Below are 57,671 nucleotides of genomic sequence, written 5' to 3' on the forward strand. Positions count from 1 at the left end.
CCCCAAGATCCCGTTCGTGGAGATCAGCAGGATTCCGACGGCCGGGGTGGCCGTCGGCGACAGTCAGTACCTGAACCTGATGTCGGTGAAGAACTGGGGCCCCGCCGGAACCTGGGAAACCAATTTCTCCGGCTTGGCGGTCTCCAACGACAACGGGGAGAACTGGGCAGCACTGCCCGACACTCAGCGCCCCAGCGTCGGCGGCGACCGCAACTTTCAGCAGAGCGCCTATCTGAAGGACGGCGGATACGTCTACCAGTACGGCACTCCGCCCGGCCGCTTCAACCTCGGCCACATCGCTCGCGTCAAGGAACAGGACATCGCGAAGCTCGGAGAATACGAGTACTGGACCGGCCAGGACTGGAAGAAGGGCGACCCGGCAGCGGCAGCGCCCATCGTCGACGGCGTCGGCGAGCTCTCCGTCGCGTACAACGCCACTCTCGGGCAGTACCTGATGGTGACCACCGACAACGCCAACTCGATCGTGCTGCGGCGCTCGCCCTCGCCGGTCGGGCCGTGGAGCCCGCCGGAGGTTCTGGTCGATACTCGCGAGGTCAGCTCGATCTACGCGCCGTACATCCACCCGTACTCGACCGGACGCGATCTGTACTTCCTGGCGACGGTGTATCAGAACTACAACGTGTTGCTGCTGCGCGCGACGCTGTAACAGCTCCCACTAGGCTTCCCGAGGTGGACGCCGCAGACTGGGATCGCAAGTACGAAGGCCGACGACTCGTCTACGGCGAGGCACCGAACGCGACGTTGGTCGAGGTCGCGACAACGCTGAAACGCGGTCGCGCACTGGATCTCGCGTCGGGCCAGGGTCGAAACGCCATCTGGTTGGCAACCCGTGGCTGGACCGTCGACGCGGTCGATTTCTCCTCGGTGGCCTTGACGAGGGCGAATGACGTGGCGGCTTCGGCACCGCGGTCGGTGCGCGATCGCTTGACCTGGGTCCACGCCGATGTGACGCAGTTGTCACCATCGCCGAACTATGACCTGGTTCTCATGTTCTACCTCCATCTGCCGCCGGACGCGCGTCGCGCGGCGGTCACGACGGCGGTGTCAGCGTTGAAACCTGATGGAATCCTCATGATTCTCGGACACCACTCCGCAAACATCGAGTCCGGCACCGGGGGCCCACAGGAACCCGAAATCCTCTACACGCCAGAGGATTTGGCGTCGGACATCGGTTCTCGGCTGACCATCCTCACCGCCGAGAACCGCTACCGCGACGTGACCGGCGGCACAGCCGTCGACGCTCTATTACTCGCGAGTAGGTCCGCCCTTGGCAGCGGAACCGATCGGGGGTAATATCCGTTAAGTTACCGACGAGTAGCTAACTTGGGCGGTACTCACGAGACCGCACCACCGACTGGAGAGCGAACGAGCAATGGGCCATTACAAGAGCAACCTCCGGGACCTCGAATTCAACCTCTTCGAGATGTTCGGACTCGACGAGACACTCGAGGGCGACAACTTCGGCGACATGGACGGTGAAGTAGCCCGTGACATGCTGCGCGAGGTAGTGCGCCTGGCCGAGGGCCCGCTGGCCGAGTCCTTCGCGGACGCCGACCGCAACCCCCCGGTCTTCGATCCCGAGACCCACAGCCTGAAGCTTCCCGAATCCTTCAAGAAGTCCTACAAGGCCCTTGCCGACGGTGAGTGGTGGCGCGTCGGCCTCGACGAGGAAATCGGCGGCATGCCTGCCCCGCGCAACCTCCTGTGGGGCATCAACGAGATGCTCCTCGGCTCGCAGCCCGCAGCGTTCATGTACTCCGCCGGCCCCGGCTTCGCGAACATCCTGTTCCACAACGGAACCGACGAGCAGAAGGAATGGGCCAAGGTCGCCGTCGAACGCAGCTGGGGTGCCACGATGGTCCTCACCGAGCCCGACGCCGGATCCGACGTCGGCGCAGGTCGCACCAAGGCGATCAAGCAGGACGACGGCTCCTGGCACATCGAGGGCGTCAAGCGCTTCATCACCTCGGCCGTCTCCGACGACCTGTTCGAGAACATCTTCCACCTCGTACTCGCCCGCCCCGAAGGTGCCGGACCGGGCACCAAGGGTCTGAGCCTGTTCTTCGTACCGTCCGTCCTCTTCGACTTCGAGAAGGGCGAATTGGGCGAGCGCAACGGCGCATTCGTCACCGGCGTCGAGCACAAGATGGGCCTCAAGGCCTCCGCCACCTGTGAACTCACCTTCGGTGGCCACGGCGTTCCCGCCAAGGGCTGGCTCGTCGGCGAGGTCCACAAGGGCATCGCGCAGATGTTCGACGTCATCGAGCACGCACGAATGATGGTCGGCACCAAGGCAATCGGCACACTCTCCACCGGCTACCTCAACGCACTCGAGTACGCCAAGGAGCGCGTCCAGGGCGCAGACCTGACGCAGATGACCGACAAGACTGCACCGCGTGTCACCATCACGCACCACCCCGACGTGCGTCGCAGCCTGATGATGCAGAAGGCGTACTCCGAGGGCCTGCGCGCGGTGTACCTCTACACCGCCGCACACCAGGACCCGATCACCGCCAAGCAGGTCTCGGACGCCGACGAAGACATCGCCTACCGCGTCAACGATCTGCTGCTGCCCATCGTCAAGGGCGTCGGATCGGAGATCGCCTACCAGGTGCTGGCCGAATCGCTGCAGACCTTCGGCGGCTCCGGCTTCCTGCAGGACTACCCCGTCGAGCAGTACATCCGCGACGCCAAGATCGACTCGCTGTACGAAGGCACCACCGCCATCCAGGCGCAGGACTTCTTCTTCCGCAAGATCGCCCGCGACCGCGGCGTAGCGCTGGCTCACGTTGCCGGACAGATCAAGTCGTTCATCGACAGCGAAGCAGGAAACGGACGCCTCAAGGCCGAGCGTGCACTGCTCGCCACCGCACTCGAAGACGTGCAGGCCATCGTCACCTCGATGACCCAGCACCTCATGGGCGCACAGGACCAGCCCACCGAGCTGTACAAGGTCGGCCTGGCATCGGTGCGCTTCCTCATGGGCTTCGGCGACCTGCTCATTGGCTGGTTGCTGCTGCGTCAGTCCGAAATCGCCATCACTGCACTCGACAACGGCGCAGAGGGTAAGGAGAAGGCGTTCTACGAGGGCAAGATCGCCGTCGCATCGTTCTTCGCCAAGAACATCCTCCCGCAGCTCACCGCAACGCGAGCAATCCTCACCAACATCGACAACGACATCATGGAACTGGACGAAGCAGCATTCTGATTCCCTGACATTTCAACGGCCGCACTCGTTTTCGAGTGCGGCCGTTGTTGTTTGTGTGTCGGGTGTGGGTTGCCGGCCCCGGGGTTGCCGCAAACGCGCGCGCATTTGTTGGAGGTGCGGCGTTGCGAGCCCGGGGTCGCCGCAAACGCGCGCGCATTTGTTGGAGGTGCGGCGTTGCTGGCCCCGGGTCGCCGCAAACGCGCGCGCGTTTGTCAGAATTGCGCGGATTCTCAAGCAATTTCGCTCGCGTTCGGCAAATGCGCGCGCGTTTGCGGCCTGCAGGACGTACTCCGCACACTCCCTCGCGGCATCGGGAGGGCCGCAGCCCGCTCTAACGCGCGGGATATCCTCGCCGTCAACTCCTCCGGACGGGCCAGATCCGCCCACGTCCAGCGCACCACTGGATAGCCGAGTTCGCGTATCTCGTCCTCCCGCAGCTTTTCCTTGAACACCACGTCGCCGGGACTCTCGTTCGGCTGCAGATAACCGGTGTACTTGAGCTTGCCATCGAATTCGGCGACGACGATGCCGTTGATCAGCCAGTCGATGCGTGCCACGAAGTTCCCGTCGTCGTCGTAGATCTCCACTTGGGGCTCTGGGTCGAAACCGGCCTCGCGCAGCATGATTCGGCTTTGGGACTCGCCCGGATTGTCGCTACGGCCGTCCATCAGTCGGACAGCCCGTCGCGCTCGAGCCACCCCCTTCCATCCTCGAGCGCCGCGCAGCTCGGCGTCGATCTCGTCTGGGTCACAACTTTTCAGGGCTGCATCACCGGCGATCACCGCCGACAACGTCGTCTCGGTACGGCCGAGATCGACCACCGTCCGCGCCAACGATGTCACCGCGATACCGTCGAGCATCACCCTCGGTCCCGATGGCGCACAGTGGACGATGATTGCCGAGTTCTTCCGACCTCCGCCGTGGCGATTGCGAGTGACGTGAACTTTGTCGAATCCTCCTCTCGGCAAAGGTAACCCATGCAGCAGGGCGGCCGAACGATGACTGACGACGTGGTCCCCGGAGATGGTCGGCAGTATCGCATCGATGAGAAGCCGGTGCCGCTCGTGCTCCGACAACTCGGCCAACCTCGACGACGGAACATAGACGCCGTTGACCAGCCGCACCCATCCCCCTCGCTCGTACAGGGCACGCAACTCGTGATCCGCGAACCCATTTGCCAACGCCTCCGTGCGTCGCACCATTCGGTCGTCTTTCATCCTTCGAGTCTCGGCCATACGCCGGCCGGTTCGAGCCCAGAAGCGGCCGTCTGTGCACTAATCGAGGCCTGTGGATGAATACAGGTACGGACGTACCAGTTGTCCGGACTGGTTCTGGTTTCGATCTCGCAAACGCGCGCGCATTTGTCAGAATTGCGCGGATTCGCCAACTATTTCGCGCGCGTTCAGCAAACGCGCGCGCGTTTGCGAAATCCTGGGGCCGGGCAGAGCCGAGCAGGGAGCCGCACGGGCAGGAGCCGAGCAGGGGGCCGAACTGGAGCCGAGCAGGGCAGGACAGGGCCGAGCAGGAGCCGAAAGGGGCCGAACCGGCGAAGCGAAGTCGAGCAGCCGCTATTGCTGAAGTTTGCGGAACTTGCTGCCGTGGAACACGATTGGATTCACTTCACTCTGCACGTCCAGCGAATGTATGCGCAGCAGCACTATCGCGTGGTCACCCGCGGGGATTTGCTGCTCGATGGTGGTGTCCAACCACGCAGTGGCCCCGACGATGAAGGCTGCTCCCCCATCGGTGACGGTGAGATCGAGGCCGGCGAAACGGTCGCCCGTTTTGGCCGCCAGCGTACGGACGGCGTCGTTGTGCGCCTCGCCGAGAACGCTGACACCGATGCTGGGTGCCAATTCGAGTTTCGGCCAGGTCGTCGACGTGTTCTGAATGCACACCGCGACGAGTGGCGGATCGATGGACACCGATACGAAGCTGCTGGCGGCCAGGCCGACCAGAACGCCATCCATCTTCGCGGCGATCGCGACGACTCCGCTCGGGAACTGCGCGTATGCCTCACGAAGCGACTGCTGATCGAGGACGGTACGTGTGAGCGTCATGGACGAAGCTCCCTTTCGATCTCGTGGTGCACCCCGCGTGGGCACAGTTCTGCCGAGCGGACACTTACTGCAAGCAAACACCCGATCGGGCGGCGACGCCACAGTCCGAATCGACGTGATCGGAACGCCACCCTCGCGCGTGCGAGCGTCACTCGTCGTCGCCCGGCTCCGGAGCCGGGTCCGGATCTGCCGCGCGGTCCGGAGCGGGATCCGGGCGATCGGGCTCGACGCACCTCACGATAGGAATCGGGTCGTACTTCACCGTCCTGGTGTTCCGCGAAATTTCCCGGCCCGACGCGGCGTCGCTGACCACCCTGGTATCGCTGGCGGTGAATCCTTGGCCTCCACCGGACGCGACGCAGCCGTCACCGGCGGGCAGCGTCACGGTGTTCGGTGACGTGAAATTGGTGCGCGAACCGGTGATCGATTCGACGTCGACCGTCTTCGTTCCCCACAGTCGGACGGTGACACTGGACGAATCGGCGAACGACTGGATCACCACGCCGGTGTCGTTCGGGTTGGTGAACTTCAGGTCGATGGCACCTTCGAAGACCGTCGCTTCACGCGCCTCGGGGTACCGGCTGATGTAGTAACTGTGCTCGGTGTGGTCGGTGTCTTCCATGCCTGCGAAGTACGACGCGTTGTACAGCGTGGTCGCGAACTGGCTGATGCCGCCGCCGACGGCACGATCGGGTCGGCCGTTGTCGATGATCCCGGACTCCACGAAGCCCTGCGCAGTACCTCGCGGGCCGGTGTATCCGTTGAGCGAGAACGTTTCCTTCGGCTTCACGAGCGCACCGTTGACGATGTCCGCCGTGAGCCCGATATTGACGCCCGACGCGTACTCGAACCCACCGGTCGTGTATTCGGCAATCACTTCTCGCACACCGAGATTCTGCGCGTCCTCGGTGGTGAGAGCGGGCGGAGCCGGTTCGTAGATCGCCTCGGTGGTGCGGGGCCCGTCCGCAGACAGCAGCGCGGGTAGTTGCTCGAGAGTCTTGCGCCACTCCACCAACTCCCCCATTTCACCGGGGACGACGGTCGGCGCACCGCCGGAGAAAGTGAACGACGCGTCCTTCGGCGGCACTTCGGTGCGCACCAGTTGCGGCGCGAGAATGCCGGTGGCCACGTCGGTGTCGTAGATCGGCGTCAACCCGCCCTGGCCGTCCGGGTCGAAACGCAGAACCTCGCCCACTCGATCCGTCGTCAGAGTCGCATCGACGTCCTGCCGCCCGGAGACGATCACCGGTGCCTCGACCGCGGGAACGGCGATGTCGGCGAAGGCGCGATCCACCGCGTCCTGCGTGACCGTGACGGGCGTGGACTCGTAGACCACTTCCGTTGTGCCCGAGGCCCATTCGGTCTGCAAGTTTCGGCGTGTCCCGTCGGCGTCCAGTTCGCGGCCGGACAATGGTGCGACGGCGATCGGGGTGCTGCCGTCGAACACGACGTCGCCTTCGACGGGCGCGCGATCGGTCTCGGCGCGCAGTCCGTCCACGGCAGCGGTGAGTGCCTGCTCGTCCGTGGTCGAGACGACACCGATCTCGCGGCTGCCGAACAACGACGTCAGCCGAGTGATCGGGTTGATCGGCTGCGACCCCGCACGGTCGAGCGTCGCATTCCAATCCACACCGAGACCGGCAGCGGCGGGGAGTACCTCGACCTGTCGATCGCCGACGTCGACCAGTACGGGCTGCTCGGCACGCGCACCCAACTCGGAGCGCAGAAGCGCTTCGGCGTCGGAGTGGCTCTTACCGCCCACCTCGATTCCGGCGACGGTCACGCCGCGGGGCACGCGGTCGCTCGAGGTGATCCAATCCGCCGCGTACAACAGGGCCAGAACGGCAACCACCGCACCGGTTCCGATGGCGATCTTCCGCCACGGCGGCACGAATCCGGACCCATCGCTGGGCTGCGAGTCGTCCTCCGGCGGAACCACGGGGGCTTGGACCGGCGACTCGGGTCGGGGAGAAACATCTGTCTCAGTAGGAGCATCGGTGTCAACAGGAACTACAGGCTGCGCGACGGTAGGCGATTCGTCGGCTGCGGGCAGCGGCTGCTGGTCCGTGCGCGGATCCGTCTCGGCGTCCCCCGAGTCGACTGCAGCTGCGTGGGCTTCGGTGGCCTCGGCATCGTCGACGACCGGATCTGCCGCGACCGAATCTGCAGCGACCGAATCTCCATCGACCGACCCGGCCTCGACCGACCCGGGCTCGTCGACATCGTTTCCCGCGCCGGAAGGCTGCTCGGCCTCGGCTTCCACCTCGGACTCGGCACCCACCTCGGACTCGGCCTGCACCTCGGACGATTGCTCCGCCTCGGGTGCCTGCTTCGAGCCGTCGGCCCCGTCGCGGAGTGCCCCGAAGACCTCGGTGGGAGCGTCGTACGGCGGTACGTCGGGTTTCGGTTCGGCACCCTCGGGCGCGTCACCCGACCTACTCTTGCCCTCGCTCACGTTCGACCCTTCCAGGACCACCGTTGGTTGTCGATCCGCCCTTCTGCGTGGCGTACCCCGCGCACGAGCTTACGCAAACCGAACGGTGGCGCTCATTCGGAGACCGTCGTCACCGGTAACGAGAAAGGCTCCGCGCTGCTGCCGGGTCGGGGGTCAGGCAGCAGTGCGGAGCCACTGGGAATATAAGCGGACCCCGGTCCTTCGTTACACCGACTCGAAAATTGTCTCGTCAATTCATTCGGTTGAATGACGACCGAGGCGTCGAACTATCCCCTTGCCCGACGGCCCGAGCCCAATGACCCGTCCTGACCAGCGCGAGAGTGAGCAGCAGCCGATCTCGTGGATCGGTCAGATCGTGGCCGGTCAACTCCTCGATTCGATGGACCCGGTAGATCACGGTGTTTCGGTGGCAGTACAGCGCCTTGGCGGCATTGGTGGGCGAACCGTCGGACGCGAGCATGTGGGCCAGAGTGTCGAGCAGCGTTTCTCGATGCGGTTCGGGGTGCGTCCACAAATTGCCCAGCGCGTGGCGCACCAACAGTTCCGAGGACTGATCGTCGGCCGCCATGATCACGCGCGGCAGTCGATCCGTGGCCAATGCCACGCCGCTGTCCTCGGTGATGGTCTCGGCCGTCAACGCTGCCAGGCGATACGCCGCCGCGAACGACGACACGCCCTCCGGCGAATGCGCGACCCCGACAGGCCCGACGGCCCGAGCAGCGAGGGCGTCGACGACGGAGTTCCACGATCCGGTTCCGAGTGCGACGAGCGCGAACTGGTGGCCGTCCCTGGTGTTCCAATGCGAGACCGCGCCTATTTGGTCCAACGCGTCCTCGGGTGCCGGGAGCGGAGGTGACCCCTGATCGTCGAGCGGACCGACCACACACGCGATCTGCTGCGATGCCGAAAGGCCAAGGGTGGCACGTGCTTCGATGACGAACGCCGGATCACCGCCACGCCCCGATCGAAGGCCGTCGAGAATCACCAGAACGTTGGCGAGGTCGCGCTGTTGCATTCGGGCGCTTTCCTGCCGGTACGCCTCGACCAGAGTCTCGTATTGACTGTCGAGCGCACGCCACAACTGGCGACCCGCGACCAGCAGCAGATGTTCGTCGATGCTGGTGCGACGCTGCTCGCGCTCGAGCATCAGCTCCTCCCACAGCGTCCGGCTACCGAGGGTGTACGCCTTGAGTACCAGCTCCATCGGAATCCCTTGGCGTGCGCGCTCCCGGCCGGTGCGACGCCACACCTCGCGCGCGTTGTCGCCTGCGGTGGACAACCCCGACAGCGTGCGCAGACCTTGATTGATGTGCTCGCGGGTGCTGCGGCGAATCTCGCCTGCGATGTCCGGAGTGGAACTGGCCAGGTACGCCGGCTCCTGCTCGATCAACGCCAGCGTGATCGAGTCGGCGATCGAATCCGCACGCGGCGTCAGAGCCGCCCATGCGTTTCGAATCTTCTCCTGATCGGAGTCCGTCACTGCTCCGCGGGCAGCCGACCGCGTCGATACACGTCGACCGTCGGGAGCACCCACCAGCACAGTTTTGCGCATTGAGCCCACATCCCAGGGTGATTTGACCGGTACTGGTGCCCTGGGACCCAAACATTCTGTGCGCAGCGCCCATATCGCCCGTTGTGCGGGACGCACCATAGTGAACGCAACAGATTGTGAGGTGCATCACTTGAACTCTCTCGACACGATGGATCCGGTTCTCAGCATGACGGACGTCGAGGTGGCGTTCGGCGGTATCGTCGCGCTCTCCGGAGTCAGCATCGACGTGCGACCCGGCGAAGTCCTCGGCGTCATCGGACCCAATGGGGCAGGCAAGACGACGTTGTTCAACGTTGCCTGCGGGCTCGTCCGTCCCCGCTCGGGAACGCTCGGCCGACACGGCGAAACGTTGACCCGCCTACGTCCGCACGACCTGCCCCGCCTCGGTATGAGCCGGACGCTGCAGGGACTCGGACTGTTCGACCGGATGACCGTTCTGGACAACGTCATGGTCGGAGCCGACCGCACGGCTCGTACCGGCATCCTCGCCGGTCTCCTCGGCCTACCGTCGAGTGCCACCGACGATGCGGCGGTACGCGCCACCGCGATGGCCACTCTGCAGCGACTACGAATCGACGACTACGCCCACCGCTTGCCGCCGAGCCTGCCGTATGCGGTGCGCAAACGCGTCGCGCTGGCACGCGCTCTGGTCAGCGAACCGACACTGCTCCTGCTCGACGAACCCGCATCGGGACTGTCCAGTGACGAGATGAGCGAACTCGGTGACGAGATTCGCTCTCTCGCAGCACATTCCACCGAGTCTGAACCGGAGAGGCCGGCGACGTCGGTCATGCTCGTCGAGCACCACATGGACCTCGTCATGAGTGTGTGCGACCGGATCTACGTACTGGACTTCGGCAAGGTCATCGCCCAGGGAACGCCCGATCAGATTCGCGAGGATCCCGCCGTGCTCGCGGCGTATCTCGGAAACGACGTGGCTCATGAAGACTGACGCTGCGCACCTGACCGTCACCGACCTGACCGTTCGATACGGACCCGTCACCGCCCTCGATTCGGTGTCGATGACCGTCACGGCCGGGGCGATCACTGCCGTTCTCGGCGCGAACGGAGCAGGAAAGACGACCTTGCTTCGCACGATCTCGGGACTGCTGAAACCGGTGTCGGGACGGATCGAACTCGCTGGAGCCGACATCGTCGGTGTTGCACCGGATCGCCTGTCTCGCAAAGGACTCGCGCACGTTCCGGAAGGTCGAGGGGTGATAGCCGAACTGACCGTCGACGAGAATCTTCGGCTCGGCGCTCTGGGCCGCAACCGAAGTCACGACGCTGTCAGCCTCGACCGGATCTACGACATGTTTCCGCCCCTGACCGGTCGTCGGGCGTCCTCCGCACACACCCTGTCCGGCGGCGAGCGGCAGATGCTCGTGATCGGTCGAGCACTGATGGCGACCCCGTCGGTTCTTCTGCTCGACGAGCCGTCCCTCGGGCTCGCACCGAAAGTCGCAGCGCAGATATTCGAGACGCTGCGTGCGCTCGTCGACTCCGAATCGATGACCGTCGTGCTTGTCGAACAGAACGCCCGCAGCGCGCTGTCGATCGCCGAACACGCCGTCGTCCTGGATCTGGGCAAGGTCGCGGTCGAAGGTCCCGCCGACTCGTTGGCCGGCGACGACGCCCTCCGACACGCCTATCTCGGGTTCTAGAGCAAGCCGAAAGGACGCCTGCCACAGTGCAACAACTGCTCACCATCCTCATCAACGGCGTGACGACAGGCATGATCTATGCCGCGTTCGCGCTGGCCCTCGTACTCATCTGGCGATCGACACGCATCGTCAACTTCGCCCAGGCCCCGATGGCCATGATCACCACGTACGTGGCACTGGTCGTCATCGACGCCGGCTATTCCTACTGGATCGGATTCGGAGTCGCGCTCCTGTGCGGCCTGCTGCTGGGAGCCTTGACGGAGCGACTCGTCATCCGATTCGTCGACAGCTCGTCGCACATCAACCCGGTCATTCTCACGCTCGGGCTGTTCATCATCATCCATGCGGTGGCCGCCATCGTCTTCGGCAACCAATTCCGTTCCTTCCCAGCACCGTTCGGCCTCACCGGCCAGCGGATCGGCGACGTGAACGTGGCGTTGACCGGGTACGACATCTTCAAGATCGTCGCCGTCCTGGTCGTCCTGGGATTGCTGATCCTGCTCTTTCGATTCACCGACCTGGGATTGAAGATGCGGGCGAGCGCATTCGAGCAGGAAGTCGCCAAACTGCTCGGCGTACGGGTGAGCCGAATGCTCACCCTCGGTTGGGCTCTGGCCGCAGTGGTCGGATCGCTGGCCGGTCTGCTCATTGCGGGCGGCTCACTGGTGCATCCCGGCTACATGGACTCGATCGTCGTATTCGGTTTCGTCGCAGCGGTTCTCGGTGGCCTGGACAGTCCGGCGGGTGCAGTGGTCGGCGGCCTGTTGATGGGCATCGGGCTCAGTTTCGTCAGTGGCTACCTCGGCCAGGATCTGGTTTCCAGCGCGGCCTTGGTGATCCTGATCGTCGTCCTGCTGGTGCGACCGAGCGGGTTGTTCGCCAGCGCAGCGGCCAGGAGGGTGTGACATGAACGCAACTCTCACTCGCCTCGCCGCCACCCCAGTGCGACGCCATTTCCTCTGCGCTGTCATCGGTCTCGTTGTCATCGTGCTGGCGCTCGAGTCGCTGAGCACCTTTCGTCAGAGCCAACTCACCTCGGTCGCCTACCTGGCCATCGCGGCCGGCGGACTGACGGTGCTGACCGGGCTGAGCGGCCAACTCTCGCTCGGGCACGGCGCGTTCATGGCGGTCGGTGCGTACACCGCGGCGCTGATGTTGCGGGCCAATGATTCTGGGTGGTCGGTACCCCTCGTGCTGCTCGCCGCCACCGTGATCTCGGCCGTGGTGGGCGTCGTGGTCGGTGTTGCCGCCGCCCGACTGCACGGGCCGTACCTGGCCGGTGCGACGCTCGCGCTCGCGGTCGCCGTTCCTGGCCTGGCCCTGTACTTCTCGGACTACCTCGGCGGCGAACAGGGACTGGTCGTACCGGCACCGGAAGTGCCGCAGCTGATCGACGACATGATGTTCTTCGTCACCGGAAACGAGCTCAGTGGCACCAAATTCGTCGCCTACGTCAGCTGGATACTGCTCGTCCTCGTGTTCTTCCTGCTGGCGAACGTCTCGTCGAGTCGAATAGGACGTCGCTGGCGGGCCGTTCGAGACGACGAAGTTGCCGCCGAGTTGTCCGGTATCGACCTCGGGCGTGCACGCATCCTCGCATTCGTTGTCAGCGCGGCCTGCGCGGGCGCGGGCGGCGCGGTTCTCGCGATGTCGGCACGAATCGCGGCACCGAGCGGATTCACGCTGACCCTGTCACTGACGCTGCTCTCCGCCGTTGTCATCGGTGGGCTCGGAACCCTCTCCGGGGCCTTGATCGGAGCCCTGCTGCTTACGTACATCCCACCGGTGGTCACCAATCTCGGGCTCGATCTCGGGCTGAGCAGTCTGCAATCCGCCGAACTCGCACCACTGGTGACCGGAATCTTCACCGTCCTCGTCATCCTGTTCGCCCCACTGGGTTTGGTGGGCACGTATCGCAAGTTACGGACAACCAGAAAAGGAATGAAATGAAAAAGTTCGGATCGGTGGCGTTCAGAACGACCGCGCTCGTCGCCGTCGTCTCGTTGGCCGCAGCGTGCGGTGCAGGTGGCCGAGACGAGGCGACGGAATCATCGGAAGGGTCGACGGTCGGCATCACCGACACCTCGGTGAAGATCGGTGCCCACTTCCCGTTGACCGGGGTAGCAGCGCCCGGATACAGCGAAATCCCCACGGGCGCACAGGCCTACTTCGACTACGTCAATGCCGCGGGCGGCATCAACGGCAGGCAGATCGAGTACGTGGTTCGCGACGACTCCTACGATCCGACGACCACCACCCAGGTCGTCAACGAACTCGTCCTGCAGGACGAGGTGTTCGCCGTCGTCGGCGGACTCGGCACGGCGACCCACAGCGCGGTCATCGACTTCCTCAACGAGGAGGGCGTACCCGATCTCTTCGTATCCTCGGGCGCGATCATGTGGGGCAACGATCCCGAGAAGTACCCCAACACCTTCGGCTGGCAGCCCGACTACCAGGTCGAGGGCAAGATCATCGGTGACTGGGTGACGAAGAACCGGCCCGACGCCAAGGTCGGACTGTTCCTCCAGGACGACGACCTCGGTCGCGACAGCGAAGAGGCGGTGCGCCAGTATCTCGACGATCAGATCGTCGAGGTTGTGCGATACACCTCGGGCAACACCGACGTCGCGCCTCAGATCGCGGCCCTGCAAGGTGCCGGAGCAGATCTGATCCTCGGCTTCAACGTTCCCTCGTATACCGCCCTGAGCCAGCTGACAGCCATGCGGCTCAACTACGACCCCGAGTGGTTCTACAGCTCGATCGGTTCCGACGTCGACCTCGTCGGCTCCCTGCTCGGGCGGTTCTCCCAGGGTGCGGTCACCGACGGCGCGCAGTCGCTCGAAGGCATGATCTCACTGGAGTACATCCCCGGCGTCGACTCGCCGGAGAATCCGTGGACCCAACTGTGGCAGAAGGTCTGGGCCGAGAACGGAACCGGTGACCCACTGACCAACTACCGCATCTACGGTCTGAGCCAGGCATACGCATTCGTGCAAGCACTCGAAGCCGCCGGCGAAAACCCCACCCGTGAGGGCATCGTCGCAGCCATTCGGGACGGCGGAATGGACTTCGAGGGACCGCAGTTGGCCCCGTTCCGATACTCGGAAGAAAGCCACCTCGGAATCTCCGGAGCCAGTGTCTTCCAGATCCGCGAAGGCGTACCCGAGTACCTGACTCCGGTGCTGCAGACCGACATCGGTGATTCGGCCGTCGAGGAGTACACCGGCGAGGAATCGACGCCACCGGAAAGCGGCATACCGGGCTGATCGCACACAAAAAAGGGGCACGCATAGGTATGCGTGCCCCTTTTTCACGTGGTGGTCGGCAGATCCGGAAACCCCTCGATTACCGGATCCGCCGACCCCTCTGTCCCCCGGATCGTGAGCAGCCGAAGCTGCAGTGGTCAGCGCTCGATGATGGCGGTGACGCCCTGGCCACCGGCCGCGCAGATCGAGATCAGGCCACGGCCCGAGCCCTTCTCGGCCAGCATCTTCGCCAGCGAGGCCACGATGCGGCCGCCGGTGGCGGCGAACGGGTGACCGGCGGCGAGCGAGGAGCCGTTGACGTTGAGCTTGCTGCGATCGATGGAACCGAGCGCCGCGTCGAGTCCCAGACGCTCCTTGCAGTACTCGTCACTCTCGAAGGCCTGCAGAGTTGCGAGCACCACGGAGGCGAACGCCTCGTGGATCTCGTAGTAGTCGAAGTCCTGCAACGTCAGGCCGTTGCGAGCGAGCAGACGCGGAATCGCGTAGGTCGGAGCCATCAGCAGACCGTCCTTGAACGAGCCGTTGCCGTGCACGTAATCGACTGCCGCGGTCTCGGAATCGACCAGATGTGCCAGCACCGGCAGGTTGCGCTCGGCAGCCCACTCGTCGCTCGACAACAGAGCGGCCGACGCACCGTCGGTGAGCGGCGTCGAGTTACCGGCCGTCATGGTGGCGTCGCCCAGCTTGGTTCCGAAGACCGGCTTGAGCGTCGCGAGCTTCTCGACGGTCGATCCCGGACGCAGGTTGTCGTCGCGAGTCAGGCCGAGGAACGGCGTCACCAGGTCGTCGAAGAAACCGCGATCGTAGGCCGCAGCCATGTTCTTGTGGCTCGCTGCGGCCAGTTCGTCCTGGTCCTCGCGGCGAACGCCGAATTCCTTGGCGGTGATGGCGGCGTGGTCACCCATCGACAGGCCGGTGCGCGGCTCGCCGTTGCGCGGGATCTCGATGCCGAGCATCCCGGGGCGGACGTTTCCAAGGAGCTTGATGCGGTCGGTGGTGCTCTTCGCCCTGTTCAGCGACAGCAGGAACTCGCGCAGTTCGTCGTTGACGCCGATCGGGGCGTCGGACGTGGTGTCGACACCGCCACCGATACCGGCATCGATACGGCCCGAGGCGATGGCGTCGCCGACGGCGATGATCGACTGAAGACCGGTGCCGCAGGCCTGCTGGATGTCGAAGGCCGGGGTGTACGGGCTCAACGCGCTACCGAGTACGACCTCGCGGGTGAGGTTGAAATCGCGTGAATGCTTGAGCACGGCACCGGCGGCGACGAGGCCCAGGCGCTCGCCCTGCAGACCGAATCGCGAGACCAGCCCGTCGATGGTCGCGGTGAGCATGTCCTGGTTGGACGCCAGCGCGTACTTCTTGTCGGAGCGCGCGAAAGGAATGCGGTTGCCACCGACGATTGCGACCGGTCGTAGCTGCTTGCTTGTCACTGACGTCTCCAAACATCGTCGAAAAAGGCCCTGGTGGAGTTTCATCTTACTGGCGAGTAAGTTGGTTGTCGACACCCGGTCGTGCGCCTCGCTCCTCGAGCGAGCAGCGCTGAATGAAAGGTACGACAGTGGCAGCCTCCAAGGGAGCCCCAGATCTCTACTCAACGTTCCTCGCGTCCGCGCCGGGAGCCTTCATCGCCAAGCAGGCCGGCCTGCCGCAGCCCGAGAAGCTGCGCCGCTACAAGGCAGGCGAGCCGCCGCTGGCCGGACCGGTTCTGATCGGCGGCAACGGCCGCCTCGTCGAGCCGCTGCGTGAGCTGCTCTCGGACTACCCGCAGTCGCAGCCGCACGACGACAAGCACGGCGGACTGGTGTTCGACGCCACCGGCATCGGCAACGTCGCCGAGCTCGAGCAGCTGTTCAAGTTCTTCCAGCCGGTCATCCGCAACCTGGCACCGTCCGCTCGCGTCGTCGTCATCGGCACCACTCCCGAAGAGACCTCGAGCGTCGACGAGCACATCGCCCAGCGCGCCCTCGAAGGCTTCACCCGCAGCGTCGGCAAAGAGGTCAAGCGCGGTGCCACGGCGCAGCTCGTCTACATCTCCCCCAACGCCTCGACCGGTCTCTCCGGTCTCGAGTCCACCCTCCGCTTCCTGCTCTCGGCCAAGTCCGCATTCGTCGACGGCCAGGTCATCGCCGTCGGTGACGCCGATTCGCAGGCACCCGCATCCTGGGACAAGCCGCTCGCAGGCAAGGTCGCCGTCGTCACCGGAGCCGCCCGCGGTATCGGTGCCACCATCGCCGAGGTCCTCGCCCGCGACGGAGCCACCGTCATCGCGGCCGACATTCCTGCTGCCGGAGAAGCACTCTCGCAGACGGCCAACAAGGTCGGCGGCACCTCGCTGGCCCTCGACGTCACCTCGCCCGACGCCGGAGAGGTACTGAGCAAGCACCTGCTGGAGCGTCACGGCGGCGCCGACATCATCGTGCACAACGCAGGCATCACCCGCGACAAGACCCTCGCCAACATGGACGACGCCCGCTGGAACTCGGTCATCGGCGTCAACCTTGCTGCCCCGCAGCGCATCACCGACGAGCTCGTCGCATCCGGCGCACTCAAGGAGGGCGGCCGCGTCGTCGACGTCTCCTCCATCGCCGGTATCGCAGGCAACCGCGGCCAGACCAACTACGGCACGTCCAAGGCCGGCGTCATCGGCTTGGTCCACGCGTCCGCACCGGTGCTGGCGAAGAAGAACATCACCATCAACGCCGTCGCCCCCGGCTTCATCGAGACCGCGATGACCGCGGCGATCCCGTTCGCCACCCGCGAGGCCGGACGACGCATGAGCTCGCTGCTGCAGGGCGGCGAGACCGTCGACGTCGCGGAGTTGGTCTCCTACTTCGCTTCTCCCGCATCCAACGCCGTCACCGGCCAGGTCGTACGCGTGTGCGGCCAGAGCCTGCTCGGCGCATGAGCGTCGTCCAGCTCCGGGAGCAGCCCAAGACCTCCGAGATCTACAGATCGGCTGCGCTCGGCGCGTTGCCCTTCCTCGGATCCACGTCGTCCACGGTGCCCAACACCGTGTACGAACTCGAGGGTCTGCGAGTGGACCCCGACAACCTCGCCGGGTACTGCCGCGCGACAGGGTTGCGATTCGGCGATCAGCTCCCGGTGACCTACCCCTTCACCCTCGTCTTCCCGACGGTGATGAAACTGATGGTGTCCAAGGGCTTTCCGTTCGCGGCCATCGGCTCGGTGCACGCCGAGAACGTCATCGAGCAGTTCCGTGGCATCTCGGCCTCCGAGCCGCTGGACGTACGAGTGCATGCGGAGAACCTGCGCGAGCACCGCAAGGGCTTGCTGGTCGACCTGATCAGTGAGGTCAAGGTGGGACGCGAACTGGTCTGGAAGCAGACCTCGAGCTTCCTGAGCCTGCAGAAGACCTCACTGTCCGGTGGACCCCGTGAAACACCGCCCGCCGACGAGGTGCCGCCGCCCCCGACCCGCACCCTGCGCGTCGACCAGCGGATCATCAGCCGGTATGCGGCCATCTCCGGAGACCGCAACCCGATCCACGTATCCTCGCTCGGCGCAAAGGCATTCGGATTCCCGAAGACCATCGCGCACGGCATGTGGAGCGCAGCAGCCGTCCTGCAGACCGTCGAGGGTCGAATCCCGGAGGCCGTGAACTACAGCATCCGCTTCGGTAAGCCGATCATCCTGCCCGCGACGGTGAACGCCTACGCCGACGCCGTCGGTACCGGGTGGGACCTGTCGCTGAAGAACCCGAAGAAGGGCTACCCGCATCTGACGGGAACCCTGCGCTGATTGGCTCGAACTCGAAGTTATGGACGGATTTCCTCGGATTTCCTCGGATTTTCGTCCATAACTTCGAGTTCGGCAGCTCAGGTGGCGGCGGTCTTCTTACCGGCCAGGCCGCGCCATGCCAGGTTCTCCAGCAGGTCCGCTGCTGCGTCGACCTCTATCTCACCGCCTGCCACTCTGTCGGCGACGGCCTCGCCGGCCCCGACCAACGCGACGGCCATCAGCCCGAAGTTCTGCGACTGCTCCGGATCCCTCGTACTCATCGCGAGCAAGCCGGCCGTCAGCTCGATCAGCCGATCACGACTGCTCTGCACCTGTGAGGCGAACGCCTGCTGACCGATCGCCTGACGGTAGAGCACCATCCACGACTTCCGGTTCTCGCCGACGAAGCCGAGGAAGCCGATCAGTGCTTTGCGCAATTGCTCGCGCGGCGTCAGGGTCGGATCTGCAGCGGGTGTCAGGGCTTCGACGAACTTGACGCCCTCGCGGTGGATGCACGCGGCGAACAACTCGTCCTTCGACCCGTAGTACAGGTAGAGCATCGGTTTGGAGATGGCCGCCTTCTTGGCGATCGAATCCATCGACGTCTCATGAAACCCGTTGTCGGAGAACACATCCACTGCCGCGTCGAGCATCTGCTGCTCGCGGACGGCGCGGGGCAGTCTCTTGGTGCCGCCAGCCATGGACCCTCCAATACGTACGAAGTACTAGACGTTACTCCACAGTAAGGTCCAGTACCGCGCAATCAGGCCCCGCACGCCCCCTTGAACCGGGCAACCGTCGCTGCAGCCTCGTCCACCTGACCCGCCGGGAGGCGTCCCGTCGCCACCGCGTCCTCGAGGTTGTCCAACACCGCGGGCACCTGATCGGTGGTGAGCCACAGCGCCACGTCGGCTCCCGCGACAAGGGCCGCCTCGACCGCGTCGACGATCCCGAGTCGAGCCGTGATCGCCGCCATGCCGCTGAGGTCGTCGGTGAAGATCGGGCCGTCGAACGGCGCGGCACCGTATCCGACGCCGTCGCGCAGCAACGCCATCGCTGCCGGGCTGATACTCGCGGGCACTCCTGGCTCGGTCAGCCCCGGCACGTCGAGGTGCCCCACCATGACGCCGACTCCGGGGCTGTTCAGCGCTGCGAACGGCAGGAGATCCTTGGCCTTCAACTCGTCGAGCGAAGGAGTCGTCACCGCGCCGGTGTGCGAATCGCCCGAACCCGAACCGTGTCCGGGGAAGTGCTTGATGACAGGCTTGACGCCCGCGTCTTCCAGACCCCGCGCGTAGGCCCCCGCATAATCGATGACGCCCTGCGGATCGTCGGAGAACGACCGATCGCCGATGACGGAATCAGCAGGCTGAGCGCTCACGTCGACCACCGGGGCGTAGTCGACGGTGACCCCGAGGTCCTTCAGACCCCGACCGCGCGTCAACGCCTGCTGATACGCCTCGTCCACCGACACCGTCTGCGCCAGCACGCGCGCCGAGGGTGCCTCTCCCAGCAGATCCGCAACCCGCGAGACCCGCCCGCCCTCCTCGTCGATCGTGACCATCGGTGCCACCACGGAGGCGTCGAGCACCTGCGGTACCTCCCGGTTGCCGAGCATCGATTCGTCGGTCCAACTGCCGACGAAGATGCCGCCGACCTGTTCGGTGGACATGATCTGCACCGCATCCGCAGTGCCGGTGACTCCCACGGTGAGGAGCTGAGCCAATCGCTGGCGCTCCGACAATCCATCGACGAACGCAACGCAGTCGTCGACGGGCGGTACCGGTTGCGGGACCGTCGTGTCGATCGGGGTGGTCGTCGACGCAGAGGCCGCAGCCTGCGTCGACGCGACCTGCGTGGACTCACTCGAGCAGGAGACCAACAGGCCGACCCCGACCGTCATGACCGCAGCGGACCGAACAGAAAACCGAAGTCGCATGATTCGACGGTAGCCGAGATCGTCGGTGTCGCTGCCACCCCTCCGGTTGGGATCAATGTGGCTTTCTTGCACTCCTAGCGACTGGAAGCCACATTGATCCAGACCGGGGGCGCTAATCTGGACGAACGCGACATGAGGAGGAGTTCGAACCATGACCGCAGACCTCATACTCATTGCCTACGACGGCTCCGACAACGCCAAACGCGCCATCGACTATGCCGGACGATTTCTCACCACCTCACGAGCGATCGTCGTCACCGCGTGGGAGCCGATGGTCCGTCAGGCCGCTCGAATGTCCGGCCTCTCCGGGGTCATGCAGCCCGAATGGGTGCCCGACGACGAGGCCGAGGATGTCGCGCTCACCGATGCGAAAGTGACCAACAGTGAGGGCGTCGCCCTGGCCGAGGCCGCAGGCCTGAAGGTGGAAGGACAGTGCACCGAATGCACCACCGCCATCTGGAGCGCGATAGTGGAGAAGGCCGACGAGATGGACGTCGACATCATCGTCACCGGTACCCGAGGTGCCACCGGACTACGTGCGTTGCTGCAGAGCTCGGTGGCCGAGCACGTTCTACGACACAGTCATCGACCCGTCCTGATCGTTCCCCCCGGCAAGTAACGCGTCCAGCGGCCTGATGGGCGGATGCGAGTGATACCGTGATGCCCGCGTGGGGGTCCACCTCACCCGCTTCTTTCCTGAGCCGACTGACTGGAGAACCGAGATGAAGTTCGCTGTCCCGGGTGTCATTGCCGCCGTCGTCGGAGCCGTGTTGGGTGCGGGCGTCGTGTTCGGAGTCACCGCAGCCGCAGCCGACAATTCTCGTCCGGATATCGATCGCTCCGGAAACGCCGACTCGTCCTTGCTGAACCAGGTTGAGTACGGCAGCCGCTGACGCTGGTCGCTTTCGTGAATCGATGATCTCGGCCGAGTCGCTCGGCCGTAAGTGGCTTCTCGGCGTCTCGATTCTGGCGTTCCTCCTCACCTTTCTGCAGGTCCCCGGCTTCACCGTCGCCGACACCAAGTACGACCTGGCTCAGAACCCGCTCGGATTTCTCGAGCGCGCCTCCCATCAATGGAACAGTGCAGCGCCGCTCGGCCAGGTACAGAACCAGGCCTACGGCTACTTCTTCCCGCACGGCGCGTTCTTCGCCGGCGGGGATCTACTGTCGATCCCGCCGTGGATCACGCAACGAATCTGGTGGGCGCTGCTGCTCATCGCCGGTTTCTGGGGAATCGTCCGGCTCGCCGAAGCCCTCGGTATCGGCAGCCGCAGCTCCCGGCTGATCGCAGCGACGGCGTTCGTTCTCTCGCCCCGAGTCATCACCACCCTCGCGTCGATCTCCTCGGAGACGATGCCGATGATGCTGGCACCGTGGGTGCTGATCCCGATAGTGCGGTGTCTGAACACCGAGTCCGTGAAACAGGCGCTCTGGCGACCGGCTGCACAGTCGGCGCTGGCAGTGGCGTTGATGGGCGCAGTCAATGCCGTGGCCACTGCCGCCGCCGTTCTGGTGGCCGTGATCTGGATGCTGACGCATCGACCGAACAGGCGTTGGTTCGTCTTCGCTGGTTGGTGGACGGGCTTCCTGGTACTCGCGACGCTGTGGTGGATCGTTCCACTGCTGTTGCTGGGGAAGGTATCGCCACCGTTTCTCGACTACATCGAATCGTCCGGCACCACCACGCAGTGGACGTCGCTGACCGAGGTACTGCGCGGCACCGGCAGTTGGACGCCGTTCGTCTCTCCCGAGCGAGTGGCCGGAGCCGTTCTGGTGACTCAGCCCGCCGCAGTCATCGCGACGGGCCTGATCGCGGCGGCTGGAATCGCGGGCCTGGCGATGCGCTCGATGCCCGCACGCGGCCGGTTGACGATCATGCTGTTCGTCGGACTCGTCGGTCTCGGTGCCGGGTTCGTCGGCGATCTGGACGGTCCGTTCGCAGCCACTGTCCGATTGTTCCTCGATTCCGCAGGCGCACCGCTGCGCAACATCCACAAGCTCGAACCGGTCATTCGAATCCCGTTGGTGCTGGGCCTGGCTCACCTGTTGGCGCGAGTTCCGCTCCCGGGCTCCGCTCCACGGACCCAGTGGCGCGAGGCCGTCGCGCATCCCGAGAAACACCCGATGGTGGCCGTGACCGCGTTGGTCCTCGTGGCCTTGACGCTGTCCACCTCGTTGGCGTGGACGGGCAAGCTCGCGCCGCGCGGCGCATACGAGGCCGTTCCGCAGTACTGGCACGACGCCGCCGACTGGCTCACCGACAATGCCTCGGGGTCGAGCTCCGACGGGTCCGACGCCCAGCGAGCACTGATCGTGCCCGGCGCGCCGTTCGCCCTGCAGACCTGGGGCCTGACCCGCGACGAACCACTGCAGGCTCTGGCCACCACGCCCTGGGCCGTGCGCGACGCCGTGCCGCTCACCCCGCCGGGTGCCATCCGCGCACTGGACTCCGTGCAACGACTCTTTGCCGACGGACGGCCGTCGGCCGGATTGGCCGATACCCTTCTGGGACAGGGCATCAGCTACGTCGTGGTGCGCAACGACCTCGATCCCGAGGACTCCCGATCCACCCGTCCGGCATCGGTGCACCAGGTGCTCGACGGTTCGCCGGGACTCGAGAAGGTGGCCGAATTCGGTGAGGACGTGTCTCCCGGTGAGGTCGACGGCGTCGTTCTCGACGGTGATCTGCGCCCTCCCTATCCGGCTGTGGAGATCTATTCTGTGGGCGATGCGGCAGACATTCCCGCGTCCGGTCCCTACACCGTCGACCTCGATCGCGTCCCCGTGATCCAGGGTGGCCCGGAGTCGATTCTGCGCTCGAACGAATTGCGGAACAGCGGGATTCGCACTCCCGTGCCGGCCGGGCCGACACTGCTGGCGTCGGACGCGGCTGCCGCCGGCATACCCGTCGACTCGGTGACGGTGACCGACACCCCGATGAATCGCGAGACCGACTTCGGCCAGGTCGACAATCACAACTCTGCGCTGCGAGCCGCCGACGAGCCGCGACGTTCGCTCAACGAGGTGTCCGACTACCCGGTGTACGGGGCGAAGACGGTGAACGCCGAGTGGGAGGGCGCAACTCTGACGGCGTCGAGTTCGGCCTCGGACGCCACGCAGATCGGCGGCAGCGCCCCCGGCAGCGGTGTCGCCGCCGCGGTGGACGGTGACCTGGCCACCGGCTGGATCAGCAACGGCATCGAACGTGCTGTGGGGCAATGGCTTCAACTGGACTTCGATACCCCGGTACGCGGCGGGTTGCTGCACATGCGCACCAGCCCGGGGACGATCGGCGACCCGGTGAAGTGGGTGGAGATCACCACCCCGAACGGGTCGACGGCGGCGCGCGTCGACGAGCCGGGTGAGCCGATGACGGTGTCGCTGCCGGGCGGCGAGACTCCGTGGCTGCGCATCACCGCGAAGTCGACGGTCGACGGAACCCGGGGCAGCCAGTTCGGCATCAGCGAGGTCTCGGTGGACGACTACTCCGACCGGGACAACCCGTTGCCGGTACCGATCGTGCACCGCGCGGTGCTGCCCGAGACTCCGGCCGGAGCGAGCGTCGACGCCTGGGAACTGGGCCAGGAATTCCCGGGCCGCTCGGGGTGCCTCGACACCGAGGATCGAATCCGGTGCAGCAGTGGACTGTCCAAGTCGCCCGAGGAACTGGGGCGCTTCTCCCGCACGATCGACGTGCCGATGGGCACCGCGGTCATTCCCGACCTGACGGTGCGGACCCGTCAGTCTCCCGAGCTCGAAGCTCTATTGGCACAACCGGGTCGACCGTTGGCCCGCGGGGCGTCGGACGTCGCCGACCTGCACGGCTCGGCGTTCGCCGCCACCGACGGTGATCCGCGCACATCGTGGACCGCGCCGGAGAAGTCGATCACCGATCGAGCCGGCACCAACCCCACCCTGACCATCGAATTACCGGCTCCCACACTGGTGGACGGGCTCGAACTCACCCCCAGCCTCGGTGAACTTCCGGCACACCCCACCCGGGTCGCCGTCAACCTCGGCAACGGCCCGATGGTGCGCGACGTCGACACCGACGGCTCGACGACCCTCGAGCTGGCACCGTACGTGACCGACAGGATCGTGTTGTCGATCGTGGACTGGGACGGCGTCCTGGACCGAAACTCGTTGGGCTTCATTCAGTCTCAACCACCGGGTTTTGCCGAAGTGACGCCGCTGTCTTCTGGCGAACCGATCGGCGCACCGTACGACGGCGATCGCGTGATCACGGTGGACTGCTTCAACGGTCCCATCGTCTCCATTACCGGGCAGACGGTGCGCACGTCGGTGACCGCTACCGCCGACCGATTTCGTTCCGGCGAGCCCATGAAGGCCTCGGTGTGCGACGCCGATATCCCGGTCGACGAGAACTTCGTCAACCCGGTCTCGTTACCCGAGGGACGCCAGGACATCGTGGTGCAGCCGGGAGCGTCGTTCTTCGTCGACGGTATTCGATTGCGCACCATGCCCATTCCGGCGCAGTGGCCGACGAGCTCGGCGCCGCAGGCCGCGAGAACCACCGCCTGGAGCCCCGATCACCGCGAGGTGACGCTCACCTCCACGACGGAGGATCGCTTGCTCGTCATTCCGGAAAGCAACAACAGCGGTTGGCGCGCAACCACTCCCGGTGGCGTCGAACTGTCCCCGGTAGTGGTCGACGGGTGGCAGCAGGCCTGGATCGTTCCGGCCGGGGCGTCGGGCACGATCTCGTTGGATTTCGCCACCGATCGTTGGTACCGACTCGGCATCTTCGGTGGGCTGCTGCTACTGATCCCGCTGTTCTTCGCGGCGCTGCGTCGGCCGCGTACTGCGCCGGATGTCGGTCCGCCGCCGCGGCCGTGGCAGAGCGTTCCGGCCGCAGTAGCGGCGTTGCTCGGAGCCACGATCGTGTTGGCCGGGATCACCGGTGCTGCCGCGGTGGCCGTGATCGGTGTCGGCGCGGTGGTTCTGGACCGCCGCTACGGTCCCGCGCTCTCGTCGCGCGTGTTGGTTTCCACGGCAGGTGGATTCACTCTGCTGGCTCCAGCGCTGCTCTCGCTGGGTCCGTGGCGCTCTCCGGACGGGTACGTCGGCGGGTCCTACTGGGTGCAGCTGGCCGCGCTGATCGGAATCGTCGCGTTGGCGATCAGTGCGATACGGAAGCCGTGACCGCTTTCTTGCGGGATGCGAGGCGTCGTCGAGCAGGGTCTTCCACCAGCGCGTAGCTCGCCGCTGCCACCGGAATCGACAGTGCGAGAGTCACCGGCAACACGAACCACATCCCGCCCGAGAAGGGGACGATGCCGAATACCGGGAACACGACGGCGAGCACAGCCAGATGCCAGATGAACAACCCGTACGACCAGCGGCCCAGCGTCAGCATCACCGGATGCTCGAGGAAGCGATGCCGGCGACCGTCCTCGGCGAGAATCAGCGGGGCAAGCATCGCGAAGGCCAGTATCGCGCCGAGCAGGATCTTGATCTCGAACTGCCAGGCCGCCGGACGCACCAGCCCCTGCGGACCCGCCAGAGGAGTCGCCGACACGGCGAACGCGGCAACCGCGATGGACGACATGACGAATCGACGACGAGCCAACCGATGCACCCAGGTCGGTGGCCCCACCGAGATCTCGGCGAGCAGCATCCCAGCCGCGAACCACGGGAAGTAGCCGGGGAGCCAGTTGTCGTGGTGAATGCCGTCGGGGGTCGACACCGGAACGAACGCCCACGACAGCGTCAGCACCGCAGCACCCAGAATGACCGGGATACGGCGGGCGGCGGCCGCACCGCGCAGGCGCACCATCAGCCACGCGAACACCGGCAGCAGAAGGTAGAAAGCGAGCTCGACCGACAGCGACCACATCTGCGTCAAGCCCTGGGTCAGGGTCAACGGCACGAACACCTGAGTGAACGACAGGTTCGCCAGCCACACGCGGTAGTCACCGCCGGCATCGGGAAGAAACATCAGGATCAATGTCACGCCGACCAAGTAACCGGGCAGAATCCTCGCGAACCGCGAACGGAAATAGCGGCCGAGCGGCTGGGCACTCCCATGACCGCGGGCTGCCGCCGCGTGCGGACGCCACAGCAGGAATCCCGACAGCGAGAAGAAGATCGCCACAGTCAGGTCGAACCTTCCCCAGATATGACCCAGGATCGGCGACGTCGCGCCACCGGTCTGAAAGGCCACGTGGGTGACGACGATTCCGATGCACGCGACGGCACGCATCCCCTCGAGTGACGGTACGAACCCACGAAGCGGGACAACGCTTGCCGAACGGGTCTGGGTGCTCATGGTGGTCTCAAGTGTGCCGTGTCGAACCGGCGCAGACGAGACCGGTGCCACTGTCGACTGTTACTGTCACCTGCGACGTGTCGTACTAAAACGGGCATCGGGTCGGGGCGAACGTGTTTTCCGCCCACGGTGTCTTCCATGAAGCGGTCAACTAAGGAGATTCAGCATGGCGGAGCGCTCAGGGCCGAGCCGGATACTTGCCCTCGTACTCATCGGCTTGGGCGCGTTCCTGGTGGTTGCCGCCATCCTCATTCCCACGTACACGGTGTCGGCGCTGGAGAAGACGCCGTTGGACCTCGAGGTCACCACCGTCTCCACGGGTGAGGGCAGCGTGCTGAATGCGAGTTCCCTCGCAGCCGGTCGCGCCGTCGTGGACCAGAACGTTCCGCTCGTCTCGCAGCGATTCGTCACCGTCGAGGAGCCCTCCGACGCCGACATCATGACCCTGCAGGCCGGCCAGACTCTGCGTCGCAGCGACAAGCAGGCCGATACCGGACTGCTGACCGCAAGCGTCGACCGCGTCACCATCGACCGCAAGACCTCGATGCCCGTCGAGAACCCGATCGGCACCATTCAGGTGGCAGGCGACGCGCCCGCCGAGGAAGTTGCCCACACCGGACTGCAGTACAAGTTCCCGTTCAACGCGGAGCAGAAGAGCTACCCGTACTTCGACGTCAATGCGCGCGCGACCAAGGACATCGATTTCGTCGAGGCAACCGAGCTCAACGGAACGCCGGTGTACCAGTACCAGCAGACCGTCGGCCCGGTCGACCTGTCGACCGTGGTCAACCTGCCCACCAACAAGGTGACTCTGCCCGCCGACACCTGGGGTGTCGAGGGTGGAGCCGAACCGGTCACGATGACTCGCTGGTACGAGAACACCCGCACCCTGTGGGTCGAGCCCGAGACCGGCGTCGTCGTCAAGGGTGAAGAGCAGATCCACCAGTACTACGCACGCGAAGCAGACCAGCCCGAGGTCGACGTCCTCAATGCTCCGATCACGTTCGACGAGAACACGGTCGAGTACCAGATCCAGCAGGCCAAGGACGGCCAGGATCAGCTCTCGCTCTTCGGCCGCACCGTCCCGATCGTCGCCGGCATCCTCGGCGTCATCTCGCTGATCGCCGGAGTGTTCCTGCTCCTGCGCGGCGGAAACGGTGGACACCGTCAGCCTGCACGGGCCGACAACGCGCCGCGACCGAACCCCGCAGGCGGAGCAGCACCCGCACCGTCCAGCAACCGCGACTGGACGACGGATCGCACGGAAGAGATTCCGAGGACGAACCTCAACAAGGAGTAGATGCGCTCCGCGCAGTGGCGTGGTTGAGTGCCCGTGAGGGCACACAACCACGCCACTCGTCTATGTGGAGACGGGACCCAACTCAGCAATGCTCCCCGAATCGGTGCGGTCACGTTGGCCGGGTCTCGTAGTCGACAGGCTTGCTCGAACCCGATTACGCCAGATCATTGGTGCAGGACTTCACCGCCGCGGCCGAAGGTATTTCGAGCCGACAAGAGGAAGTGTGAACAGGTTCGTCAGACCCCCTGGCGATCCACGCGGTTTCCCCACAACACCAGCCCGCACACCACCACCATCGTCACCGCGGCGGTAACTGCGGCGACGACGACGAACTGCGCGAGTGTCGACGCCACGAACAGCAACAGCAACACCTCCGCGGCGAGGGCGAACCAGGCGACGAAGGCAAGATGAGTGCGCTCACCCGCGATGGCCCACAGCAACGCGCTCTGCAGCACGGCCAGGCACGCGCCCTGCAGCACGAACAGCCAGACATAGTTCTGCACACCGGAATACGTATCGCCCACTACCACCGGCAACAGCGGAGACGCCACTGCACCGCCGATCACCAGGACCGTGCCCAGCCCCGCGACGACGGCCAGCGCCGATCGCACCGCGGAGGCAGAATGCAGCGGGTTCGCCATCCGCGGATACAGCACAACGCCGACGGCCTGCGGCAACCAGAACGCTGCCTTGGACGCAACGGCCCCGACGGCGTACAGCCCGGCCTCGTTGGAGCTGAGCAGCGTGCGCGCCAGCACCAGATCCAGCGCGGACATCGCGATCAACACCAACTGCACCTGCGACGCCTGCAGCACGGCCAGAACGGTCACCTTGGTTTCCGACACCGAGTCCACCGGCACCCCGGCCGTCCACCGCGCGCCGAGCGCCACCACGCCTATACCCGCCGCCGTGGCCAACAGAACCGAACCGGGGCCACCGCCGAGCAGCAACACCAACACGGCCGGGGCCACCTTGCCGACACCGGCCGCGGCCAGCACGACGCTCAGAGCTCCGAAGCGCCCACGTCCCTGCAGCAAGCCCTGTTCGGCGGCCAGCAGAACCAGCACCGGCGCAGCGACGACCGCCGATACGGTCGCCGCCATCGAGATGTCCATGGCCGCTGACAGTGCGGGGGCCAGCGCCAGAGCGAGTACCCCCACCACCGCCGCACACCGATACCCCACGGTTCGCAGTTCACGAGAACTGCGACCGCGCACCACTTCACGCGCAACAACGGACTGCAACGCCAGCGCCGGAACCGCGAGAACCAGTTGCGCAGCAAGCAAACTCGCGAATTCGCCGTAGCCCTCGACCCCGAGCATCCGGCTCGCCAGAACCTGCAGCAGGTACGCCGCCACATTCGCGAACATCGAACCGGCCGTCACCATCCCCATGCCGGCGACCGACGCACCCGCCGTGGGGTCTGCCTCGGACGAGGCGCGGAAAGACATGAGCCCACGGTATAGGGTGCCGAACATGGCGCGGTCGAGGTCGAGGTGGACGCCCCCGCTCTACAGCCTGCTCCTCTCGGTGGTGATTCTCGGACCGCTGCTCGGCCCCGGCTATCTCCTGCTGCGCGACGCCGTCAGCACACCCCGTTCCTACTTCACCGACTCCGCCTGGGGAATCGCCGACGCCGCCGCACGCGCCGTGCCGCAGGACGCCGCGATCGCAGCACTGTCGACGGTGTTCGACGGTGGCCTGGTGGTCAAGGCCATTCTGCTGCTGGCCCTGTGGCTGACCGGATGGGGCGCAGCGGTCATGGCACGGACGGTGCTGCCGACAGCCCCACTGCCCGCGCTGATCGTGGCTTCGACGGTGGCCGTGTGGAACCCGTACGTCGCCGAGCGGCTACTGCAGGGACACTGGAGCCTGCTCGTCGGATACGCCGCCCTGCCGTGGACCGTGGTCGCTGCACTCGCGGTCAGGCAGGGCCGTTCCTGGTGGGCGCTCGCCGTCTGCCTCGCTGCCGCCGGACTCACCCCCACCGGCGCGCTGCTCGCCGCAACCATCGCCCTGGTCGTCCTCGCCCTCCCCGGGGGTGCCCGACGCGGCCTGCGCGTGGTCGGAGCCCTCGGGCTGGCGGCGGTGGCGTCGGCACCGTGGCTGGCGGCGACGGCGGTGTCCGGCAATGGCGTCGAGCAGGCAGATCCGGCGGGTTGGGCGGCGTTCGCGGCGCGGGCCGAGCCCGGCCTCGGCACCCTCGGCAGCCTCGCCGGTCTCGGTGGAATCTGGAATTCCGATGCTGTACCCGGTTCTCGGACAGGCATTTTCGCGCTCATGGGCACGGTGCTGCTGCTGACCGTCGTCGCGTTCGGTGTGCGGCCGCTGATCAGGCGTCGAAGAAATCCGGTGATCGTGGGACTCGGTGTCGTCGCCCTGCTTGCCATCGCCGTCCCTGCGCTGGCAGCGACGGGACCTGGGTTGGCGATGGCCCGCGCACTGGGTGAGACCGTTCCCGGTGCCGGGTTGCTCCGCGACTCCCAGAAGTGGGTCGCGCTGGCGATGCCGATCTATGCGTTGGCCGCCGCCGCTGCATTTTCTCCCCGACGTCGACCGAATCCGGTGCAACCAACCGCGCTGAGCGCGGTCCAGCGCACCCGATTCGGCAGCGCCGTTGCCGTAGTGGCCCTGCTGATCGCGCTACCCGACCTGGCCTGGGGCGTCGGGAACTCGCTCAGGCCCGTGACGTACCCGGCATCCTGGCAGGCGGTCGCAATTGAATTGGACGGCGCAGCAGGCGATGTCGCGGTGCTACCGGCCGGGATGTTCCGCCGTTTCCCCTACAGCGGCACTGCGCCCGTCCTCGACCCCGCGCCGCGCATGCTGCCACTGGACGTACTGCAGACCGGCGAGCTAATCGTCGCAGGCGGCACGGTACGGGGTGAGGGAGAACGCGCGACCGAGGTCCAAAACTCCGTGCTCGCGGGTGAATCCGCAGACACGATTGCCCGGATGGGCGTCGGCTGGGTACTGGTGGAGAACACCACCCCCGGCGAACTCGGCGAATCCGCGCGAACGCTGAATCCCCTCGACATCGTGTACTCGGACGAGCAGCTCACGCTCTACCGCGTGCCGAATCCGATGATCGTCGAGAGCCGTCCTGCAACAGTGGTCGTCGCGGCCCACCTTGCGTGGGCGCTTCTGCTTCTCGGGGGCCTAGCGGTAGGACTGCTGGGCCGAATCCGAGTGCGGCGCACCCACCAGCCCTGACGACCAGGTTCCACGCGTCGTCGCGTCGAGCACCGAGTAGACACCTTCTGCGCACTGCTCCCAGGAAAATTCCGCCGCACGCACTCGCGCCTTCTCCCCCAGGCGAGTTCGGGCGTCCGCGTCCTGCAGCAGTTCCGAGACGGCAACGGTCAGACCGGAGACGTCCCGGTCCTCTTCACCATCCGACAACCCGCCCACCAGAACACCGGTGACGCCGTCGATGATGGAATCGGTGAGCCCCTTGGAACTCCGGTAGCCGACGGTCGGCACGCCGTGCTGAGCTGCCTCGACGACTGCGAGACCCCAGCCCTCCTTGCGGGAGGGCATGACGTGCACCCACGACCGACCGAGCAGCGCGTGTTTGCGGCCCTCGTCGACATGGCCGTGGAAGGTGACGTACTGCTCGATGCCCAGTTCGCTCACGTAGTCGCGGAGGTTCTGCTCCCACCAGCCGCCACCGATGACGTCGAGGTGGATCTCGGGGATCAGACCGCGCAGCGCGGCGACGACGTCGAGCGCGTCCTCGATCTGCTTGTGCGGAACCAACCGGGACAGCACGGTCAGCGACGGGTGGGCGGTGCGGGTGCTGTCGTCCCCCTCGGGGATCGACGGCGGGATCTCGTCGGCTCCGTTGCGCACCACGGCGATGCGCTCGCGATCGACGCCGAGCGCGACCAATTCGTCTGCGGACGGCAACGACACGGTCAGGTACTGGTTGCGGCGGTGGACCCTCGGCGACACGGTCGATTCGAGCCACCAGCCGAGCTTGGCCATCATCGGCCCCGCGACCGGCCACTGCTCACGGTGGCAGTGGTGCACCAGCAACGTGACCGGAACGCCGAGCGCCGCACGGGAGAAGAAGGGAATGCCGTTCTGGGTGTCGATCACCGCGTCGGGTGCAATCCCCTTGAGCGGTCCGAATCCGAGCCGCCCGGCTGCGATGGCCGCCAGCGCTCGCGGGTATACCGACAGGCGTCCGCCGCCGCGACTGATGCGCATGCCGTCGACGATCTCCTCGGCGGGAGCTCCGGGATACGACGCCGTCCTCAGCGTGACGCGGACACCGCGCCGAGCCAGACCTGCACCCACCTGCTCGAGGTAACGCTCGCTGCCGCCGCCCTGCGGGTGCCCGGTATCGCGCCAGCACAGCAACAGAACCTCGCGCACAGCTCGCTTCACCCAATTTCCGCATGCTCGTCTCGACCGCCGTCGATTACCGCTGCCACAGTAACCGCTAGGGTTCGTTTTCGTGACTTCCGCCGTGACACGTCTGTTCGCCTCTCGCGCGACACTGCGCCGCTCGGTGAGTCTGCTGAAGGACTTCGGCCACGAACAGAGCGCTCCCGACATCTTCTACGGCGCACTGGCCCGCGATTCCGTGGAGCTGATCGGCGATCTGTATCGGGGCCTGACCGGCACCGACATGTCGGCGGCGACGGTGTTGGACGTCGGCGGCGGGCCAGGATATTTCGCCGAGGTCTTCGGTGCGAGCTGCCAGCGCTACCTGCCCGTCGAGCCCGATGCGTCGGAGATGCACGCGGCGGGTCTGCAGATTCCAGGTTCGGTGCGTGGCTCCGGGATGGCACTACCGTTCCGTGACGACAGCGTCGACATCTGCTTCTCCTCGAATGTCGCCGAGCACGTCCGCGAGCCGTGGACCATGGCCGAGGAGATGCTGCGGGTCACCAAGCCGGGCGGGTTGATGGTGCTGTCGTACACCATCTGGTTCGGTCCGTTCGGTGGTCACGAGACCCGGCCCTGGCATTACCTCGGTGGCGAATACGCGGCCCGCCGCTACACCCGCACCACCGGTCACGAGCCGAAGAACCGATTCGGTGAATCACTGTTCGACATCAGCGCGGCAGACGGATTACGTTGGGCGCGAAGCACTCCCAACGCGACCCTCCTGGCCGCGTTCCCGCGCTACCATCCCCGATGGGCCTGGTGGATGATGCGAGTTCCGGTACTCCGCGAGTTCCTCGGCAGCAACCTCGTCCTGGTCCTCAAACCAAAAACGGCTTGAATGGGTCGTTCCGCAGGCTCCACTCCCGCCTAACCCAGGTCGTTCCGCAGGCTCCACTCCCGCCTAACCCAGGTCGTTCCGCAGGCTCCACTCCCGCCTAACCCAGGTCGTTCCGCAGGCTCCACTCCCGCGACTAGCCTGGAACGATGACGGCACTCGCGCTCGACATCGGCGGCACCAAGATGACGGCGGCACTCGTCGGCGAGGACGGTCGGCCGCAGAACCCGGTGACGGTGCCGACGCCCGAGTCCGGGGTATGGCCGGCATGCGCTTCGTTGCTTCGGAAGATCGCTCCTGGACAGCACATCGATCGCATCGGCGTCGCCTGCTCCGGTCCGGTGAATCTCGAAACCGGTTCGGTCGCACCGATCAACATCGCCGAGTGGAAAGACGGCTTCGGTCTGCGCGAGCACATCGCCGAGGTCTTTCCCGAAGCCGACATCCACCTCGCGATGGACGGCAGTGCAGCGGCACTCGGTGAGCATCGGTTCGGTGCCGCCGTGGGTGTGCCGGACGTGCTGAGTCTGGTGGTGTCGACCGGCATCGGCGGCGGGTTGGTACTGGGCGGGAAGATCGTCGCCGGTGCCAGCGGCAACGCCGGCCACATCGGCCACATCGTCGTTCCCGGTTCGACGACGCCCTGCGCATGCGGCGGAATCGGGTGCGTGGAAACAGTCTCGAGTGGGCCGTCGGCGGTGCGGTGGGCGCGCGAGCTGGGTTGGACCGGCAGCACCGGAACCGAACTGGCCGCCGATGCCGCCGCCGGGGAGCCGATCGCCATCACCTCGTTGCAGCGCGCAGGCGTGGCACTGGGTCAGGCGATCGCGTCGGCCGTCGCCCTGGTCGACGTACGCATGGTGGTGATCGGTGGTGGCTTCGCTCAGGCCGGCCCGCCGCTGTGGAATCCGATCCAGGAGTCGATCGCATTGCACGCCCGGTTGAAATTCCTCGACGGCCTACAGGTGGTGCCCGCTGCGCTGGGTGGCCTCGGCACCCTGGCCGGGGCGGCCGCACTCACTGCCTGACCGCCATACCCACACAGCCAGAACGGGGCCCACCCCTCGGTGAGCCCCGTTCTGTGTCGTGAATACTACGCGCCCAGGCGCTGCTTGAGGGCGTCGAACTCGTCCTGAATTCCGGTGGGGAGCTTCTCGCCGACGAAGTCGAACCACTCCTGGATCAGCGGGATTTCGGCCTTCCACTCGTCGGAGTTCACCGCGAGTGCCTCGGCCACGTCCTCGACCGTTGTGTCGAGTCCGTCGATGTCGAGTGCCTCGGCGGTGGGGACCACACCGATCGGCGTCTCGATGCCGGCGGCCTTGTGCTCGATGCGCTCGACGATCCACTTGAGCACGCGAGAGTTCTCACCGAATCCGGGCCACAGGAAGCGCTTGTCGTCGCCGCGACGGAACCAGTTGACGTAGAACACCTTCGGCAACTTGGACTCGTCGGCGTTCTTGCCGAGGTCGATCCAGTGCTGGAAGTAGTCGCCCACGTTGTAGCCGAGGAACGGCAGCATGGCCATCGGGTCGCGTCGGACGGTTCCGACGGTGCCCTCGGCGGCAGCGGTCTGCTCGGAGCCGACGGTGGCTCCCATGAACACTCCGTGCTGCCAGTCGCGGGCCTCGGTCACCAGCGGAACGGTGGTCTTGCGACGTCCACCGAAGAGGATCGCCGAGATCGGCACACCCTTGGGGTCGTCCCACTCGGGAGCCATCGACGGGCACTGCGCCATCGGCACGCAGTAACGCGAGTTCGGGTGCGCGGCATCGGTTCCGGACTCGGGCGTCCAGTCGTTGCCCTTCCAGTCGATGAGGTGATCGGGCTTGCCTTCGAGGCCTTCCCACCACACGTCACCATCGTCGGTCATGCCGACGTTGGTGAACACCGAGTTGCCCTGGTCGATGGTCTTCATCGCGTTGGGGTTCGAGTCCCAGTTGGTACCCGGCGCGACGCCGAAGAAGCCGTACTCGGGGTTGACGGCGTAGAGACGGCCGTCCTCACCGAAGCGCATCCACGCGATGTCGTCGCCGATGGTCTCGGCGCGCCAGCCCGGAATGGTCGGCTGAATCATCGCGAGGTTGGTCTTGCCGCAGGCGGACGGGAACGCCGCCGCGATGTAGTACGCCTTGTCCTCGGGCGAGATCAGCTTGAGGATCAGCATGTGCTCGGCCAGCCAGCCCTCGTCGTGGGCCATTGCCGACGCGATACGCAGCGAGTAGCACTTCTTGCCCAGCAGTGCGTTGCCGCCGTAGCCGGATCCGTAGCTCCAGATCTCGCGGTCCTCGGGGAAGTGCGTGATGTATTTGGTGTCGTTGCACGGCCACGGCACATCGGCCTGGCCCTCGGCGAGCGGAGCTCCCAGCGAGTGCAGTGCCTTGACGTAGAACCCGTCGTCGCCGATCTTGTCGAGTGCAGCCTGGCCCATCCGCGTCATCACGCGCATCGAGACGACGACGTACTCGGAGTCGGTGAGCTCGACGCCCAACTTGGGGTCGGCCGCGTCGAGCGGGCCCATGCAGAACGGCACGACGTACATGGTGCGTCCGCGCATGCAGCCGCGGTAGAGATCGGACATGAGCGTCCGCATCTCGGACGGTTCCATCCAGTTGTTGGTGGGACCGGCGTCGATTTCTTGCTTGGAGCAGATGTACGTGCGCGACTCGACGCGAGCGACGTCCGACGGATCGGAGTTGCCGAGGAACGAGTTGGGCTTCTTCTCGTCGTTGAGACGAGTGAAGGTGCCGGCCTCGACCAGCTTGCCGGTCAGACGCTCCCATTCGGCGTCGGATCCGTCAGCGAACACCACGGAATCCGGTTCGGTCAGTTCGGCTACCTGAGCAACCCAGGCAAGCAGTTCTTTGTGTCGCGTCGGCACGTTGTCGGTGCCGCTCAAACCGGGAATGGTGGCTGAGGTCATCTAACTCTCCTGGGGTGAGCCGGAACCGGGAAGTACTCGCACGATCACTGTGGGCAAGCATGCGCGAGCAGCTCTCGGTTTTCCCCTCTCGGCGGGGCGCTGCTCGACCGTTCGAGCTGCAGTACACCATCGTAACGGGTACAGCAAGCCGAGGGTCGAGCGCCGGGTGTCCTGCTGTTCAGGTTAACGCCGAGCGACGTGAATCCGGAAACAGGGTGTTGTCCGATTGGTCACAGGACCGATTCAGATAGGGAAAGATCGGCGCAAGAAGCCTTTCACCAGCGGTAACGCAGTGGCCGGACCGAGGCGCTACAGCTCGCCCGATTCGGTCAATTCGCCCCGCCCGATACCGTTCGCTTCTCGAAAAATCTCCCACGATCGGTACCGCCCGTCACGTCCGAAGGCGGTGAACTTGTCCGTCACACCGTCCCCGTCGACGTCGGTCGCCACCGTCATGCCGACATCGGTACGCCGTACGGTGGTCTCGTAGTGACCGTCGCCGTCGAGGTCGAAGAGGCCCGACGAATCCATGGGCGCATCGGCGTCGTCGAGATCGTCGGGTTCCACTGCTTCCGTGAGGAAACCCCCTGCTGCGAAGCCATCCACGTCGATCATCGACGCTCCTCATCTCGAGACGAACCCGACACTGCACCTACTGACTCCGACGCACCGGCAGCGCCGACGGTTCCCCACGAGTGGGAGAAAGTTGGACCGGATCCCGGAGGTCGAACGCACTGCGGTCGGGTCCGCGGAATCGCTCGAGCCCCCGATCGAGTGCAGTGAGATCGCGATCGCATGCAGACAGCAGCGCCGATCGGTGGTCGGCGAGCCGACGCAACTCGGCGTCCACCTCGGCGAGAGCGACGTCGATGCGGACCACCGCGTCCCGGTCCGCCATCGCAACGGCGGACGCGAGTGCCGACTCCGCATCGAGAATCCGGGAGAGCAACCGTTGTTCCACCGCGGACTTCACCCGGGCCAGGCTTTCCTGCGTCCAGCCGCGTAGATGGGCGCGATCGGCCACCAGCGCCCGCGAGCGGGTGATCCACCAGGCGAGCACACCACCGAGAACGAGGGTGACCACGGTGTTGGCAACGGCCCAGGCAGGCACCAGAGCCATCGGAGACACGACCAGCCGCCCGAGACCTACCCCCGCCGATGCGCCGACCACGACCATGACGGCGTCCTCGATCCCCCGACGCCGGGACGGCTCGCCGATGTCGACCGGGGCGTCCGCAGCACTCGAGTCCACCTGCATCGGCGGGAGGCCGAGATCGGTTTCCACGGCCCGCAATCCGGCGGTCAGAGCCGACTCGGCTCGACGCTGCGCACCGCGCGCGGACTCGGCGACATGCGCGGGGAGGTGCTTCAGTTCTGCGCGCCTGGCTCCGTCGACAGTCTTCCTGACCTCGACGCCCAGCGCGCGAAGGTCCTCGGCGGCAGCGTGCAGGGATTCCACTCGAGCCCGTTGAATTCTATTGTGCAGCAGCGCCCGTCGGTCACCCCCTGAATTGTCCCGTTCGCCGACGAGCTCGGCTCGCCGCGCACGGAGCGGAGCCGTGTCGACACCACCGGTCACGTCGCGTGCCCTCGCCACGATCGACGCTCGTGCTGCCGACACGCAGCCCTGCACTGCCGCAGCATATTTGCGCCGCGATCCGAGAGCCGTGGCCTGTAGCAGAAGCGCGCCGAGCCGGTCCTCGACGGCACCGAGACCCGATTCGGCGTACATCCCGGCGTCACCGCTCTCGCGACCCGTCCGCGCCAACCGAACCGAGATCGGGTGGACCGTGCACTCCACCGACCGTGGGACACACTCGGCGACGACGTCGCTGTCGGCGGAGACGACCTCACGCCACTGTCGATGCACGTCGATCTTGTTCACCACGAACACGACCGGCGTGGATTCGAGGGCGGCGCGCCATTGCTCGATCTCCACGCGACCGACCGGAGCCGACGCGTCGACCACGATCATGACGACAGCGGCATCGGCCATCGAGTCCGTGAATTCGACTGCGGCACCGCCCGGTAAGGACAGCTCACGGCGCAGTGCGGACTTGCCCGATCCTGCAGTGCCGGTGAGGTGAACCCCTGCAGGTCGACTGACCCTCGCTCGTTCGATCTCGTCGAGTGCAGTCGAATTCCAGCGCCGTAGAACGCTGGTCATGTCTTCCGGCAGTGGCGTCATCGATGCAGAATCCGCACGTAGCCGCGACACAGCGCAAGCGCCGAACGACGTTCGTCGGAGCTGCCGGATGCGGCCGCACGCTGCTGCCACAGCGCCACCTGCTCCACTACGTCCCGCTCCGAACCGGTCTCGATCGACACCCTCAGACGCACTGCTGCGCACCGCATCTCGGCAGCAACGGCCTCATCCGAGGCAAGATACGACTCGACAGCGCTTCGTACCTGCCGATGCCCGGCGGAGATCTGCTGCAACGCGGTGTGCAGCTCGCCGTCACGGGAGGCCGCCGCCGAGGACACGGCGGTCGCCACTGCCGTGATCATGGCATCGACACCGGTGGCATCGGCCAGAACTCGCATCGCGTCGCTGTCGGAGATCGCGGTGTGCCGGCGAACCACGTCGACGAGCAACGCAAGACCGCGCAGCTCGACACACTCGATCAGCGCTTCTCGCCGACGCGGCGACACGGCGATGTCGGCAGCGCGAAACCTGTCGACCGTCATCATGTCGGCCGGGCGCAGGTCGGCTGCCGCGACGGCCCGCACGTCGGCCATGTCCACAGTCGCACCGGTGCCGCCAACACCCCGCAGTCCCGCCGCGGTGGATCCCATCACCGGCAGAACTGTCCGCCCCAGCTGCTCCGAAGCCGTCGCGGCTGCTGCCGAGGGATCGTCGAGTGTGTCCGCCTTCGTCAGCACGACGACCGTTCCGTCCAGGGCACCCCTCGGTCGAGAGCTCAGGAATGCAGTGTCGACCGGCGACACCGCGCCCGCTAGGACGTGGACGAGCACCTCTCCCGCACTGCTGTCCGTTCTGCCCTCGTGTATTCGCAGTTCGAGGCCGTCCGCGTCGAGTTGCACCGAATCGAGAACGGAGACGATCGGGGACTTCCCGACGCCGGCTCGGCCGGTCACTCGCACGATCATCGGCTGCAGGCGATCGTGCAGGGCGGTCTCGACGGCCTCACGTGCATCGCTCGTCGCAGCACGATCACGCAATCGGTTCACACAGGCTTCGGCGGCATCCGTCATCGATTCCCCCAAGAACGATCCGCCGCCCACTTCGGATCGCGGCGCACAGCCCCCTGCTGCGGCACCGATTCTGGCACACGAGTTCGGTTCCGGGCCGCCCGGCGAGAATTGCACCGTTGTAATTCGATCGGCCCGCACTGCCGCTGATCAGGGACGGGACAGCAAGTCTCAACTTCAACTCGAGACCCACCTGTCACACCCCCCGTCGATGCGCGACAATGGTCCGGTGAACGAGCCTCAGGACACCTCTGTCGACACCGAGGAGAACGCCGCGCAGACCCACCAACGGGGCTCACGGCTGTACCCCCGCGTGACGAGTTTCCGCTCCAGGCGTGGGGCTCTGACCGAAGCTCAACAGACCACGTGGGACAACCTGTGGCCGCGCATCGGCCGCGACGTCGCCGACGAGCAGATCGACGTCGACGCCTGGTTCGGGCGCAGCGGTCCGGCAATTCTCGAGATCGGCTCGGGTACGGGCACTGCCACCACGGCGATGGCGTCGGCCGAGCCGCACGTCAACCTCATGGCCGTCGAGGTCTATCGGCCCGGTCTGGCGCAGACACTGCAGCAGATCGAAAGAGAAGGCATCGAGAACGTTCGGTTGCTGCGCGGTGACGCGATGGACGTGCTCGAGAACATGCTGTCCTCGGAATCGTTGACCGGCGTGCGCGTCTTCTTTCCCGACCCGTGGCCCAAGGTTCGCCACCACAAGCGTCGGCTGCTGCAGGGACCGACGTTCGCGATGATCGCGGATCGACTGAAGCCCGGCGGCGTTCTGCACGTGGCCACCGATCATGCCGAATACGCTGAGTGGATTGCCGAGGCCGGGAACGCCGAGCCCGGTTTGACCGTTCTCGATTGGGAATCGCCCATGACACACGAGCGGCCGGTGACCAAGTTCGAGGGCAAGGCACAGCAGGTCGGCAGCTCGGTGACGGAATTGATCTGGGGAAAGAAGACAGCATGAGCGTCAGTACGGACATGCCCGACACCGTGGTCGACCCCTCCGAACTCGGCGCGATCGGTGAATCGCGCCACAGCAAACGCGTCCTGCTGGTCTGGGACGCACCCAACCTGGACATGGGTCTCGGTGCAATTCTGGGTGGCCGCCCCACCGCCGCGTACCGCCCACGCTTCGATGCACTGGGCCGATGGCTGCTCAGCCGCACCGCCGAACTCTCCACCTCCGGCACCGCGACACTCGAGCCCGAGGCGACGGTGTTCACCAACATCGCCCCCGGCAGCGCCGATGTCGTCCGACCCTGGGTCGAAGCATTGCGTAACGTGGGCTTTGCGGTGTTCGCCAAGCCCAAGGTCGACGAGGACAGTGACGTCGACGCGGACATGCTCGACCACATCGACTTCCGCAACCGTGACGGCGGTCTCGCCGGTGTCATGGTTGCGTCCGCCGACGGTCAGGCGTTCAAAGGGCCGTTGGAGGCCATCGCAGCGACCGGAGTGCCCGTACAGGTACTGGGATTCCGGGAGCACGCAAGCTGGGCTGTCACGTCCGACATCCTGGAGTTCCTCGACCTGGAGGACATCCCGGGCGTCTTCCGTGAGCCACTGCCTCGGGTGAGTCTGGACTCGCTTCCCAACGAAGGTGCGTGGCTGCAGCCCTTCCGACCGCTGTCCGCCCTGCTCGTCGGGCGCCAAGGAGTTTCTTAAGTGTTCGCCAGATGGGGAGACATCGTCTACCGCCTGCGGTACACCGTTATCGGTGTCATGGTGGCCGGACTGCTGGGCTTCGCTGCCTACGGTCTCGATCTCAACAGCCATCTCAGTCAGAGTGGTTGGGACGATCCGACCTCGGAGTCGGCTCAGGCTGCCCGTCTGGCGGACACCACGTTCGGTCGCGACAAGCAGGGTGACGTCATCCTGCTCTACACCGCACCCGAGGGATCGACGATCGACGACCCCGAGTTCCAGTCCGAGATCGTCGCCAATCTCGACTCGCTCGCCGCCGACCACCCCGACCAGATCGAGAAGGTCAACGGCAGCTACTTCCGCACGGCCACTGCTCCGAACCTCGCCGCACTCGGCACCGCGGACAAGCAACACGCCATTGCCAGCGTCGCCATCGCCGGTGCCAACGACACCGAGCTGACCAACAACTTCCAAGCCGTCAAGGACGTCTTCTACATCGACGGCGTCGACGTGCAGGTGACCGGACTGCAAGCCGTGGCTGGCGCTCTGCAGTCGACGATGGCCGGAGACATCCAGCGGATGGAGCTACTCGCCATCCCGGCCGTCGCGGTGCTGCTGTTCTTCATCTTCGGTGGTGTCGTCGCGGCCGCCCTCCCCCTGATCATCGGCGGTCTGACAGTCGTCGGTGCCAACGGCATCGTGAAGGTGTTCACCAACTTCACCGAGGTCAACTCCTTCGTCGCGCCCGTGGTCTCGCTCGTCGGCCTTGGCTTGGCGATCGACTACGGGTTGTTCATCGTCTCGAGATTCCGAGAAGAACTGGGTGACGGCTATTCGACGCCACAGGCCGTGCGCCGCACGGTCATGACGGCCGGTCGCACCGTGGTGTTCTCCGCGACGATGATCGTCGCGTCCCTCGGCGGCCTGCTGCTGTTCCCGCAGGGCTTCCTGAAGTCGGTGGCCTACGGCTCCATTGCCACCGTCGCACTGGCCGCTCTGACGGCCATCACGATTCTGCCCGCGATGCTCGCCATCCTGGGACCCCGCGTCGACGCGCTCGGTCTGAAGTTCATGCGCAAGACCAAATCGAGCGAAGAGATCGAGAACGGCATGTGGGGCCGCCTGACCCGCTGGGTGATGCGCAACCCCGTCAAGGTGACCGTCCCGATCGTGCTCGGCCTGGTGCTCCTGACGCTTCCCGTCGGCAACATCAAGTTCGGCGGCATCAACGAGACCTATCTCCCTCCCGACAACGTCACCCGAGAAGCGCAGGGCGAGTTCGATTCGCTCTTCCCCGGCCAGCGGACCGAACCCATCAAGTTGGTCATCGAGAACGCGCAGGGCCCCACGCTCGCGGCGATCACCACTCAGGCGAACAATGCTCCCGGCCTGGTCGAGCCGTTCTCGCCGGTCGGTGCCAGCAAGGACGGCATCATCGTCTTCAAGGCCGGACTGGTCGATCGCAACGACTCCAAGCCCGCCATCGACTTCCTCCGCAGCATCGACGTGCCCGAGGGAGCGACAATGCTCGTCGGCGGTACACCTGCCATCGAGCAGGACTCGATCAGTGCGCTCATCGACAAGCTCCCGTTGATGGCCGTTCTGGTGGTCTTCATCGTGACGCTGCTGATGTTCCTGACGTTCGGATCGTTGGTGTTGCCGATCAAGGCGGTGCTCATGACCGTCCTCGGTCTCGGTGCCACCATGGGCATCCTGACGTGGATATTCATCGACGGCAACGGTGCGGGGCTGATGAACTTCACCCCTGGGCCGATCATGGCCCCGGTGTTGGTGCTGATCATCTCGATTGTGTTCGGGTTGTCCACCGACTACGAGGTCTTCCTGCTCTCCCGCATGGTCGAGGCTCGCGAAAAGGGTGCCAGCACAAGCGAAGCCATCCGCATCGGAACCTCGCATACCGGACGCATCATCACCGCCGCCGCCCTGATCCTCATCGTCGTCACCGGGGCGTTCGCGTTCTCCGATCTGGTGATGATGAAGTACATCGCCTACGGCATGATCGCGGCCCTGATCATCGACGCCACCCTCATCCGTATGTTCCTCGTGCCCGCCACGATGAAACTGCTCGGCGACGACTGCTGGTGGGCCCCCCAGTGGATGAAGCGAATCCAGCAGAAGCTCGGACTGGGCGAGACCATCCTCGAGGACGAGCTGCTCCCCATCGAAAACGTGCCCGAGCTCGCCCTCGCGGGGGGTGCACCGTCGAGTACCGTCGCGCCGCCGATGCGTCCGGCACCGCGTCGCAGCGAGCCGCTCACCGAGCCCATTCCAGTGGTCGCACCGCACGGTGCCGGTCCGATCAGGGCGACCCACGCCGCGAAAGAGGAATCGCGACGGAGTGTGACGGGACGCCCCGCGACACCGCCGGAGCCGACGCATGGCCCCGCTACACCTCCGGCCTCGACTCCCGACCAGGTTCAGGAAGCTCCGCAGCAACGATCGACTCCTCGACCTGCCCCGAGCCAGCCGGTACGGCCGCGACCGATCGCCGAACCGGAACCCACTCAGGCCGCCGAGGTCGTTCGGCCCGCTCCCCCGGTCAACCCGGTGGCGGCTCCCCCGACAGCTCAGCCGCCCCGCGCGCCGAGCACACCGCCGAGCCGCACCCGTCCCGCTCGCACACCTCGCGCCGAGGAACCGGATTCGCGCTCCATCGAGAGTTGGCTCGCCGACCTGCGAGCACCGAGCGCGTCACCGCCGTCGAGCGCACCACGCAACGGTTCCAAGGCCAATGGTTCGACCGCCAATGGTTCGAGTCACAACGGTCACGGCGAGAACGGCTCGGCCGCGAACGGCACTGCATCCAACGGCACTGCATCCAACGGCTCTGCACCCCATGGTTCTGCCCGGAACGACCACGGCAGCAACGGCTCCGAGCACAACCGTGCCGACAGCAACGGCAATGCCGGATCCGCGCGGAACGGCACGGAGCACACGGATATCGACCGCAATGGCACCGACCGCGACAGCACCAGCGGAACCGCGTCGGGCGAGTCGAACACGCGGTCGGGACGTCGGGCCGCACCGTCCACCGAGGGCGGTGACAGCGGTCGCCATCGCGGCGGCGAGAACGGGCACGTACTGAGCGTCAGCGAATTGCTTGCGCGCGAACGCAACCGCTGAGAGCACTGACGCGCAGGCTGCACTCCTGCCTCGATAGTCGTTACGCAAGCTACACTCCTGCCTGACAGCGGGGGTCGACGTTTCATTCGCGTGGCGGCGGTAGTCGCGCGCTTTCGGGGGGAGTTACACACACGTGTTCGTTCGATGGGGAACCTTGGTCCACCGCCTTCGATACAGCGTTCTCGGGGTCATGGTGGCCGGGCTGGCGATCTTGGCGGCGTACGGCTGGGATCTACCGGACCATTTGAGCCAGAGCGGATTCGACGATCCGACGTCGCAGTCGGCCGCGGCCGGCAATCTTGCGAACGAGACGTTCGGACGTGACACGGAGGGCGATGTCATCGTTCTCTACACCGCCCCCGAGGGCTCGAACATCGATGATCCGTCGTTCGGTGCGGCGATCACCCAGAACCTCGATTCGCTGGTCGCCGACCACCCGGACCGCATCGCGAAGATCAATGGCAGCTATTTCAGAACCGCGGAAGCACCCGTGCTCGCGGCGCTCGGCACCACCGACAAGCAGCACGCCATCGCCAGCATCGCGATCGTCGGCGGCAACGACACCGAACTGACCGAGAACTTCCAGGCCGTCCAGAACGACTTCTACATCGACGGCGTCGATGTGCAGGTCGCCGGACAACAGGCGGTGGCTGCCTCCTTGCAGTCGACGATGACCGACGACATCCATCGCATGGAGGTCCTCGCCATCCCCGCCGTTGCGGTGCTGCTGTTCTTCGTCTTCGGCGGCGTCGTCGCTGCTGCGCTTCCCCTCATCGTCGGTGCGTTGACGGTCATCGGAGCCAACGGCATCGTGAAGCTGTTCACCCACGTCACCGAGGTCAACACCTTCGTCGCACCGGTGGTGTCGCTGGTGGGGCTGGGCTTGGCGATCGACTACGGCTTGTTCATCGTCTCTCGTTTCCGAGAGGAGCTAGGCGACGGTAGATCGACGCCCGATGCAGTCCGTCGAACAGTCATGACTGCCGGTCGCACAGTGGCGTTCTCGGCGACGATCATCGTCGCGTGCCTCGGTGGCCTGTTGCTGTTTCCGCACGGGTTCCTGCGGTCGGTCGCCCTTGGTTCGATTGCGACGGTCGCTCTCGCGGCGTTGACCGCGATCACCATCCTGCCGGCCATTCTGTCGATCCTCGGCCCACGCGTCGATGCCCTCGGCCTCGCGTTCATGCGTAAGACGAAGTCCTCGGAAGAGATCGAGAACGGCAGATGGGGCAGGCTCACCACCTGGGTGATGCGCAATCCCATCAAGGTGGTCGTCACCATCGTTCTCGGACTGCTGGCCCTGACGTTGCCCATCGGCAATCTCGCGTTCGGCGGAATCAACGAAACGTATCTGCCACCGGACAATCCGACGCGAGTGGCGCAGGAACAGTTCGACGAGTTGTTCCCCGGCCAGCGCACCGAGCCCATCAAGCTGGTCATCCAGAACGCGCAGGGCCCCAACCTCGCCGCAATCACCACCCAGGCGAACAACGCACCGGGCCTGATCGAGCAGTTCACCCCGGTCGGTGCCAGCAAGGACGGCATCATCGTCTTCAAGGCCGGGTTGATCGATCGGAACGACAGCGCGCCCGCCATCGAATTCCTCCGCAGCATCGACACTCCCGACGGCACGACGATGCAGGTGACGGGAACGCCTGCGATCGAACGAGATTCGATCGATGCGATGGTCGACCGTCTACCACTGATGGCGGTGCTGGTCGTCCTGGTCGTGACCGTATTGATGTTCCTGACGTTCGGATCTCTGGTGCTGCCGATCAAGGCGGTACTGATGACGACACTCGGCCTCGGGTCGACCATGGGCATCCTGACCTGGATCTTCATCGACGGTCACGGGGCCGCGTGGATGAACTTCACGCCGGGGCCGATCATGGCGATGATTCTGCTGTTGATCGCTGCGATCGTCTTCGGACTCTCCACCGACTACGAGGTCTTCCTCCTGTCCAGGATGGTGGAGGCTCGTGAAAATGGCTCCAGCACAAGCGAAGCCATCCACATCGGCAGTTCTCACACCGGACGCATCATCACCGCTGCGGCCTTGATACTCATCGTCGTCACGGGAGCATTCGCATTCTCCGATCTGGTGATGATGAAATACATCGCCTACGGCATGATCGCCGCCCTCATCATCGACGCAACGGTCATTCGCATGTTCCTCGTGCCTGCGACGATGAAACTGCTCGGCGACGCCAGCTGGTGGGCACCGGCCGGCATGAAACGAATGCAACGCAAGCTCGGTCTCGGCGAAACGGCTCCCGAGGACTCCTGACCCACCCTGCCGCCGCCCCCTCGCAACGCGTGAATGGACCACTGCACCGCCCAGACGTATGCAAAGTGCCATTGACGCGGTGTGGCCGGCCCGGGTCGGTCCGGGTGAATGGACCATTGCACTGCTCAGACGTATGTGCACCGCTCCCCGGAAGTTGGACTGAGTAATTCAGTTCCGACTACCGGGGAGTTTTGTATGCGTGCACGAAGTTCACTTACCGAGGATCAGCGGGTCGCGGCGGTAGCGTTGTTCGAGGAGGGCCGTGGGTCGTCCTCGGTTGCTGCGCAGTTGGATATCGGGTCGTGGGCGGTGAGGAGTCTTCACGACCGTTGGCGGGTTCGAGGCGGGAGCGTGTTGGTGGAGAAACCAGACCGAAAGAAGTTCTCGTTCGAGTTCAAACGCGCTGTGGTGCAACGTTTTCTGGCGGGTGAGAGCAAGATCGAGTTGGCGCGTGAGTACGGCCTGTCGTCGGGAAAGATCATCGAACCGTGGGTGCGTGCGTACCGCCGCGACGGCGACGAGGGATTGCGTCCCAAGAGTGCGGGTCGACCGCCGAAACAGTCGACGGCAGATGCGGATGGGGCCAGTGAGCTCGACCGCCTCCGTGAGGAGAACGAACGGCTGCGGACACAGGTGGCGTACCTGGGAAAATTGCGGGCCTTGAGGGAACAGGGACGACGGTGAAGGTTCTCGCTGTCATCGCCCTCAAGGCGCAGTACCGTCTCGATGTGCTGCTCGACGTCGCCGGCTTGGCTCGGTCGACGTTCTTCTACCGTCAAGCGCAGTTACGCAGGCCCGATCCGAAGGCTGCGTTGAAAGCGGCGGTGACCAGGGCTTTCGAGAACAACCACCGACGCTACGGGCATCGACGCGTGCACCGAGTCCTCGTCGATGAAGGGTGGCGGGTGGCGAAGAAGACGGTGCTCGCGGTGATGCGCGAGCTCGGGTTGGCGTGCCGTGTGCGGCGTCGTCGACGGTATGTCTCGTATCAGGGTCAGGTCGGGGCGGTCGCGGCGAACATCCTCGACCGTCAGTTCACGGCGGCGGCCCCGAACGAGAAGTGGGTCACCGATGTCACCGAGTTCCGGGTCGGGGAGGCGAAGTTGTATCTGTCGCCGGTGATGGATCTGTTCGATCGCCAGATCATCTCGTATTCGATCGGAAAGTCTCCGACGACGGAGTTCACCAACCGTTCCCTGCGGGCCGCGTTGGGCACCCTCGGCGAGCAGGAGTGTCCAATTGTGCACTCGGATCAAGGTTTTCACTATCAGCACTCGTCGTGGGGAGGGTTGCTGGCCGATGCGGGAGCGATCCAATCGATGTCCCGCAAAGCGAACTGTTACGACAATGCGATCATCGAGAACTTCTTCGGTCACCTCAAAGAGGAGATGTTTCATCACGTCCGATACTCGAACCTCGACGCCTTGCACACCGCGATCGAGGACTACATCGACTGGTTCAACAACGACCGCATCTCGCTACGTCTCGACGGCCTGAGCCCGGTGCAATACCGAGCCCAGGCCCCCGCAGCCTAGGATTTGCTTTAGCAGTCCAACCCACGGGGTCCAGTGCAATGCAGTGGTCCATTGACGCAGCAGGGGGTCAGGAAGAAACTGCCGCACTTTCTCGATCCGCGAACACCTTGGCGTATCGGGTACCTGCGATCAGCAGCAGCAATCCCACTGCGATGAAGGCGATGACTCGGAACAGGCCGTCGAGGGCGACGAGGTCGAACAGGAACAGTTTTGCGATGGCCGCGGCGGTCAAGGACAGTCCGGCCAGCAGAGCCAGATGGGCGTGCGTGGCGCTGCGCAGCCCGAATGCCAGGAGTGCGAAGGCTGCGATCATCCACTCGATGGTCGCCGCGGTGTGCCCTGCCGTGAATCCTGTTGTTTCGCCGCCGATTCCGATGCCGAGGGTCACGGTGGCCGCCGTCAGGCCGTACAGCGCGAGTACGCCGGAGACGATAGCGAGGGTCTGCAATCCGTCGTCGACCAGTTTCAGTTCGGCGAGCACGTAGCAGAAGGCGAAGGCCGTTGCTGCGAGCAGGATTCCACCGAGGGCGATGCCGACACTGCCCACTGCGTGATCGGAGTCCAACAGCGCCTGTGGCGGGCTCACCGAGACGAACATCAAGGTGCCGATCACGCCGAATCCACTGCCGATCGAGTATGCGAGCGTCGAACGGGTGCTGTGCGCCACCGCGATGAGAGCCAGGGCGAGGGCGAACAGCACGACCGGGCGGATCTCGAGGGTCGTCGACTCGACTGCGGCCTGCAGCGTCGCCAGGGCACCGATCACTGCGACGGTGATGCGGGCATGTGCCGGCAACCAGCTCACCACAGCCACGATCGCCACGGCCGCAGCCGCGAGAACCAGTTGAAGGGCGACGGTGGCAGCGCGATCGAAGATATCGACGGAGAGCAGGACGGGCAGCGACGGCAGGGCGATCATCACGGTCGCGACCACATCGGAGACGTTGCGGCGCAACAACTCCAGCGACATCCCGATTCCGAGCACTGCCGTGAGCACGATGGCCAGGAGCAGCCAGTAGTTGTCGGTCGAGCCGTTCATGTCGGCAGCGGCGACCGCAGCCAACACCGCGCCGACGAGGGGAACGGTCCGAACAACCTGCAGCAGCTGCCAATTCCGACCGATCTGAGCCGGGAAGCTCGCGACGTAGGTGGCGATGAAGAAGGCGATCAAGGCCAGCGTGAGGCCGTCGGTCAGTACCGGACCACACACTGCGACGCCGGCGAGAATCAGCACAGCCATCGGCTGCGACTTCCACTGCACTGCGAGTGCTGTTCCGGCTGCGGCAATTCCGAATGCGGTGATCAGCCCGAGTACGGGATCGAGCCAGCCGTACAGGACGGACATCGCGAGTATATCGAGGTACAGGCCCGCGATACCGGTGGCAGCGAGGGCAATTCCGCCGACGCGGCCGCCGGACCGGCCGAACACTCGGACGCCTGCCCCGATCAGCGCGAGCGAGAACACTGCGCCCGCAGCGACCCGTAGCGGCGGGCCGAACCACCCGGCCTGTGCAGCGAGAACGAGCAGCATCACCACGCCGACGAGGGTGACGCCCGCACCGGCGACGGCCAGCAGACGGCTGATCACTCCGTCCCGCTGCCACCACGGCTCACGAGGTGGAGCCGGCGGTCGAGGCGCGACGACCGGCCCCCGTGGTGGCAGCGGGTACGTAGGGACGGGCTGCGGCCGAACCATCTGCTGCGCCTGCGGCCGACCGACAGTGTGGCCGAACGGCTGACCGTACGACTGTGGAGGTACTGGTGGAGCGGCGGCAGGATGTACCGGGGCCGATGCCTGCCGCGTCGGAGCGGGAGCCGTTGCGGCCCCGAGCTGCGACTGCAAGGTCTGCAGATCGACGGCCACCTGACGCATGTGGTCGCCAAGGGAATCGAAGCGGCTGGACAGGCGAGCGACGAGTTGCGGATCCAGCCCGGAGTTCTGGGAAGAAGTCATGGGTTAGATCCTGCGACCGTCGCGGCCGAAAAGCGTGAGTAGTGCTACTCGGATTGCTCGAGTAGAACCGCCTCGCTAGCCGAACATCCGGCGGATCGAGCTACCGAAGGGGTGCTTGGCGGTCACCGAACCCAAGCGGACCTTGCCCGAGACCACAAGATGAAGCGGCCCGTACGGCGGCCCGGTGCGAACCTTGTTGGTGGCACTGCCCGCCACCGTCTCGACGCGGTTGAGATCGACGGTCGCTTCGGTCGGCACGATCAGTGTCACGGTGCTGCAGTAGTCGTCGACGTGTATCTCGACCACCTGCGTCGACATGACCGCCTGGGTGAAGTCGAGTGTCACCGTGGACATACGGGTGGAGACGCGCAGGCTCGGCGGCACGTTCCAGGGACCCTTGCGGGTGACGGTGGACATGGTGCCGCGCAATGTGTCCGACGCGCCGCTGCCGTGCCCCCAATGCTCCTGAACGACGCGACGCGGGGTCGGTTGCGGGGTGGGCGCGGCGAAGGGTTTCGGTGCCGGGCGATGTTCCTCGGCAATCTGCATCCCGGGTAGGTCGGCGAGAACCGAGTTCAGCTCACCGCGGGTCTTCGACGCCAATGCGGTGTCCATTCGCTCGGTGAACTCGCCGAGCGACAACATGCCCTGCCCCACGGCGCGCTGCAGCAGCTCTCCGACGTGTTCGCGTTCGGCATCGGACACTCGCAGATCCCTTGCCTCCATGGACTCAGGGTAGCGAAGATCTCAGGCTGCGCGACCGCCCAGTACCGAGAGCATTCCGGAGATCGACGCGGGCCATCCGAACTGTTCTGCACGCGACCTCGCGGCGACGCGGCGGCCGTCGACCGGTAGTTCGAGTACTCGTTCGATCTCGGCGGCGAATCCGGCTGCGGTGTTCTTCGAGGAGCCGCCGCAGTGCGGGGTGACGATCTGCGCCAGAGCCGAGGTCTCGGAGACGACGACGGGGGTGCCTGCGGCGAGCGATTCCAGAGCCGCGAGGCCGAACGTCTCGTGCGGCCCAGGCGCGAGGGCGATGTCCGCCGAGGCCAGCAGGGCCGCGACAGCCGACCTGCCGTCGACGAAACCGAGGAAGTCGACGGGAAGACCGCGGGCGCGTCGTTCCAGGCTCGCTCGGCGGGGGCCGTCGCCTGCGATGATCAGCCGCGCCTGCATACCCGAGTCGCACAGCGCGGCAAGCGAGTCGATACTTCTCTCGACGTGCTTCTCGACCGAGAGCCGGCCGCAGTGCACGAGCAGCCGATCGGCGGTGCCCAACCACGCGGTGCGCTCGCCTACCTGCCGACGACGTGGATGGAACAGGTCGAGATCGACACCGAGCGGCACTCGGTGCACGTTGCGAACACCGATGCGCTCGAACTCCTGCTGCGCGAACGCCGTGGTGCACACCACGGCGTCGTACGACGCGGCGGTGCGACGGTTGGCCACGTCCGCGATGGGGCGGGCGCAGCGCATCGGCATGGTCTGCGCGAGCAGACGGTCGAGGCGTTCGTGCGAGATCATCACGCTGCGTACGTCTCGGCGCGCCGCCCAGGCACCCATTCCGCGCAGCGTGAGGCGGTCCGATACTTCGATCACATCGGGTCTCAGTCCGGCCGCGACCGACGACACCCGCCGCGGATCGGCCACCCGATAGCCGCCGGTGAACGGGATCTGCGGTGCCGGTACCTCGATGCGCACCACTCCAGACGGCAGCAGTGTCTCGCTCCATCGATCTCCCGGCACGATCAGACTCACGTCGTGGCCCCTGGTGACGTACCCCGACCCGAGCTGGTCGACGGCCGTCCGCAAACCGCCGGACCGCGGTCCGTAGAAGTTCGCGAGCTGGACGATGCGCACTCGATCAGTCTGCTCGGCGACAAGTCCGCCCGACGGCGCGGCGATGGATGCCGGCCGAACCTTCGCGGAATTCTGTGTGGGGATCGCTACCAGCGGGTAGAGGACACAGATGCGAGTGACACTGCAATCGACCGGAAACGCCGCGGCTCCCGAGGTCTGGGAGCGCTACATGGAACCGACGGCCTGGAAGACCTGGGCACCGCAGATCATGGGCGTCGAGTACCGCGGTGAGCGACTCACCGCGGACACCCCCGGCCGAGTGCTGGGGCCGCTGGGTGTGCCGATCGACTTCCGGGTGCATTCGGTCGACGAGCATTCGTGGACGTGGGCATGGTCGGCGTGGTTCCAGAATCAGGCCATCGGGGTCGATCTGACGCACGGTGTCGTCGCACGACCCAACGGCACGAGGGCATGGCTGACGATCGACGGACCCCTGCCGCTGGTGCTTCCGTACGTGCCGGTCGCGAAGTTCGCGCTCGGCAGGCTGTGCGCCCAGTAGCGCTACTCGGACCGCGTCACGGTCTTCTCGTCGGACTGATCGGCCACGTCGGTCGGCTCGGGCGTCGGCAACGAGGACTCCTCGCCCGACCCGTCCAGATGGCCGTCGAACTCGTCGATTGCCTCGGCGCGCTCGTCGCCGGTCTGATCGAGATCGGCGTCGACACCCTTCGAGTGCTTTGCCGGGTCGACGGTGGTGTCCACTGCATTGTCGTTGTCGGTCATGGGATGCAGAGTGCCCCTCGGCTGCAGACGCAAACCCTCACAGCCCCTTCTCGATGACGTAGCGGGTCAGTTCGACGCGGTTGGCCAGTTGCAGTTTTCGCAGGGTCGCCTGCACGTGATTCTCGACGGTGCGGTGACTGAGCGTCAGCCGGGTGGCAATCTGCTTGGCGCTCAGACCCTTTGCCACCAGGCGTAACACCTCAGTTTCGCGGTCGGTCAGCGTCGGGCGCGTATCGGACGCCGGTTCCGGTGACGAGGACATTCGGCGGAACTCTCCGAGTACGAGGCCCGCGAGGCCGGGAGTGAACACCGCCTGTCCGGCCGAGGTGGCGCGAACGGCGTCGAACAACTCCTCGGCCGATGCACTCTTGACCAGATAACCCGTCGCGCCCGCCTTGATGGCGTCGAGCACGTCGTTGCGTTCTGCGGACGCCGAGAGCACCAGGATCTTGGTCTGCGGCGACGCGTCGAGGACGGCGACGGTGGCGTCGGCTCCGTTGCCGTCGGGCAGGTGCATGTCCATCAGCACTACGTCGGGGGTGGTCGCTCGGGCGCGGCGTCCGGCAGCGGCGACGCCGTCCGCCGTGGCGACGACGCTGAAACCGGCGGCGGCGAGATCTCGGGCGACGCCGTCCCGCCACATCGGATGATCGTCGACGACCATCACCGCGATATCGGCATTCGTTTCCTCGGTCACTTCGGTTCCCTCGTTCGTGGAATACGGATCTCCCATTCGGTGCCCGCCCCGTCCTCTGTATCGAGTATCGCAGTGCCACCGAGAGATTCGACACGGCCGAGTATCGATTTCGAGACGCCCATCCGCCCCTCGGCTTCGGCGGCTGCGAGCCGTCCGGCAGGGATTCCGCGGCCGTCGTCGCGGATACTGACGATCAACTCCCCGTCGACATCCTCGAGCAGTACGTACGCCTTGGCTTCCGCGCCCGCATGGAGTTCGACGTTGGACAGCGCAGTCGCGACGACTGCAGCGAGTTCCTCGGCCACCTCGGATTCGACGAGCACCGGGTCGGCAGGCGTCGAGACGGCGACGGCGGTACCTGCCTGCCTGCGCAGCAGTGCCCTGACGTCGACGATCGAGTCGGTGTGATCGCCGCGCGGTACTGCCTGTTCCGAGATCAGCACGCGCAGGGCGACTTCCTGTTCACCGGCCAGCTCGGCGAGTTCGGCTGCCGGACCGCCTATTTCGAGACCTCTGCGTCGAACGAGGGCCAATACCTGCAGCACCCCGTCGTGCACCTGTCGGGCGAGCCGCTCACGTTCCTCCGTGATCGCGGCCGATCGTGCTGCCCGACGCAACTCTCGGTGGGCGCGCCGGGCGGTGTTCGACGCCAATCCCAGCGCCAGTCCGGCCGAGAGCAGCACCGGGGCGGTGGCGTCGGACCAGAGGTCGGAGTCGAAGCGGTCGCGGACGAGCGCGCTGACCACCGACATCGCCACCCCGGACGCGATTCCGCCCTTGGGGCCCCACAGGATCGCGGCGGAGATGACGGCGTTGGTGGCCCACAGTGTGGTCGGCAGAGTTTGGCGGGTGCTGTACCAGTCGTAATCGGCCACCAGTCGCGTCGATGCCATCAGTGCGAGGACGATGACCTGGTCTGCGAGCACCACCTGCCAGCGCGGAAGCGAGGCGCGTGCGAGCAGCAACGCCGACGCCCCGGACCACACGGCCATCAGGGCCACGAGGAACCAACTCAGTCGTGGGTTGGTGTAGTTGTCGACGGTCGCGGCCTGGTAGCTCACGGCGTAGACGAGTGTGACCAGACGAAAGGCCTGCGAGGCCCGCCAGAGCGGGGTGTCCGGATCGGACGAGGACAGCGTGGCCCTCACCCGGTCAGCCGTCCGCATCGGTCTTCGGACCTGCGCTCGTGGAATCCGGGATCGTCAGCTCTCCCTTGGCAAGCCGATCCGGCTCGTCGCTACCCGGTGGGGTGTGTGGGTCGCTCGGGTCCGCGGAGTACAGCGGGTCGGTCACCTCGAGTTCCTCGTAGACCTCGTCCGGATCGTCGGCGAGCAACGACCGAACGGCAGTGTTGAGGACGGCGACGATCGGCACTGCCAGCAGGCCGCCGACGATGCCGGCGAGCAGAATGCCGACGGTGATGGACAGCACCACCGCCAACGGATGCAGACGCACGGCACGACCCAACAGAAGTGGTTGCAGCACATGGCCTTCGAGTTGCATGACGGCCACCACGATGCCGAGGGTGATCACCGCGGTGATCAGGCCCTTGGTGACGAGAGCGATGAAGACCGCGACGAATCCGGTCAGCACTGCACCGATGATCGGGATGAACGCTCCGATGAACACCAGCGAGGCCAACGGGAGTGCAAGCGGCACACCGAGGATGGCGAGACCGGCACCGATACCGATGGCATCTGCGGCCGCGACGGCCACCGTCGCCCTGACGTATCCCACCAGCGACCCGAAGCCCTGGATGCCCGCGGTGCGGATTCTTCTGCGGGCCGCGGTCGGTGCCAACCGGGTGACGAACTGCCAGATCTGATCGCCGCCGTACAGGAAGAAGATGAGGACGAACAGCGTGAGCAACGCGCCGGTGAGGATCTCACCGATCACCGCCGCAGTGGTCAGCGCACCGCTGGTGACAGCTTCCTGGTTGTCCTGAATGACCTTGACGACACTGTCCGTCGCCTGCCGGATCTGGTCCTCGCTGATGTGCAGCGGTCCGTTGCTGAGCCATTCTTCGATGCCGTTGATGGACTGAGTGAACTGATCACCCACCTGCGGGAGACCCTCGATGAACTGCTCGACGATGAAGGTCATGATGCCTGCGACGATGCCGATACTGGCCACGATGACGACGATCACCGCGACGGCCCGTGGGACTCCGCGCCGATGCATCCAGTCGACGACCGGCACGAGCATGGCCGCCGCCAGCAGCGCGAGACCCAGTGGAATGACGACAGTGCTCAACTTCGCCACCACGTACGCAAAAGTGATGAATCCGGCAAACAGGACAAGCAGTCGCCACGTCCATTCGGCACCGATCCGCACCAGCGGATGCACCGAATCCGCGGCCGAAGTGAGGCCCGGAGACGCCCCCGTACCTTGCGCCCGCAACTCGTCGGTGCTCACCCGCTAAATTTAACCCGTGCTGGCATCTTTCCGAGCGGTCTCGCTCACCCTGAAGAGTCGCTGGCCGCTCTATATGTTCTCGATGCTCATCGCCAATGTCTTCGGTGCGGTGCTCGTCTTCGCCTTCGTCCGCTACGGGCTGCCCATCCCCGAATCGGATTCGATCGTCGCCGACCGCGTGCGCAACGTGTACATCTTCGGGGCGTACCTCCTGGTGGCCCTCGTCGTCAGCCTGATCTACGCGTATTACCTCCTGCGCTCGGTGATCCGGTGGCAGCTCCGCGGGGGACCGCCCACCCGCAAGGAACAGATGACGACCCTGCATGCACCGTTGCGTCAGGCGATCGTGCACCTGATTCTCTGGATCATCGGCGGCGTCATCTTCGTACTGTTGACCATCGCGGAGATGCCGTCGCTGTCCATCGCCGTCATCGTCACCGTCGGCATGGCGGCCACCGTCACGTTCGGGTTCACGTACATGCTCGGCGAACGAATCCTGCGACCGGTCGCGGCACTGGCGTTGAGCGAGGGCCGATTCGACCGGACGATGACGCCCGGCGTCGGTACCCGCATGGCCATGACGTGGGGCCTGGGCACATTGATGCCCGTCATCGGCATCATCCTGCTGTGCGCCACACAGATCACCACCGATCTGGTGTTCTCCCCCAACTCGCTCGCCGTGGCCATCATCCTGCTCAGCGTGCTGGCCATCGTGCAGGCGTTCGTGCTCTCGATGCTCACCGCGAGCCAGATCTCGGATCCGATCAGCCAGCTGCACAGCGCCATCGAGCGCGTCCAGCGCGGCGAGACGGACGTCGAGGTGGATGTGTTCGACGGCTCCGAGATCGGCCGCCTCCAGGTGGGCTTCAACCGAATGATGGAGGAATCGGCCGAACGACGCGTCCTGCGAGAGTTGTTCGGCCAGCACGTCGGTGAGGACGTGGCTCGTCGAGCACTGCAGTTCGGAACCGAGTTGGGCGGCGAGACACGATTCGTGGCAGTGCTGTTCGTCGACATGGTCGGCTCCACCGCCACCGCCTCCGAGCGACCACCGAGCGAAGTGGTGGTGTTGCTCAACGAGTTCTTCCGAGTGGTCGTCGACGTCGTCGGACGCCATCACGGATTCGTCAACAAGTTCATGGGCGACGCGGCCCTGGCGATCTTCGGTGCCCCACTGGACCGTCCCGATGCACCGACCGCTGCTCTCGCTGCCGCGCGTGAACTGCGATTCGCGCTGAACGAGATCACCGGCCTCGACATCGGCATCGGCGTATCGGCAGGCCTGGCCGTCGCCGGCAACATCGGTGCATCCGAACGCTTCGAATACACGGTCATCGGTGACCCGGTCAACGAGGCGTCACGACTGACCGAGCTGGCGAAACTGCGTCCCGGACGCGTCCTGGCGTCGACCTCGGCCCTGTACTTCGCCGACGACGAGGAACAGGAACAGTGGGAGCTGGGAGACCAGGTGCAACTGCGTGGTCGACGACGGGCCACCCATCTGGCCTGGCCTGTGGAGTTTCCCGACTCCTCGCCCCACGACGGTTAGTCTGACACGGTGCCCGACCCCAGCTCCACCCGCGGACCCGCAGTACGGCGTCCGCGAAACCGACTTCGGTGGGTCAAGTGGATCGCCGGAATCGCCCTGGTCGCGCTGTTGGTGGGCGAGGCGATATATCTGTGGCCGCGGCTGCACGAATCCTGGACCGCCGTCCGCGAAATCCACTGGGGTTGGCTTGCGGCCTGCGTCTTCGCACAGGCGGTGTCGTTGAGCGCATTCGGCAGAGTGCAGAAGCAATTGCTCGACGCAGGCGGCGTCAAGGTGCGCCAGCACAAGTCCGTGGCCGTCATCTACGGCAGCACCGCCATGGCGCTCACCCTCCCCGCTGGCCAGGTGTTCTCCACGGCGTTCACCTATCGCGAGACACGCCGCTGGGGAGCGAGCCCGGTCGTCGCGTCCTGGCAGCTGGCCATTTCGGGCGTCATCGCCGCAGCCGGACTGGCCGTCCTCGGCGTTGCGGGCGGGCTCGTGGTCGGTAGCTCGTTCAACACGTTCACCCTCGTGCTTCCGATCGCCGGAGTCATCGCCATCGTTGCCGCGGTTCGATACATCTCGAACCACCCGCAGTCGATCAAACAGATCGCTCGCTGGGGTCTGCGCAAGTACAACGCGTTTCGTAACCACGAGCTCGACGCCGGGGCCGAGGCCATAGACAAGATCATCGGCCAGATTCAATCCGTCCAACTCGGCAAGCGCGACGGCGCGCTCACCCTCTCGTGGTCTGCCGTGCATCGTCTCGCAGATGTCGCCTGCCTCGCGTTCGCATGCTTCGCCGTCGGCGCGGATCCACGGTTGTCGGGATTGCTGATCGCGTTCGCGGCCGGCAAGGCCGTCGGATCCGTCCCTCTCGCGCCCGGCGGCCTGGTCGTCGTCGACGCGACCCTCATCGCGTTTCTCACCAGCGCTGCCTCGATCACCGCCTCGCAGGCCGTCGCATCGGCGCTGGTCTATCGCGGGGTCAGCTTCATCCTCGTGGCC

General features: G+C 65.7%; 47 protein-coding genes (2 of these 47 running past the window's edge). 26 read left to right on the plus strand and 21 right to left on the minus strand.

What is annotated here, in order from left to right; genetic code table 11:
- The 3 genes from MTX34_RS08880 to MTX34_RS08890 all read left to right on the plus strand — a co-directional run.
- On the plus strand, positions 1-667 hold the 3' portion of the coding sequence (locus tag MTX34_RS08880; RefSeq protein ID WP_279393072.1) for a DUF4185 domain-containing protein. Its footprint begins 419 nt before the window's first position; only the last 667 of its 1,086 coding nucleotides appear in the window; its start codon lies beyond the left edge, outside the window; the stop codon is at positions 665-667.
- Between the two features lie 23 nt (positions 668-690).
- Positions 691-1,314 carry a class I SAM-dependent methyltransferase gene (locus MTX34_RS08885; protein ID WP_243609145.1) on the plus strand — a complete coding sequence of 208 codons (624 nt, stop codon included), beginning with the start codon at positions 691-693 and terminating at the stop codon, positions 1,312-1,314.
- A gap of 79 nt (positions 1,315-1,393) precedes the next feature.
- Positions 1,394-3,229: an acyl-CoA dehydrogenase gene (locus MTX34_RS08890; protein ID WP_243595197.1), complete on the plus strand. Its 1,836-nt coding sequence runs from the start codon at positions 1,394-1,396 to the stop codon at positions 3,227-3,229.
- A 230-nt stretch (positions 3,230-3,459) separates the two neighbouring features.
- On the opposite strand, the gene MTX34_RS08895 is transcribed toward MTX34_RS08890, so the two are convergent.
- The 4 genes from MTX34_RS08895 to MTX34_RS08910 form a co-directional block, all read right to left on the minus strand.
- The gene (locus MTX34_RS08895) at positions 3,460-4,446 is read right to left on the minus strand and encodes a hypothetical protein (protein WP_243609146.1); all 987 of its coding nucleotides are present in this window, start codon (positions 4,444-4,446) and stop codon (positions 3,460-3,462) included.
- 351 nt (positions 4,447-4,797) lie between these two features.
- Positions 4,798-5,289, minus strand: coding sequence for a flavin reductase family protein (locus tag MTX34_RS08900; RefSeq protein ID WP_243609147.1), 492 nt, complete (start codon positions 5,287-5,289; stop codon positions 4,798-4,800).
- Between the two features lie 148 nt (positions 5,290-5,437).
- Positions 5,438-7,744 (minus strand): VanW family protein, encoded by a 2,307-nt coding sequence (locus MTX34_RS08905; protein ID WP_243609148.1) that lies wholly within the window; start codon positions 7,742-7,744, stop codon positions 5,438-5,440.
- Positions 7,745-7,973: 229 nt separating this feature from the next.
- The gene (locus MTX34_RS08910; RefSeq protein ID WP_243609149.1) at positions 7,974-9,296 is read right to left on the minus strand and encodes a CdaR family transcriptional regulator; all 1,323 of its coding nucleotides are present in this window, start codon (positions 9,294-9,296) and stop codon (positions 7,974-7,976) included.
- A gap of 130 nt (positions 9,297-9,426) precedes the next feature.
- Here MTX34_RS08910 and MTX34_RS08915 point away from each other — a divergent pair, with 130 nt between their 5' ends.
- Genes MTX34_RS08915 through MTX34_RS08935 form a run of 5 tightly spaced genes read left to right on the plus strand, consistent with a single transcriptional unit; the run spans position 9,427 to position 14,226 of the window.
- Positions 9,427-10,248, plus strand: coding sequence for an ABC transporter ATP-binding protein (locus tag MTX34_RS08915; RefSeq protein WP_243609150.1), 822 nt, complete (start codon positions 9,427-9,429; stop codon positions 10,246-10,248).
- Positions 10,238-10,960 (plus strand): ABC transporter ATP-binding protein, encoded by a 723-nt coding sequence (locus MTX34_RS08920; protein ID WP_243595203.1) that lies wholly within the window; start codon positions 10,238-10,240, stop codon positions 10,958-10,960. The genes MTX34_RS08915 and MTX34_RS08920 overlap by 11 nt, the downstream gene beginning before the upstream one ends.
- A 26-nt stretch (positions 10,961-10,986) precedes the next feature.
- The gene (locus MTX34_RS08925) at positions 10,987-11,865 is read left to right on the plus strand and encodes a branched-chain amino acid ABC transporter permease (protein WP_243595204.1); all 879 of its coding nucleotides are present in this window, start codon (positions 10,987-10,989) and stop codon (positions 11,863-11,865) included.
- 1 nt (position 11,866) lies between these two features.
- On the plus strand, positions 11,867-12,910 hold the full coding sequence (locus MTX34_RS08930; RefSeq protein WP_243609151.1) for a branched-chain amino acid ABC transporter permease: 1,044 nt from the start codon (positions 11,867-11,869) through the stop codon (positions 12,908-12,910).
- Complete coding sequence (locus tag MTX34_RS08935) at positions 12,907-14,226, plus strand: ABC transporter substrate-binding protein (protein WP_243609152.1); 1,320 nt, start codon at positions 12,907-12,909, stop codon at positions 14,224-14,226. The genes MTX34_RS08930 and MTX34_RS08935 overlap by 4 nt, the downstream gene beginning before the upstream one ends.
- A gap of 137 nt (positions 14,227-14,363) precedes the next feature.
- Here the strand turns inward: MTX34_RS08935 and MTX34_RS08940 are convergent, their stop codons facing one another.
- A complete protein-coding gene (locus MTX34_RS08940; RefSeq protein ID WP_121871259.1) occupies positions 14,364-15,707 on the minus strand; it encodes an acetyl-CoA C-acetyltransferase in 1,344 nt (447 codons plus the stop codon).
- An 83-nt stretch (positions 15,708-15,790) separates the two neighbouring features.
- Between MTX34_RS08940 and MTX34_RS08945 the strand changes: the two genes are divergently transcribed.
- Together MTX34_RS08945 and MTX34_RS08950 are read left to right on the plus strand one after the other, a co-directional pair.
- Complete coding sequence (locus MTX34_RS08945) at positions 15,791-17,137, plus strand: 3-oxoacyl-ACP reductase (protein ID WP_243609153.1); 1,347 nt, start codon at positions 15,791-15,793, stop codon at positions 17,135-17,137.
- Positions 17,134-17,991 (plus strand): MaoC/PaaZ C-terminal domain-containing protein, encoded by an 858-nt coding sequence (locus MTX34_RS08950; protein WP_243609154.1) that lies wholly within the window; start codon positions 17,134-17,136, stop codon positions 17,989-17,991. Before MTX34_RS08945 ends, MTX34_RS08950 begins: the two co-directional genes overlap by 4 nt.
- A gap of 77 nt (positions 17,992-18,068) precedes the next feature.
- On the opposite strand, the gene MTX34_RS08955 is transcribed toward MTX34_RS08950, so the two are convergent.
- Both MTX34_RS08955 and MTX34_RS08960 read right to left on the minus strand, forming a co-directional pair.
- On the minus strand, positions 18,069-18,671 hold the full coding sequence (locus MTX34_RS08955; RefSeq protein WP_032377568.1) for a TetR/AcrR family transcriptional regulator: 603 nt from the start codon (positions 18,669-18,671) through the stop codon (positions 18,069-18,071).
- 62 nt (positions 18,672-18,733) lie between these two features.
- Positions 18,734-19,909, minus strand: coding sequence for a glycoside hydrolase family 3 N-terminal domain-containing protein (locus MTX34_RS08960; protein WP_243609155.1), 1,176 nt, complete (start codon positions 19,907-19,909; stop codon positions 18,734-18,736).
- Between the two features lie 151 nt (positions 19,910-20,060).
- Between MTX34_RS08960 and MTX34_RS08965 the strand changes: the two genes are divergently transcribed.
- The 3 genes from MTX34_RS08965 (at position 20,061) to MTX34_RS08975 (ending at position 25,072) form a co-directional block, all read left to right on the plus strand.
- Positions 20,061-20,528, plus strand: a complete 468-nt coding sequence (locus tag MTX34_RS08965) for a universal stress protein (RefSeq protein WP_243595210.1) — start codon at positions 20,061-20,063, stop codon at positions 20,526-20,528.
- A gap of 103 nt (positions 20,529-20,631) precedes the next feature.
- Complete coding sequence (locus MTX34_RS08970) at positions 20,632-20,802, plus strand: DUF2613 domain-containing protein (protein WP_082073827.1); 171 nt, start codon at positions 20,632-20,634, stop codon at positions 20,800-20,802.
- 22 nt (positions 20,803-20,824) lie between these two features.
- Complete coding sequence (locus MTX34_RS08975) at positions 20,825-25,072, plus strand: alpha-(1->3)-arabinofuranosyltransferase (RefSeq protein WP_243609156.1); 4,248 nt, start codon at positions 20,825-20,827, stop codon at positions 25,070-25,072.
- Here the strand turns inward: MTX34_RS08975 and MTX34_RS08980 are convergent.
- Positions 25,050-26,198 carry an acyltransferase gene (locus MTX34_RS08980; protein WP_243609157.1) on the minus strand — a complete coding sequence of 383 codons (1,149 nt, stop codon included), beginning with the start codon at positions 26,196-26,198 and terminating at the stop codon, positions 25,050-25,052. The two genes, MTX34_RS08975 and MTX34_RS08980, sit on opposite strands and share 23 nt — an antisense overlap.
- Before the next feature lie 166 nt (positions 26,199-26,364).
- Here MTX34_RS08980 and MTX34_RS08985 point away from each other — a divergent pair, with 166 nt between their 5' ends.
- Positions 26,365-27,498, plus strand: coding sequence for a DUF3068 domain-containing protein (locus MTX34_RS08985; protein WP_243609158.1), 1,134 nt, complete (start codon positions 26,365-26,367; stop codon positions 27,496-27,498).
- Positions 27,499-27,734: 236 nt separating this feature from the next.
- Here the strand turns inward: MTX34_RS08985 and MTX34_RS08990 are convergent, their stop codons facing one another.
- Entirely contained in the window at positions 27,735-28,949 is a 1,215-nt protein-coding gene (locus MTX34_RS08990) for a polysaccharide biosynthesis protein (protein WP_243609159.1), read from the minus strand.
- Positions 28,950-28,974: 25 nt separating this feature from the next.
- On the opposite strand from MTX34_RS08990, the gene MTX34_RS08995 reads away from it, so the two are divergent.
- Complete coding sequence (locus MTX34_RS08995) at positions 28,975-30,711, plus strand: hypothetical protein (RefSeq protein WP_243609160.1); 1,737 nt, start codon at positions 28,975-28,977, stop codon at positions 30,709-30,711.
- Here the strand turns inward: MTX34_RS08995 and MTX34_RS09000 are convergent.
- A complete protein-coding gene (locus MTX34_RS09000; protein WP_243609216.1) occupies positions 30,658-31,878 on the minus strand; it encodes a glycosyltransferase family 4 protein in 1,221 nt (406 codons plus the stop codon). The genes MTX34_RS08995 and MTX34_RS09000 overlap by 54 nt on opposite strands.
- 82 nt (positions 31,879-31,960) lie before the next feature.
- On the opposite strand from MTX34_RS09000, the gene MTX34_RS09005 reads away from it, so the two are divergent.
- Together MTX34_RS09005 and MTX34_RS09010 are read left to right on the plus strand one after the other, a co-directional pair.
- On the plus strand, positions 31,961-32,734 hold the full coding sequence (locus tag MTX34_RS09005; RefSeq protein ID WP_243609161.1) for a class I SAM-dependent methyltransferase: 774 nt from the start codon (positions 31,961-31,963) through the stop codon (positions 32,732-32,734).
- A 146-nt stretch (positions 32,735-32,880) separates the two neighbouring features.
- Entirely contained in the window at positions 32,881-33,759 is an 879-nt protein-coding gene (locus MTX34_RS09010) for an ROK family protein (RefSeq protein WP_243609162.1), read from the plus strand.
- Between the two features lie 65 nt (positions 33,760-33,824).
- Here MTX34_RS09010 and MTX34_RS09015 read toward each other — a convergent pair whose 3' ends face one another.
- From MTX34_RS09015 to MTX34_RS09030, 4 genes are all read right to left on the minus strand, one after another.
- Complete coding sequence (locus MTX34_RS09015; protein ID WP_243609163.1) at positions 33,825-35,654, minus strand: phosphoenolpyruvate carboxykinase (GTP); 1,830 nt, start codon at positions 35,652-35,654, stop codon at positions 33,825-33,827.
- Positions 35,655-35,963: 309 nt separating this feature from the next.
- On the minus strand, positions 35,964-36,269 hold the full coding sequence (locus MTX34_RS09020; RefSeq protein WP_243609164.1) for a DUF6802 family protein: 306 nt from the start codon (positions 36,267-36,269) through the stop codon (positions 35,964-35,966).
- 37 nt (positions 36,270-36,306) lie between these two features.
- Complete coding sequence (locus MTX34_RS09025) at positions 36,307-37,842, minus strand: hypothetical protein (RefSeq protein WP_243609165.1); 1,536 nt, start codon at positions 37,840-37,842, stop codon at positions 36,307-36,309.
- Positions 37,839-38,870, minus strand: coding sequence for a hypothetical protein (locus MTX34_RS09030; RefSeq protein ID WP_243609166.1), 1,032 nt, complete (start codon positions 38,868-38,870; stop codon positions 37,839-37,841). Before MTX34_RS09030 ends, MTX34_RS09025 begins: the two co-directional genes overlap by 4 nt.
- Positions 38,871-39,078: 208 nt before the next feature.
- On the opposite strand from MTX34_RS09030, the gene trmB reads away from it, so the two are divergent.
- The 6 genes from trmB to MTX34_RS09060 all read left to right on the plus strand — a co-directional run bounded on the left by trmB (position 39,079) and on the right by MTX34_RS09060 (position 47,483).
- A complete protein-coding gene (trmB, locus tag MTX34_RS09035) occupies positions 39,079-39,837 on the plus strand; it encodes a tRNA (guanosine(46)-N7)-methyltransferase TrmB (RefSeq protein ID WP_243595222.1) in 759 nt (252 codons plus the stop codon).
- Positions 39,838-39,851: 14 nt separating this feature from the next.
- Positions 39,852-40,538: an NYN domain-containing protein gene (locus MTX34_RS09040; RefSeq protein ID WP_243609217.1), complete on the plus strand. Its 687-nt coding sequence runs from the start codon at positions 39,852-39,854 to the stop codon at positions 40,536-40,538.
- Complete coding sequence (locus MTX34_RS09045) at positions 40,539-43,661, plus strand: MMPL family transporter (protein WP_243609167.1); 3,123 nt, start codon at positions 40,539-40,541, stop codon at positions 43,659-43,661.
- A gap of 133 nt (positions 43,662-43,794) precedes the next feature.
- Positions 43,795-45,948 (plus strand): MMPL family transporter, encoded by a 2,154-nt coding sequence (locus tag MTX34_RS09050; protein ID WP_243609168.1) that lies wholly within the window; start codon positions 43,795-43,797, stop codon positions 45,946-45,948.
- 195 nt (positions 45,949-46,143) lie between these two features.
- Positions 46,144-46,632: a transposase gene (locus MTX34_RS09055; protein ID WP_243609169.1), complete on the plus strand. Its 489-nt coding sequence runs from the start codon at positions 46,144-46,146 to the stop codon at positions 46,630-46,632.
- Positions 46,629-47,483: an IS3 family transposase gene (locus tag MTX34_RS09060; RefSeq protein WP_243609170.1), complete on the plus strand. Its 855-nt coding sequence runs from the start codon at positions 46,629-46,631 to the stop codon at positions 47,481-47,483. The genes MTX34_RS09055 and MTX34_RS09060 overlap by 4 nt, the downstream gene beginning before the upstream one ends.
- A gap of 67 nt (positions 47,484-47,550) precedes the next feature.
- On the opposite strand, the gene MTX34_RS09065 is transcribed toward MTX34_RS09060, so the two are convergent.
- From MTX34_RS09065 to MTX34_RS09075, 3 genes are all read right to left on the minus strand, one after another.
- A complete protein-coding gene (locus tag MTX34_RS09065) occupies positions 47,551-49,437 on the minus strand; it encodes a DUF2339 domain-containing protein (RefSeq protein ID WP_243609171.1) in 1,887 nt (628 codons plus the stop codon).
- Positions 49,438-49,512: 75 nt separating this feature from the next.
- Entirely contained in the window at positions 49,513-50,163 is a 651-nt protein-coding gene (locus MTX34_RS09070; protein WP_243609172.1) for a DUF1707 domain-containing protein, read from the minus strand.
- A gap of 21 nt (positions 50,164-50,184) precedes the next feature.
- On the minus strand, positions 50,185-51,297 hold the full coding sequence (locus tag MTX34_RS09075; protein WP_243609173.1) for a glycosyltransferase: 1,113 nt from the start codon (positions 51,295-51,297) through the stop codon (positions 50,185-50,187).
- Between the two features lie 109 nt (positions 51,298-51,406).
- On the opposite strand from MTX34_RS09075, the gene MTX34_RS09080 reads away from it, so the two are divergent.
- A complete protein-coding gene (locus MTX34_RS09080; protein WP_243609174.1) occupies positions 51,407-51,796 on the plus strand; it encodes a MarR family transcriptional regulator in 390 nt (129 codons plus the stop codon).
- Positions 51,797-51,798: 2 nt separating this feature from the next.
- Here MTX34_RS09080 and MTX34_RS09085 read toward each other — a convergent pair whose 3' ends face one another.
- From MTX34_RS09085 to MTX34_RS09100, 4 genes are read right to left on the minus strand one after another with little or no spacing between them, the layout of a single operon-like run.
- The gene (locus tag MTX34_RS09085) at positions 51,799-52,020 is read right to left on the minus strand and encodes an autophagy-related protein 2 (RefSeq protein ID WP_243595229.1); all 222 of its coding nucleotides are present in this window, start codon (positions 52,018-52,020) and stop codon (positions 51,799-51,801) included.
- A 37-nt stretch (positions 52,021-52,057) separates the two neighbouring features.
- On the minus strand, positions 52,058-52,684 hold the full coding sequence (locus tag MTX34_RS09090) for a response regulator (protein WP_374230291.1): 627 nt from the start codon (positions 52,682-52,684) through the stop codon (positions 52,058-52,060).
- Positions 52,685-52,713: 29 nt separating this feature from the next.
- Entirely contained in the window at positions 52,714-53,883 is a 1,170-nt protein-coding gene (macS, locus tag MTX34_RS09095) for a MacS family sensor histidine kinase (protein WP_243609175.1), read from the minus strand.
- Positions 53,870-55,063, minus strand: a complete 1,194-nt coding sequence (locus MTX34_RS09100; protein WP_243595324.1) for an AI-2E family transporter — start codon at positions 55,061-55,063, stop codon at positions 53,870-53,872. Before MTX34_RS09100 ends, macS begins: the two co-directional genes overlap by 14 nt.
- A 142-nt stretch (positions 55,064-55,205) precedes the next feature.
- Between MTX34_RS09100 and MTX34_RS09105 the strand changes: the two genes are divergently transcribed.
- Both MTX34_RS09105 and MTX34_RS09110 read left to right on the plus strand, forming a co-directional pair.
- Positions 55,206-56,681, plus strand: coding sequence for an adenylate/guanylate cyclase domain-containing protein (locus MTX34_RS09105; protein ID WP_243609218.1), 1,476 nt, complete (start codon positions 55,206-55,208; stop codon positions 56,679-56,681).
- A gap of 9 nt (positions 56,682-56,690) precedes the next feature.
- Positions 56,691-57,671 carry the 5' portion of a YbhN family protein gene (locus MTX34_RS09110; RefSeq protein ID WP_243609176.1) on the plus strand. The gene runs 150 nt beyond the window's last position, so only the first 981 of its 1,131 coding nucleotides appear in the window; the start codon lies at positions 56,691-56,693; its stop codon lies off the right edge, out of view.

This window comes from Rhodococcus sp. ARC_M5, from assembly GCF_022810405.1.
Taxonomy (GTDB): Bacteria; Actinomycetota; Actinomycetes; order Mycobacteriales; family Mycobacteriaceae; genus Rhodococcoides; species Rhodococcoides navarretei.

What these genes read in the sequence shown, in the direction of transcription:
- MTX34_RS08890 (WP_243595197.1), top strand. Translation starts at nt 1,394, where the DNA reads ATGGGCCATTACAAGAGCAACCTCCGGGACCTCGAATTCAACCTCTTC.
- MTX34_RS08895 (WP_243609146.1), bottom strand. Translation starts at nt 4,446, where the DNA reads ATGAAAGACGACCGAATGGTGCGACGCACGGAGGCGTTGGCAAATGGG.
- MTX34_RS08900 (WP_243609147.1), bottom strand. Translation starts at nt 5,289, where the DNA reads ATGACGCTCACACGTACCGTCCTCGATCAGCAGTCGCTTCGTGAGGCA.
- MTX34_RS08910 (WP_243609149.1), bottom strand. Translation starts at nt 9,296, where the DNA reads ATGCGCAAAACTGTGCTGGTGGGTGCTCCCGACGGTCGACGTGTATCG.
- MTX34_RS08920 (WP_243595203.1), top strand. Translation starts at nt 10,238, where the DNA reads ATGAAGACTGACGCTGCGCACCTGACCGTCACCGACCTGACCGTTCGA.
- MTX34_RS08930 (WP_243609151.1), top strand. Translation starts at nt 11,867, where the DNA reads ATGAACGCAACTCTCACTCGCCTCGCCGCCACCCCAGTGCGACGCCAT.
- MTX34_RS08935 (WP_243609152.1), top strand. Translation starts at nt 12,907, where the DNA reads ATGAAAAAGTTCGGATCGGTGGCGTTCAGAACGACCGCGCTCGTCGCC.
- MTX34_RS08940 (WP_121871259.1), bottom strand. Translation starts at nt 15,707, where the DNA reads ATGAAACTCCACCAGGGCCTTTTTCGACGATGTTTGGAGACGTCAGTG.
- MTX34_RS08950 (WP_243609154.1), top strand. Translation starts at nt 17,134, where the DNA reads ATGAGCGTCGTCCAGCTCCGGGAGCAGCCCAAGACCTCCGAGATCTAC.
- MTX34_RS08955 (WP_032377568.1), bottom strand. Translation starts at nt 18,671, where the DNA reads ATGGCTGGCGGCACCAAGAGACTGCCCCGCGCCGTCCGCGAGCAGCAG.
- MTX34_RS08960 (WP_243609155.1), bottom strand. Translation starts at nt 19,909, where the DNA reads ATGCGACTTCGGTTTTCTGTTCGGTCCGCTGCGGTCATGACGGTCGGG.
- MTX34_RS08965 (WP_243595210.1), top strand. Translation starts at nt 20,061, where the DNA reads ATGACCGCAGACCTCATACTCATTGCCTACGACGGCTCCGACAACGCC.
- MTX34_RS08970 (WP_082073827.1), top strand. Translation starts at nt 20,632, where the DNA reads ATGAAGTTCGCTGTCCCGGGTGTCATTGCCGCCGTCGTCGGAGCCGTG.
- MTX34_RS08975 (WP_243609156.1), top strand. Translation starts at nt 20,825, where the DNA reads ATGATCTCGGCCGAGTCGCTCGGCCGTAAGTGGCTTCTCGGCGTCTCG.
- MTX34_RS08980 (WP_243609157.1), bottom strand. Translation starts at nt 26,198, where the DNA reads ATGAGCACCCAGACCCGTTCGGCAAGCGTTGTCCCGCTTCGTGGGTTC.
- MTX34_RS08985 (WP_243609158.1), top strand. Translation starts at nt 26,365, where the DNA reads ATGGCGGAGCGCTCAGGGCCGAGCCGGATACTTGCCCTCGTACTCATC.
- MTX34_RS08990 (WP_243609159.1), bottom strand. Translation starts at nt 28,949, where the DNA reads ATGTCTTTCCGCGCCTCGTCCGAGGCAGACCCCACGGCGGGTGCGTCG.
- MTX34_RS08995 (WP_243609160.1), top strand. Translation starts at nt 28,975, where the DNA reads ATGGCGCGGTCGAGGTCGAGGTGGACGCCCCCGCTCTACAGCCTGCTC.
- MTX34_RS09010 (WP_243609162.1), top strand. Translation starts at nt 32,881, where the DNA reads ATGACGGCACTCGCGCTCGACATCGGCGGCACCAAGATGACGGCGGCA.
- MTX34_RS09015 (WP_243609163.1), bottom strand. Translation starts at nt 35,654, where the DNA reads ATGACCTCAGCCACCATTCCCGGTTTGAGCGGCACCGACAACGTGCCG.
- MTX34_RS09020 (WP_243609164.1), bottom strand. Translation starts at nt 36,269, where the DNA reads ATGATCGACGTGGATGGCTTCGCAGCAGGGGGTTTCCTCACGGAAGCA.
- MTX34_RS09025 (WP_243609165.1), bottom strand. Translation starts at nt 37,842, where the DNA reads ATGACGCCACTGCCGGAAGACATGACCAGCGTTCTACGGCGCTGGAAT.
- MTX34_RS09030 (WP_243609166.1), bottom strand. Translation starts at nt 38,870, where the DNA reads ATGACGGATGCCGCCGAAGCCTGTGTGAACCGATTGCGTGATCGTGCT.
- trmB (WP_243595222.1), top strand. Translation starts at nt 39,079, where the DNA reads ATGCGCGACAATGGTCCGGTGAACGAGCCTCAGGACACCTCTGTCGAC.
- MTX34_RS09040 (WP_243609217.1), top strand. Translation starts at nt 39,852, where the DNA reads ATGCCCGACACCGTGGTCGACCCCTCCGAACTCGGCGCGATCGGTGAA.
- MTX34_RS09055 (WP_243609169.1), top strand. Translation starts at nt 46,144, where the DNA reads ATGCGTGCACGAAGTTCACTTACCGAGGATCAGCGGGTCGCGGCGGTA.
- MTX34_RS09065 (WP_243609171.1), bottom strand. Translation starts at nt 49,437, where the DNA reads ATGACTTCTTCCCAGAACTCCGGGCTGGATCCGCAACTCGTCGCTCGC.
- MTX34_RS09070 (WP_243609172.1), bottom strand. Translation starts at nt 50,163, where the DNA reads ATGGAGGCAAGGGATCTGCGAGTGTCCGATGCCGAACGCGAACACGTC.
- MTX34_RS09080 (WP_243609174.1), top strand. Translation starts at nt 51,407, where the DNA reads ATGCGAGTGACACTGCAATCGACCGGAAACGCCGCGGCTCCCGAGGTC.
- MTX34_RS09085 (WP_243595229.1), bottom strand. Translation starts at nt 52,020, where the DNA reads ATGACCGACAACGACAATGCAGTGGACACCACCGTCGACCCGGCAAAG.
- MTX34_RS09090 (WP_374230291.1), bottom strand. Translation starts at nt 52,684, where the DNA reads ATGGTCGTCGACGATCATCCGATGTGGCGGGACGGCGTCGCCCGAGAT.
- macS (WP_243609175.1), bottom strand. Translation starts at nt 53,883, where the DNA reads ATGCGGACGGCTGACCGGGTGAGGGCCACGCTGTCCTCGTCCGATCCG.
- MTX34_RS09105 (WP_243609218.1), top strand. Translation starts at nt 55,206, where the DNA reads ATGTTCTCGATGCTCATCGCCAATGTCTTCGGTGCGGTGCTCGTCTTC.